The sequence below is a fragment of the Vibrio scophthalmi LMG 19158 genome (assembly GCF_000222585.1).
Classification (GTDB): domain Bacteria; phylum Pseudomonadota; class Gammaproteobacteria; order Enterobacterales; family Vibrionaceae; genus Vibrio; species Vibrio scophthalmi.
On sequence record NZ_AFWE01000070.1, the window covers coordinates 1 to 57,671 of the forward strand.

Consider the following 57,671-nt stretch of genomic DNA (forward strand, 5'->3'; position numbering starts at 1 on the left):
CAGCAGGTTCAGTTGCTGGTGTTGTTGCTTGTTGGACTTTCTTGGCTTTTGCGCGGGCAATTGCCGCAGCGACTGCACTTTGCTTATCGCCAGCTTGTGGCTTATCGCTGTTCTCTGCGCTTGGTTCACTGGCGGCATTGCGCTGTTGTTCTGCCTTACGTTCGCGGGCCTGACGTTTACGCTCTTCACGTAGCTTGGCCATTTCGCTGTTGTCTGGTTCAGTTTGGCCTTGCTGCATTGCTTGGGCTTGTTTGGCTTTTGCGCGTGCAATCGCAGCGGCTACGGCTGGCTTCACGGGTGCTTCACCAGTATCAGACTGTGATTTTTGCGCTTTAACACGGGCAATCGCAGCGGCAATGGCATCATCGCCACCGCTTGATGTCATCTCTTGGCGGCGCTCATCGGCAGCTTTTTTAAAGCGGTTTTCGCGCTCAGCTTTGTCACGCTCTAAACGTAGTTTTTTATGTTCGAAACGTTGGCGAGCACGCTCAGCAGATTCTGCTTCTTCTTTGCGAGTACGGATTTCTGCTTTGGCTTGGCGGTAGTATTGAACCAGTGGAATTTCACTTGGGCAGACGAAGGCACAAGCCCCACATTCAATACAATCCTTAATATTAAGCTCTTCACATTTATCGAAATCTTGCGCTTTGGCATACCACTGCAATTGTTGTGGTAGTAGTGATGCAGGGCAAGCTTCTGCACAGGCTCCACAACGGATACAAGCCATTTCATGTTGGTCTGAAACGATCTCACGGCGTGTCGGCGCTAAAATACAGTTGGATGTTTTGGTGATCGGCACATTGGCGTGGGGCAGGGTAAAGCCCATCATAGGGCCACCCATGATCAAACGTGGCAATTTACGATCTTCTTTATAACCAAATTCATCTAACAAGGCTTGAACTGGTGTTCCAACCAAGGTCCAAATGTTTTTCGGTTGACTAAAACTGTTACCCGTTAATGTAACAATACGCTCAATCAGCGGTTCTCCATGACAAATAGCACGTTGAATGGCGTACAGTGAACCGACGTTTTGCACCAGCAAACCAATATCAGCAGGAATACCGTTATTGGGTACTTCTTTATTGGTTAATACCTTGATGAGCTGTTTTTCACCACCCGATGGGTATTTGGTTGGGATAACACGAATCACAATGTCTTTGTGTTGCGCAGCCAGTTCTAGGGCTTTGATCGCTTGTGGTTTGTTATCTTCAATACCGATGATGGTCAGCTTTGGCTTGAGGATGTACTCAACAATTTCAATGCCCTGAATAATGGCATCGGCGTATTGCTGCATTAAAACATCATCAGCGGTGATGTAAGGTTCACATTCCGCGGCATTGATGATCAGGATTTCAGTACGGCCAAGGCCTGCTTGAATTTTTTTGGCCGTTGGGAAGCCTGCACCACCCATACCTGAAATGCCCGCTTGGCGGATAACTTCAAGCAATTCTTCAGGGGTTTTGTCTCTGAAGTTTTCGACGATGTTACGCTCTGCCCACTCTTCTTTGAAGTCAGGTTCGATGACGATACAGGTTTCTGCCAGCCCTGATGGATGGGCCGTTGTGCGTGGTTCGATAGCGGTGATAACGCCAGACGTTGGCGCATGCACTGGCAACATGAAGCTCATATCGTATTTGGTCAGTGGTTGACCTTTTAATACGCGCTCGCCCACATTGACAATCAGGTTACCTGGTTTACCGATGTGCTGTTTGATCGGCAAGACAATCTCTTTGGCGATAGCAGCACGCTCAAGACCGTTTTTTAACGATTGCTGCTTATTTTCTGGTGGGTGAACACCGCCTGGAAAATCCCAAAGAGCGCCGGTTTTAATTTGTTTGATAAGTGACAACATACCAGTCCTTAACTCACGCGATTCTGCGCATCAGCGCCAGAATGGGTAATATCAACAACAGGAATGGCATTGAGTTGCCATTTCCAATTCGCTGTCGTGGTTTCTACAGGGATCATTTCGATACAATCCGTTGGACATGGTGCAACACAGAGGTCGCAGCCGGTACATTCATCCTTAATCACAGTGTGTAGCGCTTTGGTGCCGCCGACTATCGCGTCGACCGGACACGCTTGAATACATTTGGTACAACCGATGCACATATCTTCATGAATAAAGGCAACGGTTTTCACCGCGCTATCGAGATCGTGCGCCGATTCGGTTGCTTCAACCCCCATTAAGCCAGCCAGCTTTTCGATGGTCGCTTGACCACCCGGAGGACATTTATTGATAGCATCACCATTAGCAATAGCTTGCGCGTACGGACGACAACCCGGGTAGCCACATTGACCGCACTGGGTCTGCGGTAAAATTTCATCGATTTGATCAACGATTGGGTCGGCTTCCACTTTAAAGCGAATCGATGCAAAGCCAAGAATCGCCCCAAAGACTGCCGCCAAGACCGCGATTGCAATAACCGCAATTACAATTGAATTCATTACAGCTTCACCAATCCAGTAAAGCCCATAAAGGCAAGAGACATCAGTCCGGCGGTAATCATCGCAATTGATGCACCTTTGAATGGCGTAGGAACATCAGCAGCGCCAATACGTTCACGCATTGATGCGAACAGAATCAACACTAACGAGAAGCCTACCGCAGCACCAAAACCATAAATGATCGATTGAATAAAGTTGTGATTTTCATTGATATTCAACAGAGCGACACCCAACACCGCACAGTTGGTGGTGATCAGAGGTAGGAAGATACCGAGCAAACGATAGAGCGTCGGGCTGGTTTTATGCACCACCATTTCAGTGAACTGTACAACGACTGCGATGACGAGAATAAAGCTCATCGTACGCAAATATTGCAGTTCTAGCGGCACTAAAATGTAGCTTTCGACAAGATAGGCGCACACAGAAGCTAGGGTTAGCACAAACGTGGTCGCTAGCCCCATACCAATAGCAGTTTCGAGTTTTTTAGACACGCCCATAAATGGACAGAGGCCCAAAAACTTCACCAGTACAAAGTTGTTGACGAGCACAGTGCCGACCAACAACAAAAGATATTCGGTCATAGTATTTATTTAAGAAATTCCGATCCCGACATTATCCTGCTTTGCTCAGTCAATAACAACCAAGGAAAGCTAAGGTTTTACACTCCTGACTAAAAATTATACGCAAAAATGTCGCGGTTTGGTTCGCCGTTGTTTTCAGCAATGAATAGTTTGTGATTAAAGCGTCACCAAGTGTACATGGTTCTGTTGCTTAACGATTACAAGGCGGTAACAGCTTGAGGTTGATATCGCGATACGCTGAACAGTTTTGTAACGAGATTAGTTTTGCCTAGTTCAACTGTGACATTGCACGAATAATTGCCCCTATAAAGAGCATATTATTCACCCAGTCTATTAAACGTTGTCATCAAGGAGTTTGATGTGTTTTTTATTGAATTTTTTATTGTTCTAGGATGTATTTTAATTGGTGCTCGCATTGGCGGTATCGGTCTTGGCGTATTAGGCGGGGTCGGTCTGGCGATTTTGAGCTTTATGTTTGGCTTGAAACCAACCAGTCCACCGATCGATGTAATGTTAATGATCATGGCGGTGGTTGCAGCAGCCGCAGCAATGCAAGCATCTGGTGGTTTGGATTACCTGATTAAGATTGCTTCAAATATTTTACGTAAGAACCCTCGTCACATTACTTTTATTGCCCCTTTAGTGACGTACACTTTTACTTTCCTGGCCGGTACAGGCCATGTGGCTTACTCAGTATTGCCAGTGATTGCAGAAGTGAGTCGTCGTAGTGGTGTTCGTCCTGAGCGTCCATTAGGTATGGCGGTTATCGCCTCTCAGTTTGCAATCGTTGCTAGCCCAATCGCGGCTGCAGTTGTGGCTTTGGTTGCCTTTCTTGAGCCACAAGGCATTACACTTGCAGACGTGCTGATGGTAACGATTCCAGGTACTTTCTTAGGTTTGGCTGCTGCGTGTTTGATCGTTAATAAACTGGGCAAAGAGCTCAAAGATGATCCTGAATACCAGCGTCGTATGCAAGATCCTGCATTCCGTAAAGAAATGGAAGCGGAAGTGCAAGTTGATGAGCTTGTGATTAAACCTCAAGCAAAAACAGCGGTGGGTCTATTCCTATTTGGTGCGCTTGCAGTAGTTATCATGGGGGCATTCCCATTCCTACGTCCTAACTTTGATGGATCTCCGATGGGGATGGCTCATACCATTGAAATCATCATGTTAGCAGTGGGTGCATTGATCATTCTTATCTGTAAGCCAGATGGCAATGAAATCACTCAAGGTTCGGTATTCCATGCCGGTATGCGCGCTATTGTGGCGATCTTTGGTATTGCATGGTTGGGTGACACGTTCATCGCAGGCCACGACCTTATGGTGAAAGAAGCGGTATCAGGCATGGTAGAAGTTGCACCATGGACTTTTGCTTTCGCACTATTTGGTTTGTCAGTGATGGTAAACAGCCAAGGTGCAACTACGGCGGTATTAGTACCAGTCGGCATTATGCTTGGTCTGCCAGCTGAAGTGATTATTGCTACATTTGTGGCAGTGAATGGTTACTTCTTTATTCCGAACTACGGTCCTATTATCGCTTCGATTGACTTTGACCGTACCGGCACCACGAAAATTGGTAAATACATCTTTAACCATAGCTTTATGATCCCTGGTCTATTGAGCATGGTCTTTAGTATTATCTTTGGTTTTGTTTTTGCAGGCTTCGTACTGTAACGGTAAAGGCTTATATGAGTGCGAGTGGGGTTTCTATTATCGCTCATGACTGAGATTAATATGATGTTGAAAAAAGACGCTTTCGGGCGTCTTTTATTCTTTGTGCCTTGATGCAAAGAAAGTGTGAAGGCTAGAAACGAAAAAAGCTCAACCGTGAGGTTGAGCTTTTTTATCGAATTTGGCTCCCCCTGCAAGACTTGAACTTGCGACATACGGATTAACAGTCCGCCGTTCTACCGACTGAACTAAGGGGGAATAGCTATAAAGCGAGGCGAATATTATCGAGACCTAATGCAAGAGTCAACTCTGTAAGCGAGATAAAAATTAATTTTATAGCAAAAAAAAACTTTACTTTTTGCTAGGCCACGCCAGCTATAGGCTGGATTTACTTATCCACTAAATTTGTGGATAACCATGTTAATTAAAATTGAGTAACTAAGTTTATCCACAGGTGGAGCAAAAAAACATCATTTAAAATTGACAAGGATCTTTCACTAAAGCACCAAGCTGTAAGGTTTTATGTCAGAAAAAGATCGAAAATAAAATTAACTGGGAGAAAATGATCAACTGCGAGATGGTGCACGTTTTGGAGGTTTTGTGAGTAAGTTGTGTATAGAAAAAGAGAGGATTTTGCGCTGGATAGCGACAGGGCGAAGAATAATATCAGGATCCCCAGTACGGATCTAGACTTAATCGAACAAAACAATCAAATCAGAGATTAATTTCTTTTTTTGTACTTGAGTCTGTATATATATACAGACAAAATAGAGAGTCAGACACAGAACCTTGAGGACGTTATGAGCAAACTGTATGAGCTCGTCTCAGACTATCAACCATCGGGTGACCAACCGAAGGCCATTGAAAAGTTATTAGAAGGGATAGATTCAGGTTTAGCCCATCAAACATTACTCGGGGTGACGGGGTCTGGTAAAACCTTTACCTTGGCAAATGTGATTGCTTCTACCCAGCGTCCTGCTATTTTGCTCGCGCCGAATAAAACCTTAGCGGCACAACTGTATGGTGAAATGAAAGCATTTTTCCCCAATAACGCGGTTGAGTATTTTGTCTCTTACTACGACTACTACCAACCAGAGGCGTATGTGCCGACGACCGATACATTTATTGAGAAAGACTCCTCCATTAATGCGCATATCGAGCAGATGCGTCTATCGGCAACGAAAGCATTACTAGAGCGTAAAGACGCTATTATCGTTGCGTCGGTATCCGCAATTTATGGTTTGGGGGATCCACAAGCCTATTTGCAAATGATGTTGCATATTCGCCGTGGTGATGTACTTGACCAACGAGATATTTTACGTCGCCTGGCAGAGCTGCAATATAGTCGTAACGATGTCGCGTTTGAGCGTGGTCAATTCCGAGTTCGTGGTGAAGTGATTGATATTTTCCCCGCAGAATCGGAACAAGATGCGGTTCGAATTGAAATGTTTGATGACGAAATTGATTGCATCAGTGTTTTTGACCCATTAACAGGGGCAATTAAGCAGCGTGATTTGCCTCGCTATACCATCTATCCAAAAACGCACTATGTGACGCCTCGTGAGCGGATCTTAGAAGCGGTTGAGCATATTAAGGTTGAGCTGGAACAGCGTAAAAGCTATTTGCTGGATAATAATAAGTTGCTGGAAGAGCAGCGCATTAGCCAGCGTACTCAATTTGATATCGAAATGATGAATGAGCTTGGCTTTTGTTCAGGAATAGAAAACTACTCACGCTATCTGAGCGGTCGAAAAGAGGGTGAGCCGCCTCCAACGTTGTTTGATTATCTGCCACAAGATGGCTTGTTGGTCATCGATGAGTCCCACGTTACCGTACCGCAAATCGGCGCGATGTTTAAAGGGGACCGCTCGCGCAAAGAAACCTTGGTTGAGTATGGCTTCCGCTTACCGTCAGCTTTAGATAACCGCCCACTCAAATTTGAAGAGTTTGAAGCGTTAGCGCCGCAAACTATATTTGTTTCTGCTACTCCGGGTCACTATGAATTAGAAAAATCCGGAGATGATATTGCCGACCAAGTTGTTCGTCCAACGGGCTTGTTAGATCCTGAACTTGAAGTTCGCCCCGTTGCGACACAGGTTGATGACTTGTTGTCTGAGATTCGTATTCGAGCAGCTAAAGATGAGCGTGTGTTAGTCACCACACTTACCAAGCGCATGGCGGAAGATTTAACCGAGTATCTTACTGAGCACGATGTAAAGGTGCGCTACTTACACTCTGATATTGATACCGTTGAACGGGTCGAGATTATCCGAGACTTACGCTTGGGCGAGTTTGATGTGTTAGTGGGCATTAACTTACTGCGTGAGGGGTTAGATATGCCGGAAGTGTCGCTGGTGGCGATACTGGATGCAGATAAAGAAGGCTTCCTCCGTTCTGAACGCTCGTTGATTCAGACCATTGGTCGTGCGGCGCGTAACATTGAAGGTAAGGCGATCTTGTACGCGGATAGAATTACTGGCTCGATGAAACGTGCTATGGACGAGACTGAGCGACGTCGTGAAAAGCAACATGCGTACAATGTTGAAAACGGTATTACACCACAATCGCTGAAACGTAATATCAAAGATATTATGGAGCTGGGTGATATAGCGCGAGGTCGTAAGAAAACGCCGGGCAAACAGGTGCCGTTAGCGAAAGTGGCTGAACCATCGCAAAGTTATCAAGTGATGACGCCACAGCAGTTGGAAAAAGAAATCAGCAAGCTTGAGGCGCAGATGTATCAACATGCTCAGGATTTAGAATTTGAAATGGCGGCCGCGAAGCGGGATGAAATAGAAAAGTTACGCGCTCAGTTTATCGTTAATAGTTGAGTTTACTGTTCGACAGACAAAAAAATAGCCAATAGGAAGGGTCTATTGGCTGTTATTTGTGAATACTAAGTTCACTAACAACGTCAGTTGGCTAGGTGACCCATGAGGGTCAGTTATAGATAAGCAGTAACTATGCCAATTGTTTTGGCGCAAAAATCACACAAAAATCAATCTTAATCAGCTTAACTTGGTCATTCTGTTTGCAAATTGCAAAGCGCAATGCAATTATTTAGATAAAATGCAAATGGATTTACGCGGTTAGGCTATGCCACAAAGCACCCATACACAAAAAAGCAGATATCTGCTGATGGTAGAAGATACCGCCTCTGTGGCGGCACTCTATCGTTCTTATCTTACGCCGCTGGGTATCGATATTAATATCGTCGGTACCGGGCGCGATGCGATTGAAAGTCTTGAATTTCGCACACCCGATTTGATCTTGCTCGATTTGCGCTTGCCCGATATGACAGGGATGGATGTTCTACAAGCGGTCAAACAGCAAAACCCGGATGTGCCAGTTATTTTCATGACTGCTCATGGCTCGATCGATACCGCGGTTGAGGCGATGCGGTTAGGCGCACAAGATTTCTTGATCAAACCCTGTGAAGCGGACCGACTGCGCGTGACGGTGAACAATGCGATTCGCAAAGCAACGAAGCTAAGAACCGAAGCGGGAACCAATCAAGGCTATCAAGGGTTTATCGGCAGTAGTCATACCATGCAAGCGGTCTATCGCACGATTGACTCGGCGGCGACCAGTAAAGCGAGTATTTTCATTACTGGTGAAAGTGGTACTGGTAAAGAGGTGTGTGCAGAGGCATTGCATGCCACCAGTAATCGTGGCGATAAACCGTTTATTGCCATCAACTGTGCTGCCATTCCTAAAGACTTGATTGAAAGTGAATTGTTTGGTCACGTTAAAGGGGCCTTTACTGGCGCGGCAACCGATCGTGAAGGCGCTGCGGAACTGGCCGATGGCGGAACCCTGTTTTTGGATGAATTGTGCGAAATGGATCTGGACTTGCAGACCAAATTACTGCGTTTTATCCAAACCGGAACCTTTCAAAAGGTGGGTTCATCCAAAATGAAAAGTGTGGATGTACGTTTTGTTTGTGCAACCAACCGAGACCCATGGAAAGAAGTACAGGAAGGGCGCTTTCGTGAAGACTTGTATTATCGCCTTTACGTTATCCCACTGCACTTACCACCTTTGCGTGAGCGTGGCGAAGATGTCATTGAAATTGCATACTCCTTGCTAGGCTTTATGTCGAAAGAAGAAGGCAAAGATTTTATCCGTCTCTCGCCGGAAGTGGTTGATCGCTTTGCTCGCTATGAGTGGCCCGGTAATGTGCGTCAATTGCAGAACGTACTGAGAAATGTAGTGGTGCTTAACAATGGCCGTGAAATCCGCTTAGACATGTTACCACCACCGTTGAATCAACCTTGTGAGGGCGTGTCACGCAGCGTCAATGAAGAAACAGAGACCTTGTCGGTACACGATATTTTCCCGTTATGGCTGACGGAAAAAAATGCCATTAAGCTGGCGATAAAAGCGTGTGAGGGAAATATTCCGAAAGCGGCTGGTTATCTCGATGTTAGTCCATCGACACTATACCGTAAGCTACAAGGTTGGAATGAAAAAGAGACCAAGTAACGATGGTTATGGAAGTGGTTATGCAAGTATTAAATCAAGCGAAAGTAGAGCGTTTAGGGAATGAGATAGGCAAAGAAAATGTGCCTATTTTACTCGAGATTTTTTTAGGTGAACTGGCGCAATACATCGAGACATTGTCTGCTGAGCAAGATAATCAAGGTACTTACTTGAAAGATATAAGTCATGCTTTGAAAAGCAGTGCGGCCAGCTTTGGTGCGGAAGCATTGTGCGCGTTAGCGGTTGAATTGGATGCCGCAGCAAAAGCCGGAGCATCACTTGATGATGCTGAAATAAAACAAAAGATGTTAGCGCTGCTGGTGGATACGCAGCAACGCTATAACAGCTTACTCGGCCAATAGTTGTACGATGGCTTGTTGTAGCTTTTGACGATCGTGTCGCCAATCTCGGTTTGGCGACGCAAGGTCGCTCACTACGTAGTTCCAGTCACTCAGTTCTGGATGCGTCTCTTCACCAAGAATGACATCAATTTTGCGACCTTGGCAGGCGCGTTCGCACCATTCCAATTTTTCACGTAAGGTCATACGACCTGCCGGGCCATATTCTGGTGATAGGTTTTCGACAAACACCAATTTTGCGTTTTGGTTTTGTGCAATCGCACGGCCAACTTCGGTAAGTAACAACGGTGGCATGATGCTGGTCAGAAAACTGCCCGGGCCAAGAATAATCAAATCGGCTTGTTCAATGGCTTGAACACCTTCTTTGGTGGCTGGCACTTCAGGATCAAGATCTAAGCGTTGTAGATCGGCTTCCATCTCATCAACACTGGTTTCACCGGTTACCCATTTTCCTTCTTTGGACAGCGCCTTAAGATCAGAAGGGTGTTCAGACATGGGCACGATGTTTACGTCAACCTTCAGCATGTTGCGGATAAGGTTGATCGCGTCGAGTGGGCGTACCGACAAGTTATCGAGTGCCGTCAGCATTAGGTTGCCTAAGTTATGTCCATCCAGTTCGCCAGCGCCTTTGAAGCGATACTCAAACATCATCGAACTGATTGAGGGCTCGGTAATGAGCTGGTTGATACAGTTACGTGTATCTCCCCAAGCAATACCACCTTGGCAATGTCGAATTCGACCCGTTGATCCACCATTGTCGGTCGTGGTGATAATGCCAGTGGCATTGGAGCCGAAATCCGCAAGTGCCGCAAGCATTCGTCCTAAGCCGTGGCCGCCGCCAATGGCGACAATTTTGTGTTCAGAATATACAGTCATTCGTTTTTTCTTATTTTGTCATAACCAACTACAATTTAAATTAATCCATTTATCGTCGGTACTCAATAGTAGGTAATTTGCCCGTTTGGCACGATTTTTTTGTCTCTAGGGTAGAATCACTTACCAATATTAAGTATTTTATAAGACAGCTATCGTTAATATGGATTGTGATCGCAACTATATCATATTGACGGTTGCCATAACTCCGAGCTTTACCCGCTAAGTTCAATACAGAATAAGCGCGTTGAGCCAGTGACGAAAGGTCACAAGGGCATGATTGGAAATGGTCATGCCTCCCGTGTTTGGAAAGGTGTTCCGTGGCGCAACAATTAGAAGATAAATTTCATCGCAAGTTTTATTACTTGCGTCTCTCAGTTACAGATGTTTGTAACTTCAAATGTACCTACTGCTTACCTGATGGTTATAAACCTTCGGGGCAGAAAAACTCGTCTTTTTTATCACTACCTGAGATCAAACGTGTCGTTCGCGCGTTTGCCGATTGTGGTACCAGCAAGGTACGTATTACAGGTGGTGAGCCTAGCCTACGCAAAGACTTCACTCAAATAATCGAAACCGTAGCGAATACGGAAGGTATTCGTAAGGTTGCGACAACGACCAACGGTTACCGGATGGAAAAAAGCGTGCTTGAGTGGCAGCAAGCGGGGTTAACCCATATCAATGTGAGTGTTGATAGCCTCGATCCGCGCTTATTTCACCAAATCACAGGTGAGAACAAGTTCAATCAGGTGATGGGTGGTATCGAGCGTGCGCTCGAAATTGGTTATAAGCAAATCAAAGTTAATGTCGTATTGATGAAAGATCTCAACTCTCATCAATTACCTCTGTTTCTTGATTGGATTAAAGACCGTCCTATTCAACTGCGTTTCATCGAATTGATGCAAACGGGTGAGATGGATGAGTTGTTTAAGCAGCATCACGTATCCGGTGTCCAAATTCGTAATCAATTGATCGCGAATGGCTGGTTGCTTAAGATTCGCGAAAAGAATGACGGCCCTGCACAGGTATTTGTTCACCCTGACTATAAAGGTGAGATTGGCCTTATCATGCCGTATGAGAAAGGTTTCTGTGAAAGTTGTAACCGTCTTCGCGTTTCAGCGTTAGGTAAATTGCACCTTTGTCTGTTTGGTGATCACGGCGTAGAGCTGCGTGATTTGCTGGCAGAAGATAAGCAAGAGCCTGAGTTGATAGCACGCATTCAACAGCAGTTACAAACCAAATCGGTCAGTCACTTCCTGCAAGATGGCAACACCGGTATGACGCCGAATTTAGCCTCGATTGGCGGCTAACGTCGTTACATAATCAGAGCAAACACATTCAAATAATAGCCAGTCGACGTTCGTCGGCTGACAAATAAATTACAACAGGTAGGTGATCAAATGGGTCATGCAGAAAGCAAATTCCAAGCAGCAAATATTGCAGTATTAACGGTATCGGATACTCGTACAGAAGAGAACGATACATCAGGTGGTTACCTAGCTGAACACGCAAAAGAAGCGGGTCACAATGTCGTTGATAAACAAATTGTTATCGATGACATGTACAAGATCCGTGCGATTGTTTCACAATGGATTGCTGATGAAAACGTCCAAGCGATCATGATTACAGGTGGCACAGGTTTCACTTCACGTGACAGCACGCCAGAAGCATTGAAGCCACTATTTGATAAAGAAGTGGAAGGCTTTGGTGAATTGTTCCGTCAAGTGTCTTACGAAGAGATTGGTACTTCAACCATTCAATCTCGTGCGATCGCTGGTTTTGCTAACCACACGGTTATTTTTGCTATGCCAGGCTCTACAGGTGCATGTCGCACGGGTTGGACGAAAATCATTAAGCAGCAGCTTGATGCGAGCCACCGTCCATGTAACTTTATGCCACATCTATCGGTTTAATCCGACTCATAACGCGGAGCAATCATGACTCAGTTTACCCATATCAATGCTTCAGGCGAAGCGAACATGGTTGATGTATCAGCCAAAGTTGAGACGGTACGTGAAGCACGTGCAGAAGCTTTCGTCCACATGGCACCTGAAACCTTACAGCTTATTTTGTCTGGCGATCATCACAAAGGTGATGTATTCGCGACGGCTCGTATTGCGGGAATTCAAGCCGCGAAAAAGACATGGGACCTGATCCCACTTTGTCATCCACTACTGCTTTCCAAAGTAGAAGTGCAGCTTGAATCAAACCAAGCAGAAAATTACGTGCGCATTGAATCGGTTTGTAAGCTTGCAGGTAAAACCGGTGTTGAAATGGAAGCGCTAACGGCTGCTTCTGTTGCTGCACTGACGATTTATGATATGTGTAAAGCGGTACAAAAAGACATGGTGATTAGCCAAGTGCGCCTGTTGGAAAAAACGGGCGGCAAATCTGGTCACTTTAAGGCGGACGCATGATTAAAGTACTCTTTTTTGCTCAAACCCGTGAGTTAGTCGGTATCGACGAACTGCAATTGGATGAGTCATTCACCAGCGTAGAAGCGCTGCGTGCACACTTAGCCGCTCAAGAAGGTAAGTGGGATCTTGCGTTGGATCCTGGGCGTTTATTGGCGGCGGTGAACCAATCGATTGTGCCACTAACACATGCGATCACGGATGGCGATGAAGTGGCGTTTTTCCCACCGGTTACCGGAGGCTAAGATGGATTCACGTGTAGCGGTACAAGTTGAAGATTTCAATGTTGGTGATGAATACCAAGTATTAGCGCAAGGCAGTGCTTCTGGCGCTGTAGTGACCTTTGTCGGTAAAGTTCGCGACATGAATCTTGGCGATAATGTCGTCGGCCTGTCGCTAGAGCACTATCCGGGCATGACAGAAAAAGCGTTAGCCGAAATCTGTGATGAAGCGGAAAAGCGTTGGCCTTTAGAAGCGATCCGCGTGATTCACCGTGTGGGTGACATGGATACCGGTGATCAAATCGTGTTTGTTGGTGTGGCGAGTGCACACCGTGGCGCAGCATTTGATGCGTGTGAATTTGTGATGGACTATCTGAAAACCAAAGCTCCGTTTTGGAAAAAAGAGCGTACCACTGAGGCGACTCGTTGGGTGGATTCACGTGATTCCGATGCCAAAGCGGCTGAGCGCTGGCAACAGTAAATACGCTTTTGCCTAATAGGCACAGAAAACCATTATTACAGACGGCCATAGGATAACCCTATGGCCGTTTTTTTGTTTGATTGGAAATACCTATCGCAAAAATCGTCGCTTTCCATTTAGTAAAATCAAGAAATTAGGCGACACTTACTGTAACGAACATTTTTCATAGCAGCCAAACCAACGTCAGTTGCACGAAAAGGAGATAAAGATGGAATCGTTAAAAGTAAGAGATTATATGACCCTACAAGCGGTGACGTTTAATCCAGAAATGTCGCTTAGTGCAGCGTTAGATAAAGTCATGGATTCAGACTACCTTGGTGGCCCAGTCATTAACGAACAAAAACAAGTGATTGGTTTTCTTTCAGGACAGGATCTACTTGATAAGCTGATCAAAGTGAGCTATTTCTGCCAAGACACCCACATTGTCAGCGATTGTATGTCGTCAGAAGTACTCTCTGTATCACCTGATATGTCGATTATAGAATTGGCCGATATGATGCAAATTGGTAAACCTAAGGTTTATCCAGTATTGGATAATGGTAAGCTGGTGGGTATCATCACGCGTAAGCATGTTTTGCGTGCGATTGCGAAAAATATCGACGCATGCTTTAAGCATCCGGTATAAAGGACAATCAGTTAAGTTGAAATAAGGCGCTGCGGCGCCTTTATTTTTGATATCAAGGGAAGAGAATGACCGAGCGAAGTGCCAAATTTACCCAAGGATCCACAATGCGCCATATTTTAGTGATGTCGGGCGCAGGTTCAGTCGGTTTGATGGCGCTGTTTGTGGTCGATTTACTTGATATGCTGTTTATCAGTATGTTGGGGCAAGTCGAGTTGGCTGCGGCGGTAGGCTTTGCTGGCACATTAACGTTTTTCTCGACTTCCATTTCCATTGGTACTTCGATCGCTATGGGCGCTTTGGTCTCTAAGGCCATTGGTGCTAAGCAATTCACCTACGCCAGAGCTTTGAGCAGCAGCATCATGTTGACCGCATTTCTGATCAGCTGTGTGGTCAGCGCGGTGATGTTTGCCTTTATTCCCGAGCTACTCGCCGCTCTGGGGGCGAAGGGGTTTGTGGCGGAGCGCGCGCAAGCTTATCTACAGATTTTACTTCCTAGTGGACCGATTCTGGCACTTGGCATGGCGGCAGGGGCTGGGCTTAGAGCTGCTGGTGATGCTAAGCGTTCAATGTGGGCGACGTTGTCCGGTGGCATCGTAAATGCCATTCTAGATCCAATTTTTATTTTTATTTTTCTGTGGAATGTCGAAGGTGCGGCTTTTGCCTCGGTGATTGCGCGTTGTACCGTACTGGCATTCTCCTTGTATCCGCTGATCAAAAAGCATGACTTGGTTGCCAAACCTTCGCTTTCAATTTGGCGGTGCAATACCAAAGCAATTCTTGCCATCGCGATACCTGCGATTATCACCAATATCGCTACCCCAATTGGTAATGCCATCGTCACCTCGTCGATTGCGCCTTACGGTGAAGATTTTGTCGCTGGGCTTGCGGTGATTGGCCGCCTAACGCCAGTTTGTTTTGCAGTGATTTTTGCGCTGTCAGGCGCGGTTGGCCCGATCATTGGACAAAACTTTGGCGCTAAACGATTTGATCGGGTGAAAGAGACTTTAAATAACTCCTTGTTAGTGACTACGGTCTACACCTTGTTGGTTTGTGTGATCCTCTATTTTTCTCAGCAGTATGTAATTAAAGGCTTTAGCCTTACTGGTGATGCGGCGTTGATTGTGGGCACATTTTGTACCTATGTCGCGCTAAGCTTTATTTTTAATGGCATGCAGTTTGTTGCCAATACCTCATTCAATAATCTCGGCAAACCGCTTTATTCGACGGCATTGAATTTAGGTAAAGCCACTTTAGGCACCTTGCCATTTGTCTACTTTGGGGCGCACTGGTTTGGTGCGTTAGGTGTGCTTTATGGTCAAGCTCTGGGAGGAGTAGTGTTTGGTTTGATAGCATTGTGGGTATTACAAAAACACATTCGTGACTTGATGCAAGGTGAGGCAGTTGAATTAGACCCACAAGACCCATCAATAACCAGTCTCAATACCACGCCATTTTGTAGCCACGATGCGGTTCTAATTGAAGATGTGGCCGCCAACAAAGATTTTTTACAAAAATCCGCAAAATAGTTTGACCTTGGAGTCTACTCCAAGGTTTATGCTAATGGTGTACAGTGATAGGAGAATCTAATATGTGCACCAAACATGAAGGATGTCGTTCGCCAAAGCTTGCAACGAATCCAACTCAAGCAAGCTCTTGCTCAAGTCCAAAAATCAATACGATTAAAATGGCCAGCGTCACGACCAGTGATGTGGATTGCTGTAGCAGTTCTGCATGTGCAAGCGGCAGCGATCCTACCGATGAGGAAAGCGATTCCGGCTCCCTAAGCCAAGCCCAATTTACGCATAGTTGGAAAATTCAAGGCATGGATTGTCCTGCTTGTGCGCGAAAAATAGAAACCGCAGTGAATAAAGTCAGCGGCATTATCGAAGCGAAAGTGCTGTTCGCCACTGAAAAATTGGTGATTAAATCTAATGATGTAGGTGTTGCGGCGTTAGTCGAGCAAACCATTACTGATACCGGTTTTACCTTTACTGCGCCAAATCAAAAATCATCGCCAGCAAAACCAACGGGTTGGCTTGCGGTGCTCAAACAAAATGGTCAGATTGTTGCAATCGCATCAGCCATGGCCTTCGCTGCGATCATCAAACCAAGCTTCCCTCAAGTGAGTGAGTGGCTGTTTATTCTTACCTGTTTAGCTGGCCTTTATCCAATTGGTAAAAAAGCACTTATGCTGGCGAAATCAGGCACTCCATTTGCCATTGAAACCTTAATGAGTGTTGCCGCTCTCGGCGCGCTATATTTAGGCGAAAGCGTTGAAGCAGCAATGGTATTACTGCTGTTTCTAATTGGTGAGCGATTGGAAGCCTTTGCCGCCTCTCGTGCACGCAGTGGTGTGCAAGCATTGATGGAGTTGGTGCCAGAAAACGCCACTAAAATTGTCGATGGACAACGTATTGAAGTCTCCGCAAGTGAGCTCAATCCCGGTGATGTGATTGAAGTTGCCCCTGGCTCGCGTTTACCAGCAGATGGACGACTACTTGATACTGCGGCGAGTTTTGATGAGAGTGCGTTAACCGGAGAATCAATCCCGGTGGAGCGCTTGCCGCAAGATGCTGTTATGGCGGGCGCGGTGGTTGTCGATAGAGTGGTGCGCTTAACCATTACGTCTAAACAGGGCGAAAATGCCATCGACCGTATTCTGCATTTAATTGAAGAAGCCGAGTCGCGTAAAGCGCCTTTGGAACGCTTCCTTGATCGCTTCAGTCGTTGGTATACCCCGTTGATGATGCTGGTGTCATTGTTTGTCATCATTACGCCACCGCTACTGTTTGCTCAGCCATGGGAGACGTGGGTATACCGTGGTTTGGCATTGTTACTGATCGCTTGTCCGTGTGCGTTGGTGATTTCTACTCCTGCCGCTATTACATCTGGTTTAGCGGCGGCGGCGCGTCGTGGAGCCTTAATCAAAGGGGGCGCAGCGTTAGAACAGCTTGGTCATGTTGAAGCCATTGCGTTTGATAAAACCGGCACCTTGACTAAAGGTAAGCCGGAAGTCACCGATGTGATCAGCGTGAACGGTTTTAATGATCTTGAGCTGCTTCAATCTATTGCGGCAATCGAGGTCGGCTCAAGCCATCCTCTAGCAACATCCTTGGTCAATCACGCTAAGCAACAAGGTATACGCTTACCGGAAGCCGACGATAAACAAGCTCTAATAGGTAGCGGTATTCGTGGTGTCATTGCTGGTGTGACTTATCAAGCGATTGCGCCAAGTAAACTGTCGATGGCGCTGGGTAGTGAGCTTGAACAGCACATTACAGAGCTAGAAGGGCAGGGGAAAACCGTGATTGTTGCGTTGCAGGACCAGCAAGTGATGGGCTTAATTGCTTGGCAAGATACGCTACGAGAAGATGCAAAACGAGCGGTAAAAGCGCTGAAAGATCTCGGCATTAGTTCCATCATGCTCACAGGCGATAACCCGCGTAGTGCGGCAGCGATGGCTGGGCAGATTGATATCGATTATCAAGCGAGCTTATTACCACAAGATAAAGTGCACTATGTAGAATCGCTCTCTGCGCAACGAAATGTGGCGATGGTCGGTGATGGTATTAACGATGCACCAGCAATGAAAGCGGCCAGTATTGGTATTGCGATGGGTGGCGGTACGGATGTTGCGCTAGAAACAGCTGATGCTGCAATTACGCATAACCGTTTAACCGAATTGCCAGCGATGATTGAACTGTCACGTGCAACATTGAATAACATTCGCCAGAACGTATTCTTGGCTCTGGGGCTAAAAAGTGTCTTTCTCGTGACCAGCTTACTCGGGATCACCGGACTATGGGTTGCGGTATTGGCAGACAGTGGTGCGACTGCGTTGGTGACCTTAAATGCATTGCGTTTGTTGAAGTTTAAAAGCAAGCAAGATGGCTAGTGGTTAACGGTATTTAAGCTACCTTTATTTAATGCCAACCAGATTGAATACCAAACAGAGTAATTCACTGATAGCCACGCAATTTCGATTCGTGGCTATCATTTTTATGCAATGAGTTGACCTCAAGTTTGGTTTAATTGTGATGCCAAACGTTTTTGTGTGTAAGTGTGAATGTTGTTACTTGTCTTGATGTGACGCTTGTCACTCTTTATTGTTTGGTTGTTGGTTAGAGTGGTTTGGTACCCAATAAATTAACACAGTGAAGCTAGTCTGGCGTTTGCTGTTATAAGGAGTTCTCTATGTCCCAAGCTGTATTCCATTTAGGTGTTACTGAAGCTGATCTTGCTGGTGCTACGTTGGCGATCATTCCTGGCGATCCTGCTCGAGTGCAAAAAATTGCTGAAGAGATGGAGAACCCAGTATTTCTAGCTAGTCATCGCGAATATACGCTGTACCGTGCGGAACTCGATGGTAAACCTGTTGTTGTTTGCTCAACGGGTATCGGTGGTCCTTCGACCTCAATTGCCGTAGAAGAGTTGGCACAACTTGGTGTGCGTACCTTCTTGCGTGTGGGTACTACTGGTGCAATTCAGCCACATGTGAATGTAGGCGATATGATTGTTACCACGGGCTCTGTGCGTTTAGACGGTGCGAGCTTACACTTTGCCCCAATGGAATTCCCTGCAGTTGCAGATTTTGCTGTTGCGACAGCAATGAAAGCGGCAGTAGAAGAGTCTGGTGCGACAGTTCATATGGGCGTTACCGCTTCAAGTGATACTTTCTACCCAGGTCAAGAGCGCTACGACACCTTTACTGGCCGTGTTGTACACCGTTTCCAAGGCTCGATGAAAGAGTGGCAGGAGATGGGCGTGCTGAACTTTGAGATGGAATCTGCAACACTACTGACTATGTGTGCAAGTTCAGGTCTAAAAGCGGGCTGTGTGGCTGGTGTGATCATCAACCGTACCCAAAAAGAAATCCCAGATCACGCAACGCTAAAAGAGACCGAAGCTCGTTCTATCAAAGTTGTGGTAGAAGCGGCGCGTAAAATGCTTTAAGGCATCGCCATTTAGGCACTACTGCTAGTGCAGTCAACTTAAAGCCACCTGATTAAAAGGTGGCTTTTTTGTTGCCTTAGAGAGTAGAGAAGAAGCGAGAATGAAAGAGGCGAGAATCGAGAGCAAGGGCAGGGAAGAAGCGAGAATAAGAGAGGCGAGAATCGAGAGCAAGAGCAGGGAAGAAGCGAGAATGGGAGAGGGGAGAAGCGAGAATGAGAGAGGCGAGAGAAAGAGAAAAGAAGAAGTGAGATAGAGCTAAAAAAAATCCCCGCCGGAGCGAGGATTTTAAACGGATGTCGTAATTACATTACGCGCATGCCAGGTTGAGCGCCTTCGTGCGGCTCAAGAATCCAAAGCTCACTGCCACCAGGGCCTGCTGCTAGGATCATACCTTCAGACATACCAAACTTCATCTTACGAGGTTTTAGGTTAGCGACCATAACAGTCAGCTTGCCTTCTAGCTCTTCAGGTGTGTAAGCTGATTTGATACCAGAGAATACTTGACGCGTTTCGCCACCAATATCCAACTGGAACTTCAATAGCTTGTCTGCTTTAGGCACCGCTTCACATGAGATGATGCGTGCTACGCGAATATCCACTTTAGCAAAATCGTCAAATTCGATTTCGTCTACGATAGGATCTTTGCTTAGCTCTGTTTCACCTGCTGATTTTGCCGCTTCTGCTTGCTCTTTCGCTGCCATTTCTGCCGCAGCATCTTCTTTTGATGCTTCGATCATCGCTTCGATGTTCTTAGGATCGATGCGGTTAAATAGCGCTTTAAACTTAGTCACTTCGTGATCCGTTAGCGGTTGAGCGATACCTTCCCAAGTCAGTTCTTCATTTAGGAACGCTTCAGTACGCGCTGCAAGTTCAGGCATTACTGGTTTTAGGTAAGCGATCAGAACGCGGAACAAGTTGATACCAACAGAACAAATCTCTTGTAGTTCTTGATCTTTGCCTTCTTCCTTCGCTACAACCCATGGGGCTTTTTCATCCACGTATTGGTTTGCTTTGTCAGCTAGTGCGGTGATTTCGCGGATTGCACGACCAAACTCGCGTGTTTCGTAAAGTTGACCGATGCGCTCTGCCGCTGCAACGAATTCGTTGTATAGCTCAGGTTCAGCAAAGTTTGCAGATAGCTTGCCTTCAAAACGTTTCGCGATGAAGCCTGCGTTACGAGATGCTAGGTTAACAATCTTGTTGACGACGTCTGCGTTAACACGCTGAGTGAAGTCTTCAAGGTTAAGGTCTAGATCGTCAATACGGCTGTTTAGTTTTGCTGCGTAGTAGTAACGTAGACACTCAGGATCTAAATGTTGTAGGTAAGTGCTTGCTTTGACAAACGTACCTTTCGACTTAGACATTTTCGCGCCGTTTACCGTTACGTAGCCGTGTACAAATACGTTGTTAGGCTTACGGAAACCAGAGCCTTCAAGCATTGCAGGCCAGAATAGGCTGTGGAAGTAAACAATGTCTTTACCGATAAAGTGGTAAAGCTCTGTGGTGCTGTCTTTTTTCCAGTACTCATCGAAATCCAGACCGTCAGTTTTGTCACATAGGTTCTTAAATGAAGCCATGTAACCAACTGGTGCATCTAGCCATACGTAGAAGAATTTGTTCTTCTCGCCTGGGATTTCAAAACCGAAGTAAGGTGCATCACGTGAGATATCCCACTGTTGCAGGCCAGATTCAAACCACTCTTGCATCTTGTTTGCGGTTTCAGTTTGTAGCGAACCAGAGCGAGTCCACTCTTGCAGCATGCTTTCAAACTGAGGCAGATCGAAGAAGAAGTGCTCAGAGTCTTTCATGATTGGTGTTGCGCCAGAAACGGCTGATTTCGGGTTAATCAGTTCCGTTGGGCTGTATGTCTCACCACAAGCGTCACAGTTGTCGCCGTATTGGTCTTCTGACTTACATTTCGGGCAAGTGCCTTTTACGAAACGGTCAGGAAGAAACATCTCTTTTTCTGGGTCAAACAACTGAGAAATCGTACGGCTAGAAATAAAACCGTTTTTCTTCAGTTCAAGATAGATGTGAGAAGCCAACTCGCGGTTCTCTTCAGAGTGCGTGCTGTGGTAGTTGTCAAAGCTAATATCGAAACCAGCGAAGTCTTTTTGGTGCTCTTCGCTTACTGCTGCGATCATTTCTTCTGGCGAGATACCCATCTGTTGAGCTTTAAGCATGATTGGCGTGCCGTGAGCGTCGTCAGCACAGATGAAATTTACAGTGTTGCCACGTAGGCGTTGGTAACGAACCCAGATGTCAGCTTGAATGTGCTCAAGCATGTGACCTAGGTGGATCGAACCGTTAGCGTACGGAAGGGCGCAAGTTACCAGCAATTTTCTTGGATCGTTTGCCATACTTAATATTCGCTTATCTCGATAGGTATAAAAATTTTGATGGATAATACTAACTCATGAAACCTCTAACTCCAAGGTGTCAGCGAATCGATTACCCTAGTTTTTTTGGGGTTCTGTAGCGCTTTACTCGGTGGTACGATGAAGTGATAAGGAGGGCCTATGCGCCAATTTACTTCAAAGCAAGATTTCTGTGATTGGTTGAACGAGTTTCGTCATCCAAATTTAACCCCTGGTTGGGCTGATGAGCCTAATTTAGTCAAGGTTGATCCCAATGGTTTTTTCGCCATCCAAATTCCTTACGCGGCCAATGATCTTGCCACCGCGATGCAGTGTTGGATTGAACATCAAGTTCGTACCGAGCAAGTGAGCCCATTTGAGTTTCAAATTAGTATTGCGCCGAAAGCGTTGCACACTCAAGTAACCACAGCGGTTAAAGGGGTGAAAAACATCATCGCGGTTAGTTCTGGTAAAGGTGGTGTGGGTAAATCAACCACTTCGGTCAACTTAGCCTTAGCGATCGCCCAATCGGGCGCGAAAGTGGGTTTGTTGGATGCCGACATCTATGGTCCATCAGTGCCGATCATGCTTGGCCAAGTGGAAGCAAAACCTGAGGTACGTGATAACAAATGGATGCAGCCGATCGCAGCGCATGGCATTTATACTCATTCGATTGGCTATTTAGTCTCTCAATCGGATGCGGCGATCTGGCGTGGACCAATGGCTTCAAAAGCCTTGGCGCAATTGATCAATGAAACTGAGTGGCCAAATCTCGATTATTTGGTGATTGATATGCCGCCGGGCACCGGTGATATCCAACTAACCTTGTCACAACAAATTCCGGTGACAGGTGCGGTGATCGTGACCACGCCGCAAGATCTTGCCTTAGCCGATGCCCGCAAAGGGGCTGCGATGTTTGATAAAATCGAAGTGCCTGTGATCGGTTTAGTAGAAAATATGAGTTACCACATTTGTAGCCATTGTGGCGAAAAAGAGCACATCTTTGGTTCGGGTGGCGCAGAGAAAATGTCAGCGGAATACGGTTTGGATATTTTGGCGCAAATTCCGCTGCATATTCACGTGCGTGAAGATCTTGATAATGGTGTTCCGACCGTGGTTGCAAGACCAGACTCTGAGCATACGGAACAGTACATGGCGTTGGCTGAATCGGTGTGTGCACGGATGTTTTGGCGTGGCGAAGTGAAGCCGGAAGCGATTGATATCACCTTGTTATAACGTCGGTTTCATATAAGTAGTGGGCAGTTTCAAGCCAACTATAGCTAATTTTATACTGGTTAAACGTTTGCTTTTGTTTTGCTTATTCCTTTTTTGCTTTATCGTGAGAATAAAACTATTCCCTGCTGGAATATCGGCAGGGTTCTCCCTATAATCAGGCGGTTTAATTAGGCACTGCTAACCATTCCATGCCACACTTTTAGCAGGCCACAGATCACCAATCAATTCATCGGGTGCAAGAATAATGTCTGATAATAATCAATGTGTCATCGTCGGTATTGCTGGCGCTTCTGCTTCAGGTAAAAGCCTAATCGCAAGCACTATTTATAATGAACTTCGTGAGAAGGTAGGCGATCATCAAATTGGTGTGATTACGGAAGATTGCTATTACAACGATCAGACTCATTTGAGCATGGAAGATCGTGTAAAAACCAACTATGACCACCCGAATGCGCTAGATCACAATCTATTGTGTGACCACCTAGAGAAACTGATCAAAGGTGAAGCGGTTGAAGTGCCAGAGTATAGCTACACAGAACATACTCGTATGACCAATACCACCACTATGACACCGAAAAAAGTGATCATTTTAGAAGGTATTTTACTGTTGACGGATCCACGCTTACGTAAGCTAATGCATGCGACCGTATTCATGGATACCCCACTGGATATCTGCCTACTTCGTCGTGTTAAGCGTGATGTAGAAGAGCGTGGCCGTACGATGGAATCAGTACTAAAGCAGTACCAAGCGACAGTTCGTCCAATGTTTATGCAATTCATTGAACCTTCTAAGCAACACGCGGACATCATTGTTCCTCGTGGTGGTAAAAACCGTATTGCTATCGATGTACTAAAAGCTCACATTGCTAAATTGTTGAAATCTTAACAATACTCTCGCAATAGAGACTTTATTAATTTTTAGATAAGTGGCACTTTAAGTGCCACTTTTTTTTTGCGGCAAGTCAGCGCTGATTAGCGTAAACCTCGCCGTGAAGGGTTATACTTGCTGTAATCCCTGTTTATTTTTGGCCTTTGGCTGTGAAGTAAGGACACTGCTGATGAAAAAGCTCGCGTTAATAATCGCTATTCCTGTTGTAGCAATACTTGCGGTAGTACTCGCACTGGTATTGCTGGTTAACCCTAATCAATTTAAACCTCTTATCGTCGAACAAGCTAAGCAACAAACCGGCTTAGATTTAGTTATCGACGGTGATATTAGTTGGAAATTCTTCCCATCTGTTGGCTTTACGTTAGGCCAAACCGCGCTGAAAAACCCGCAAGGTTTTACTCAGCCTAACTTGTTTAAGGTTGAGCAAGTAGGTGTGGATGTTTCGGTTATGCCGCTCTTTAGCCAGCAGCTGGACATCGGTGAAATCACCTTAGATGGGGCTGAGTTCTATCTTGAAACTCGCAAAGATGGTGTTAAAAATATTGATGCGTTGAGCAAAAATCGAGCATCAGCGCAACAAGAACCCGCGAATCAAGAAAGCAGTAGCAGTGAATCTGCGCCAGCAGCATCTCCAGCGAGTGATTGGAGCATCAGTTTAGCGGGTGTTGCGATCACTAATGCTCTGTTGGATATTCAAGATCAGCAAACAGGTAGCCATACCAAGCTATACGATGTGTCATTGACCTTGTCAGAGTTTGCATTTGATCAGTGGAGTAAAGCGGATTTTGCTGCTAAGGGCGAAACCAACCAACAAAAATTTACCGCGCAAGGCACCGCTGAACTGAATTTGGCCAAAGGTTTTAGCCAATACGCTCTGCGTAATATCGCCTTTGATGCGAGTTACAATGATGCCAATAATCAAATTGATGAAGCGAAAATCGAATTGGCGACTTTCGAGTTTGATAAAGCGAACGCGTTGAAATATGCCGTGAAAGGTACGGCGGCAGAGTTAGGTTTAAACCTGAAAGGTAGTGCCCAGCTTACCGTAGACAAAGCGATTTCTAAAGTGGTGATGAGTCAGCTGATTCTCGATGCTAACTTTGAAGGCGCAAGTTTGCCTCAGTCACCAATGAAAGTGGATATGGCTTCTGATCTCTCGTTTGATCTTACCACGAACCATTTGAGCTTCGTGCTGGAGAAGTTGACCGCAAACGCACTGCAATTTGACGGTAAGCTCGATGTCACGTTAACAGAGATCCCTAAGATTGTGTTCAATCTGCATAGTCCAGATATCGATGTGGACGCATTTTTAGGCCAAGGTAGCAGTGAGCAAACCGTCGCTAACTCTGAATCCGGCAGTAAGCCTGCGGCAGAAAAATCTTCTGCACCAGTGGCGGCGACCACAGAGCAAGAGCCTGATCTTTCTGCGCTGAAATCACTGGATGTGACTGGTGCGATCACCATTGATAAATTTAAAGCTGCCAATGCAAAAATGCAGAATGTAACGGCGAAATTTAGTGTGAATCGCGGTGTCGCTAAGCTGACGTCATTTAATTCCAATCTCTATGATGGTTCAATTAAAGCCACCGCAACGTTAGATGCACGCAAATCACCTGCGAGCTATTCTGCCAAATCATTCATCACAGGTGTTAAGGTGCAACCGTTGCTTATCGATGTCGCAGACAATGATAAGTTAGAAGGTACGGGTAACATCGATGTTGATGTCCGTGGTCGCAGTTTAACGCCGAGCGGTATTAAGCAGAATCTTGTCGGTACGGTAAAAATCAACTTTGCTGATGGCGCCGTGAATGGCTTGAACGTGGCACAATTGATTCGTGAAAACTACGCGAAATTCAAAGGCCAATCGCTTGAAGGCCAAGATGTGGCTAAGAAAACCGACTTTAGTGCTATGACCGCAACATTGACACTTAATAAAGGCGTGGTGAAAACGGATAACCTACATGCGCAATCTCCACTACTCCGTGTTCGTGGTGCTGGTAGTGCCAATTACATCAAAGAGACGGTTGATTTTACAATCAGCACTTCAATTGTGGGCTCGTTAGAAGGCCAGGGTGGTAAAGACATCGATGAGCTAAAAGATCTCACTATCCCAGTGAACGTTTCTGGTTCTTGGTCTAAGCCTAAATTTAAGTTGGTGTTTGATGACGTGCTGAAGCAAAAAGCCGAAAAAGAGATCAATCGTGGCTTAGAGAAGCTGGATGAAAAATTGGGCGATAAAATCAAAGATGAAAAGACTAAAGAAGCTGTGAATAGTTTGATTAAAGGCTTGTTCAATTAAGGTTCTATTGGGTCATTAAACTGCTTAGATAGAAATAAAAATCCCCATCACACTCAATAGAGTTTGGTGGGGATTTTTGTTCCTGAGGTTAATCACTATCCATCAACATCGTTAGACCCGTCAGTGCAACACGTTGGCCGTCAACGAACCATTCTAGCGATTAGGTTGCAGGTTACTTTGTTAGTGTGAAATTGAAGAACTCACTGGTGCCATCATCGTTATCGCTGGCGACTACACCACTGACGGCTTTATCACTTTGTTGAGTAAAGGCGACAGATTCTAGTTTAGTAATCAGGCGTTTATTGCCCTCCATCAGAGGGATCAAATTCTGGCTAAGATCGACGGTCTTACTCGTGCTGAGTTCATCAAGTTCAATTAGGCCGACATAGCTACCGAGGATCTCACCATCGTTGTAGGCATCACCTGTTGCTTCAATCGACGCGGTTATCACGAGGCTTTCAGCTTCTTCCCAATATGCCGCACCAGAAAGACCGGCTTCAAAGCCTTCGACAATAGGTAGATTGACATGATAGGCCTTAATGTCATTCACCTGATCGACAGCGCCGGCAAGATACTCTTGGAATGTTTCCAAATCCAATTCAAAAATCACATTAGAGCCACCGTTACCACGGTTAATGATAAAGGCAGAATCATCGGATGTGGCCAAGCCTTCCACGTTGATCTCTTGCTCTGCGCTGTAACCCGCTGCGACACGGAGATTTTTATAAAGTGGTTTTAGTGAACGCTCAATCTTTAGTTGTTTGTCTTGGCTAATGACAAATGCCCATTCACGCACATCTAATTTACTACCTGAACCGAGCATGACGAATGAAGGTTTGCCACTGACTTCAATGTTGTCGAGCGCTTCGAAATCAGGTTTTACTTTTTTGACGATGCGACCATTCTCACGCACAGGGTATTCTTTGATCAGTTCTTTTTCGATAATGGTAAATTCAGAGCTTAGCTGATAAAGCCAAGGCGAATCATCACCCACGGCGAAGATCTTTTTATCAACCACAACAACGCCGGAAGCCGAAGGTAAATCGTTGTTCAGCGTACGGTTAGAAAACTCGAGCGTGGTCTCTTGCGCGACGGCTATCGACGAGAATGCGCCTGAAAAAAGGGCACCAATGCAAAGCGTTAAGAGTGTGTGCTTCATCTGTTTATTTCCTTATATGTAACAAATTGCAACTTACGCTAGCACAGATATTTGGCTTGAGGGGTGGGAAGTCGGTCAAAAAGCGGTGAAGTTTGAGTCTGATTCCAGCGCTGGGGAAACAAATGTTGAAAAAGACTATTTACAGCATTATCTGAATTGAAATGCGTCGAAAAGTTATTTATGTTCTTGTTTATTAACATAAATAACAACAGCTGGCTAAGTGGGTGCCAGCTGACTGTTGAATGATTTGAGTGTTAAAAAGAACGTCGAGTGATGAAATGGTCTACCAATCGACTCCTTTGAGCGCCTTCACACCCGATTCGAATGCGTGTTTGATGTTCTTAACTTCAGAGACAGTATCGGCTATTTCGATTAGGCTACGGTGTGCGCCGCGCCCCGTGATGATCACCGATTGCATTTTAGGACGGTTGTTAAGGGCTTCGATGACCTCATCTAATTCAACATAACCATAACTGACCATATAAGTCAGTTCGTCAAACAAAATCACATCAAGATGTTCATCTTGCAACATGCGTTTGCACTCTTGCCAAACGACTTGTGCGGCATCGATATCCGCTTGTTTGTTTTGCGTTTCCCAAGTAAAACCGGTCGCCATAACTTGAAATTCAACACCCAACTTTTCAAGTAAGTTACGCTCGCCGTTATCCCAAGTTCCTTTGATAAATTGGGCGACAGCGCAATTTAAACCGTGGCCGACTGCGCGCGCTATGGTACCAAAGCCTGATGTTGATTTACCTTTACCGTTACCAGTGATGATAAGCAGCAAGCCTTTCTCTTCAGTGGCGGCAGCGACACGCGCATCAACCTCTTGTTTTACTTTTTGTTGTCTGGCTTTATGGCGGGCTTGTTTGGTCTCTTCAACTGACATTGGGAATTCCTTTCTATGCATTGGTTTGGCTACATCATAGAGCAATGCGGTGTGCAGAAAAACTGATATCTAGCCTTCAACACTAAGTAACTGAGGGTAAAAACGTCATCCTTTCCAGCCTTTAATCACTTCCATTTGTCCTATTTATCCAATTAATCAGCGTATTTATGCAGTGGAAAGTAACTTTTAAATAATGAAACAAGCAAAGATTTGGCGAGTTAGCATCAATACTTGACTAAAAATGCGCGAGATTAGCGGTGTTAACTGAGTGAATTATCATCAACACAAATGCTCACCTTGCTTCTAATGTATTGAAAAATAGAATCAAATTAATGTTGCTGTGTTTTTTTTGGTCGTTAATGGCCATTATTTACAAATTATTATCCGCTCAGAAATGGAATGATAAAGCTCGATTTTTGCAATTTCCATATTTAGAAATTAGGAGTAGTTTATTTTTCGCAACAGGAAGGCACTGCGAATAATTATATTCATTGATTCTTTTTATCGTTAGATAGAATAGAGCGAGACTAAAAGGTATAACTATGAAAGAAAGTACTGCTAGTAAAGATATATTATTGGCGATGAGGAAAATAATGTTATGCCAATTGACCTTCGGTCTTTTTGCAGTTGCATTTGAGGTGTTATCTTCATTTCATAGAGAGTTAAATATTGAATCGGCGTTGATTGGTGTTTTCTTAGCCATTATTCCAGGTATGTTTGGGATGTTTGTGGCTAGCCGTAAAGCAAAATACAGACCTAATGTTGATTTAAAAGATTTAATGCAATTAAGCGGAAGTGTGAAACTAGTCTATACGGTAATTTCGTTTGCACTCGTTTTCCATTTTTTCAAAATGCGAAATGTAGTGATATTAATCAGCTATGCCATTACGTTCCTCGGTTACTTTGTTGCGCCACTTCTATACAAACAAGTACTCGATGATGATGCTAAGGAGGCGTAGGTGGAGAGTGTACAGACTGCTCATGAGTATATTGAACATCATCTGACATTTCTGACCAAGGGGACGGGTTTTTGGGCATTAAACATGGACTCAATGTTCATGGTTTGGATTCTTGGCTTTCTTTTTATTGGGATATTTAGATACGCGGTATCAAAGGGTACGCGTGGTGTACCAGGTCGTTTGCAATGCTTCATTGAAGTTGTGTTTGAGTTTGTAAACAATTTGGTGGGTGAAATCTTCCAATCAAAAGATAAGCTAATTGGTCCAATGGCACTCACCATTTTTGTTTGGGTGCTGTTGATGAATGCGATTGATTTAATCCCAGTTGATTTTGTTCCAGCTCTTGCTCGTTGGCTTGGTTTTGATCATTTCAGAGATCTGCCTTCGGCGGATGTGAATGTTTCGATGTCGATGGCCTTAGGTGTATTTTTCTTAGTAATTTTTTATACGCTTAAAGCAAAAGGTCTAGTTGGTTTTATTAAAGAGTTAACCACTCAACCGTTTCAACATCCGTTGTTATATCCAGTAAACTTTATTCTGGAACTAGTAACGTTAATTTCTAAACCGATTTCTCTTGGTTTGCGATTATTTGGAAATATGTATGCGGGTGAAATGATATTTATCCTAATTGCATTGATGCCATGGTGGATGCAATGGGCGCTAAGTGTTCCTTGGGCTCTATTCCACATATTAATTGTTTTTCTACAAGCGTTTATATTTATGGTTTTAACTGTTGTTTATTTAGCGATGGCAGTGGAAGAACATCATTAATATTTAAATTTATTTTCTAGTTTTAAATTATATACAAATATATCGGAGTTATTTATGGATATGGTAAGTGCGGTTCTTTACGTTGCTGGTGCACTATTAATTGGTTTAGGTGCAGCCGGTGCTGCTTCCGGTATCGGTAACCTAGCAGGTAAATATCTTGAAGGTGTTGCTCGTCAACCTGATTTAACCCCAATGTTACGTACCCAGTTCTTTATCATGATGGGTTTGGTGGATGCGGTACCAATGATCGGTGTTGGTATTGGTCTATACATCATCTTCGCGGTCGCGTAATTGTCCTTAACCAGATCAAAACTAAGTACTGTCTGTTAATTAGGGGGCAAGATGAACTTAAACGCAACAATGCTTGGTCAAGCAATATCCTTTGCGATTTTTGTTTGGCTTTGCATGAAGTATGTATGGCCACCACTTGTCAAATTGCTGGATGAACGCCAACAAGAGATCGCACAAGGCTTACGCAATACTGAAGATGCCGCGCAAGCGCTCGCGTTGACTCAAGCAAATTGCGAGCAAATGCTCGATCAAGCGAAAAAAGACGTCAATAAGCTGATAGAGCAAGGGCAAAAACGTCGTGCACACATTATTGAAGAATCAGTAAAAGAAGCTGAAGAAGAGAAAGCACGCATTGTCGCTCAAGGTGATGTTGAGGTTGAAGCTGAACGTAATCGTCTTCGCCAAGAGCTTAAAGCTGAAATGGCGGATCTTGTCATTCAAAGTGCACAAAAGCTGATCAACAAAAATCTGGATACGGCATCAAACCGTGATCTTGTTGACCAGATGATTAAGCAAATCTAACGCAATAGGGAAGCAACATGTCAGATATTCAAACCATTGCTTACCCATATGCCAAAGCGGCTTTTGATTTTGCAAAAGAAAGTGACGCACTTGACGAATGGATGGTTGGGTTAAACCTCGTCACCAATGTGATGGAGCAGCCAAGTTTGCGCTCTCAAGTGAAAGCTTTAGAGCAGGGAGGAAAATCTGAGGCAGATAACTTCTTGCACTTACTGTTCTCGATATGCGATGGATTTATTGATTTGCATACTCAGAACTTACTTAAGCTGATGGCAGAAAATCAGCGCTTAGTCGCCATGCGTAGTGTTGCCGAGATTTTTACTCAAATGAAAGATGACAACGATTTACGCCTTGATGTGACGGTGTCTACCTCAGAGCCTTTAGATGATGAGCAGTATGAAGAACTGCTTCAAGCTCTTGAGAAGAAGTTTGATCGTCATATCAATCTTACGAGCAAAATCGACAAAAGTCTTATCGGTGGCATAGTCGTTCAAGCCGGCGAGTTGGTGATTGATGGTTCATTGCAGACCTCAATTCAACGTTTAGCGACCAATTTGCACGTGTAGTAGGTATTTAATATGCAACTAAACTCAACAGAAATTAGTGATCTAATTAGACAACGTATTGAAACGTTTGACGTTAGTACGCAAGCACGTAATGAAGGCACCATTGTGTCGATTTGCGACGGTATCATTACCATCAATGGCCTTGTTGATGTGATGCAAGGTGAAATGATCGAGCTGCCGGGTGATCGTTACGCATTGGCACTTAACCTTGAGCGTCACTCCGTTGGCGCGGTTGTGATGGGGCCTTACGCAGACCTTAGCGAAGGTATGAAAGTCACCGGTACTGGCCGTATTTTGGAAGTCCCTGTCGGCACAGAACTTTTAGGCCGAGTGGTTAATACACTTGGTCAGCCAATTGATGGCTTGGGTGAAATCAACGCGAAGCAATACAATTCCGTTGAAATCATTGCTCCGGGTGTCATCGACCGTAAATCGGTAGATACACCAATTCAAACTGGCTACAAAGCCGTAGACTCCATGGTGCCAATTGGCCGTGGTCAGCGCGAGTTGATCATCGGTGACCGTCAAACCGGTAAAACGGCGATGGCGATTGATGCCATCATTAACCAAAAAGATTCAGGCGTAAAAGCCATCTACGTTGCGATTGGCCAAAAAGCCTCAACCATTGCGAATGTGGTGCGTAAGCTGGCAGAGCACGGTGCACTGGAAAACACAATTGTCGTTGTGGCATCAGCATCAGAATCAGCGGCGCTACAATATTTGGCTCCTTATGCGGGTTGTACCATGGGCGAATACTTCCGTGACCGTGGTGAAGATGCGCTGATTGTTTATGATGACTTGTCAAAACAAGCGGTTGCTTACCGTCAAATTTCTCTGCTACTAAAACGCCCACCGGGTCGTGAAGCATTCCCTGGTGATGTTTTCTACCTTCACTCACGTCTACTAGAGCGGGCTGCTCGTGTAAACGAAGCGTATGTTGAGCGTTTTACCAATGGCGAAGTCAAAGGTAAGAGCGGTTCGCTTACTGCGTTACCCATTATTGAAACGCAAGCAGGTGACGTATCCGCTTTTGTTCCAACCAACGTAATCTCGATTACTGATGGTCAGATTTTCTTACAAACCCAGTTATTTAACTCCGGATTGCGTCCTGCGGTTGACCCTGGTATTTCGGTCTCTCGTGTTGGTGGCGCTGCGCAAACCAAGATCATCAAAAAACTGTCTGGTGGTATTCGTACGGCATTAGCTCAATACCGTGAATTGGCTGCGTTTGCTCAGTTCTCTTCTGATTTGGATGAAGCGACTCGCCGTCAAATTGACCATGGTGAACGTGTGACTGAATTGATGAAGCAAAAGCAATACGCACCAATGTCAGTCGCTGAGCAAGCAACGGTCATCTTTGCGGCTGAGCGTGGTTTCCTCAACGGTGTCGAGTTGGCGAAAGTAGGCGTATTTGAAGAAGGATTGATTGCTTATGCCAAATCTAACTTCTCTGCGTTGATGGCAGAAATCAATGCCACTGGCGATTTTAACCAACAAATCGAAGCCGAGCTTACCAAGCTATTAGAAGAGTTTGTTGCATTGCAATCTTGGTAACTGCGTCATCCTTGAAATAGATAAGAGCGGAGCTTTTTATGGCAAATACAAAAGAGATTCGCACGAAGATCGCCAGTATTAACAGTACGCAAAAGATCACCAGTGCGATGCAAATGGTCGCCGCCAGCAAAATGCGCAAGGTGCAGGAGAACATGGAAAAGACCCGCCCTTACGCAGCCGGTATGCGTCGAGTGATCAGCCATGTATCGGCTGGGACGCTTGAATACAGTCATCCATTTCTGATGGAACGAGAAGTGAAGCGTGTCGCTTATATCATCATCTCATCAGATCGCGGTCTATGTGGAGGCTTGAATATTAACTTATTCAAGAGAGTGCTCAGTGAGATGCAGCAATGGCGCGCAAAGGGCGTTGATGTGGATACCACATTGATTGGCTCAAAAGCGATCAGCTTTTTTCACGGTGTGACTCATGTAGTGGCTCAAACTTCAGGGCTGGGTGACCAACCAAAATTGGAAGATTTACTCGGTACCGTACAAGCGATGCTTGAACACTATAAACAAGGTGAAATTGATCGCTTGTATATTGCGTTCAATGAGTTTGAGAACACCATTGTTCAAGCTCCGATAATCAAGCAGCTATTGCCTTATCCGAAAGACGATTTGGATAGTGATGCGAAGAAAAAATCGCGTTGGGATTATATCTACGAACAAGATCCACGAGTGATCTTAGATGAGCTAATTCAACGTTATATCGAGTCTCAAGTGTACCAAGGTACAGTGGAAAATGTCGCGTGCGAACAAGCATCTCGTATGGTTGCGATGAAGGCGGCAACCGACAATGCAGGCCAACTGATCGACGATCTGCGTTTGGTGTACAACAAAGCCAGACAAGCGGCCATCACTCAAGAATTGAGTGAAATCGTATCCGGCGCGCAAGCGGTATAAAGAACATTCCGAGGTTAATAATGAGTATCGGCAAAATTGTAAAAATCATCGGCGCTGTCGTTGACGTAGAATTTGAAAATAATACCGGCCCACGTGTGTATGACGCGCTGCGTTTGGTGGATGAAGAGTTTTCATCACTGGTATTAGAAGTACAACAACAACTGGGTGGTGGCATTGTACGCTGCATAGTAATGGGTTCATCAGACGGCCTACGCCGTGGTCTTGCGGTACGCGCAACTGGCGAGCCAATCACTGTGCCCGTGGGCGAAGAAACCCTTGGTCGTATTATGAACGTATTGGGTGAACCCATTGATGAGTGTGGCCCTATTGGTGAAAAACTCAGTTATGGTATTCACCGCCCAGCACCAAGCTATGAAGAGCAAGCGAATAGTACTGATCTATTAGAAACTGGCGTAAAAGTTATCGACCTTGTGTGTCCTTTTGCCAAAGGCGGTAAAATTGGTCTGTTTGGTGGTGCCGGTGTTGGTAAAACCGTCAACATGATGGAGCTGATCAATAACATTGCGAAAGCTCACTCTGGGTTATCGGTTTTCACTGGTGTTGGTGAACGTACCCGTGAAGGTAACGATTTCTACTTTGAGATGAAAGAAGCCGGTGTACTGGATAAAGTGGCGATGGTTTACGGCCAAATGAACGAGCCACCGGGTAACCGTCTACGCGTTGCACTAACAGGCCTAACCATGGCTGAACGCTTTCGTGATGAAGGCCGTGACGTGCTGCTGTTTATCGATAATATTTATCGTTATACCCTTGCAGGGACAGAAGTATCAGCGCTGCTAGGTCGTATGCCGTCAGCGGTTGGCTACCAGCCAACGTTGGCTGAAGAAATGGGTGTGCTTCAAGAGCGTATCACCTCTACTCGCTCAGGTTCGATTACCTCGATTCAAGCGGTATATGTACCAGCGGATGACTTAACGGATCCATCACCAGCAACGACTTTCGCGCACTTAGATGCAACCGTGGTGTTGTCTCGTAATATTGCAGCGCTTGGTTTATACCCTGCGATTGACCCACTGGACTCAACATCACGTCAATTGGATCCATTAATTGTTGGTCAAGAGCATTACGAAGTCGCACAAAATGTACAGATGACACTGCAACGTTATAAAGAGCTGAAAGACATCATCGCGATATTGGGTATGGATGAGCTATCAGAAGAAGATAAACAACTGGTGTCGCGCGCACGTAAAGTAGAGCGTTTCCTTACTCAGCCTTACCATGTAGCCGAAGTGTTTACTGGACAAAAAGGTGTCTTTGTTCCGCTTAAAGATACCATTGCAGGCTTTAAAGGCTTGTTAGCAGGTCAATATGATGACATTCCAGAACAAGCCTTCTTGTACTGTGGTTCAATTGATGAAGTGCTAGAGAAAGCCAAAAAACTATAACGGCTAAGGAGTACATATGGCGATAGCAGTAAGTGAAAATACCTTTGAGCTTCAAATTGTCAGTGCTGAAGGTACGATCTTTTCTGGTCCTGCTCATGCCTTAGCGATTTCTGGTGCCAGTGGTGAGTTAGGGATCCGTCCTGGTCACTCACCACTGATCAGTAACGTTAAACCGGGTATTGCCAGTTTTGTGACTAATCTTAAGCAAGAACCAACCATCTTGTACATTTCAGGCGGAATGCTTGAAGTACAACCAGATACGGTGATGGTGCTAGCAGATACAGCGCTGCATGGCGAAGAGATTGACCAAGCTCGTGCTGAAGGTGCCCGCCAAATGGCATTAGACAACATTAACCACTCTCACGTGGGGAGTGCGAGCTTTGAGCAAGCACAGTTGGAACTGAGCAAAGCCTTGGCTCAATTACGAGCAGTAGAATTGGTAGGGCGCTTTAAGCGCCACTAAACAGTCACATCAAGCTGATAAAAAGGATTGAGTACAAACTCAATCCTTTTTTATCGCAAACAACACTTATCTTCACTTTCCGCTAAAGGACATTTGTGCTGATGGCTTATCTCGCTATGATAAAGACAGGCCAGTGAAATGGCATTAAAGAATAACGGCAAGGGACTCAAGATGAAGAAAATACTGGTAGTTTGCATGGGCAATATTTGTCGCTCACCCACAGGTGAAGCGGTGTTGCGCGCTAAAGCGAAGCAACTTGGCTTAGAAGTAGAAATTGATTCTGCTGGCACAATTGGCTACCACCAAGGCAACCTTCCTGACGCGCGCTCAAGAGAAGCAGGCGAGCGCCGTGGTTACTCATTTAAAGGGATCCGCTCTAGACAAGTTGAAGTGGCTGATTTCGCGTATTTTGATCTTATTTTAGCCGCGGATCGTGCCAATGTTAGCGACCTAAACGAAATTTGTCCTGAGCCATACCAAGACAAAATTAAGCTCTATCTAAGTTATGGACAATCTGAACATCAAGAGATTCCCGATCCCTATTATGGCGGAGAGCAGGGCTTTGAGTTGGTGCTCGACCTGCTGGAAGAAGCGGCCGAGCAAATACTGCAACAGTCATGAGTTAGTTTATTGATTTTGGCGATTAGGCGGCCACGACTCGGCCGCTGAAATAATCATTAGCAACGATATATTCGGTATTTCTGATCACGTCATCTTGTACTTCAGCCCAGTGCTGACCATTTTTTTCGCTGCAAGGAACGACCCCGCCAACTCGAATATTGAATGGCGTTAATTCTTTCGCCCAGCTCTGGGTAAATCCCGCCACCATAGAGGAAGCATTATCAAATCCGGTGATAGCCTTGTTCTCGGTATGACCAATAACATTCACAATCACGCCATTCTTTTTCTCATTTCGCATACGCTCTGCTGTGGCTTGACCAAAGCTAAATAGAGTATTGGCCATCATGGCAAGGTGCTGTGAAAATACGTGGCTCGCCCCTTGGTCAAAAATGTCCGGCATCGCTTCGGCTGTGAAACTGTTGATCAATACATCGGGCGATGAATTCAGGGTGCTGTCCATGAAGTTGAACAGTTGGTGGATAGATTGAATCGAATGATCGTCTAACGGGTACTGATGAACATTATCGGTTACGCCACGACAACGTTGATAGGTTTCGTTGAGTAGACGTTTATCTGTATCACACACAACCACCGTTGCGCCAAGTGATGAAAAGTGTCCCGCTAAGGTGCTGCCAGTTTGTGATCCTGCGGTTGTCACTAATATCACCGCGCTTCCTATATTCATAAACAAACATCTCCATATAAAATTGGACGAAAATTCTGTTCACAAAGAATGGTAGATAAAATGTTATTTAGATGTGAATAAGGTCAAATAAGTTGTGTATATATTTCACCAAGTGTCCATAACTTGCGTTTATTCACATTCTGTTACCGCGTTACAGTATGTGTCACTTATTTGAGAGCAACGAGGACTAGGCTTGAGTTTGAATTTGATAGGTACGCTGAGCCGTGACCAGCTGATTATATAAATCAAAGGGCATCAGCTTTTTCGCCACTTTACTGCCGAGTTGACTCTGCTGGTGAACGGAAAGGTTATGGTAAACCTCTTCGGGGAGATCGTGAGTTTGTTCCGGCCGATAAACCAGCACTTCCGGTACCAGATAGTGCGCCAACTTTGCACTGGCTAAACCACCATGGTGGAATTGGTGTGCCTGTTGGGCTGAGATCTGGTAAGAACTTTGATCGGACCTGAGTTGTTGCGGTGCTTGCAGATCGAAGCGTTGCCGTAAAGAGGCATCGGTAATTTCAGTCGTGTCAATTTGTTCGACCGGCGTGTTATCACGCACATCGTTAGAGAACATTGAGACCAGTAATGCAAAGTCGGCACGACGCCCTTCATGGACAGCGTGGTTAATACCACGGCTGAAATGAAGCTCGCTGATGGTGCTGATGTTATTAATGGTTTCGACTGGCATTTTGTTCCTCTCTGCTCAGTTAAATTAACGGCGAGAGGGCGAGAAACTTTAAGTAATTTTGTTACCAGAATAAAAAAAGCCTGCTAGATGCAGGCTTTTTAATCAATTTGCGCTTGGGCTAAATTATTTTGCTAGGTTTTCTGCAACGAAATCCCAGTTAACCAGTGCCCAGAAGCCGCCCATGTAATCAGGACGAACGTTGCGGTAGTCGATGTAGTAAGCGTGTTCCCACAGGTCAACCGTTAGAAGAGGTGTTGTACCTTCTTCTGTCAGTGGTGTTGCTGCGTTAGAGGTGTTCACGATCTCTAGAGAACCGTCAGCTTTTTTAACAAGCCAAGTCCAAGAAGAACCAAAGTTGTTGATTGCAGAATCAGTGAACTTTGCTTTGAATTCTTCGAAAGAACCGAATGCAGCGTTGATTGCATCTGCAACTGCGCCTGTTGGTTCGCCACCTGCGTTTGGCGCTAGGCAGTGCCAGTAGAACGTGTGGTTCCAGATTTGAGCTGCGTTGTTGAATACGCCACCAGTAGAAGTTTTAACGATCTCTTCTAGTGTTTTGCCTTCAAACTCAGTGCCAGGGATAAGACCGTTTAGCTTAACAACGTAAGTGTTGTGGTGCTTACCGTGGTGGAAATCTAGCGTTTCAGCTGAGATGTGTGGTTCTAGCGCGTCTTTTGCGTAAGGAAGAGCTGGTAGTTCGAATGCCATTGCTCGGTTCTCCATTATAGGTGGAAAGAGTGACCTCTTTCGATTGCTTCCAATTAATTGTTATTTTATCCGAATCGGCCTAGGTCGATTCGACTGACTTGCCGCCTAGTTTAGCAAGTTTTTGTCTGAATAAAAGCATGCAAATGTAAATTATCTAGGCGAAAGTTGGCATCTAAGTGTTTATTAAAGCACACAAAATACAAGGGATTAGCAGCAAAATGTTGTAAACGTGGGCACTATTCACATTCTTTAACGATGACTTTTCGTCATAGCTAGGAAACAAACAGTCTAATTCCTTAAATATTCTGTGCTTTTTATTCTGCGCTAATGGTTTAGAATATGGCGATATATTGCAGTAACGCCATCAAGAGGAAGCAATGGAAACTATTGATAAAATTAAGCAGCAAATCGCTGAGAACGCAATCCTTCTATACATGAAAGGTTCACCAAAACTACCAAGCTGTGGTTTCTCTTCTCAAGCTGCACAAGCACTTATGGGCTGTGGCGAAAAATTTGCTTACGTTGATATTCTGCAAAATCCAGATATCCGCGCTGAGCTTCCAGCTTACGCACAGTGGCCAACTTTCCCACAATTGTGGATTGAAGGTGAGCTAATCGGTGGTTGCGACATCATCATGGAAATGTTCCAAAAAGGTGAGCTTCAACCATTAGTGAAAGAAGCGGCAGCACGCGTACAAGGTGATGCTGAATAAGCATTACTATTGAAAATACTGTTTAAATTTACAGTTTTTCTTGAATTATTAAGGCCACATTGGATAATGTGGCCTTATTTATTTGTGCAGATTTAATTTATGTCTCGTCTGTTTATCGCTGAAAAACCAAGCCTTGGTCGCGCTATTGCGGCGGCTCTACCCGGGCCAAAGAAAAACGATCAAGGGTTTATTCGCTGTGGTAACAATGACGTGGTGACGTGGTGTATTGGCCACTTGCTAGAGCAGGTTGAGCCAGACGCTTATGACGAGCGCTATAAAAAATGGAATCTGGCTGATTTACCGATTGTGCCGCAACAATGGCAGCTCCGACCGCGTAAAAGCGCCAGCAAACAGCTGACAGTGGTGCGTAAACTCCTCAAAGATGCCGATCAAATTATCCATGCAGGCGACCCTGATAGAGAGGGCCAATTGCTGGTGGATGAGGTACTTGATTATTGCAAAGTCACTAAGAGCAAAAAAGAGTCTGCTCAGCGCCTTTTGATCAGCGATTTAAACTTACCTGCCGTTAAACGCGCGCTTGCCAGTATGCGCAGCAATCGAGACTTTATTCCGTTGTCAGTTTCTGCATTAGCGCGCTCTCGAGCGGATTGGCTTTATGGTATGAATATGTCCCGAGCTTATACCTTGCTTGGGCAAAAAGCGGGCTATCAAGGCGTACTGTCTGTTGGCCGAGTGCAAACACCGGTATTAGGTTTGGTGGTGCGTCGCGATGAGGAAATTGAAAACTTTATTCCGCGTGATTACTTCTCTTTACATGCCTTAATCCCTTATCAAGGTGAGTCTGGTGGCTTTGATATCCGCGCAAAATGGCAACCAAGTGAAGCGTGTCAGCCTTGGCAAGATGAAGAAGGTCGCGTGCTCAATCGAAAATTAGTTGAAAACGTTGCCGCCCGGATTGTCAATCAACCGGCCACTGTGATTGAATCAGAGCAGAAGCAAACCAAGCAAACTGCGCCACTTCCGTATTCTTTGTCTGCGCTGCAAATTGATGCCGCCAAACGCTTTGGCATGAGTGCCCAACAGGTACTCGATACGTGTCAGTCTCTCTATGAAAAACATAAGCTGATCACTTACCCGCGTTCTGATAGTCGATATTTACCCGTAGAACATTTTGCGCAAGCTCCGTCAGTGTGTGAGGCGATTGCCAATAATGCTCAAGAGTTGGCAAGTGCTGTGCGCGGCGCCAATTTAAGCCAAAAGTCCAAAGCGTGGAACGATAAAAAAGTGGATGCCCACCATGCCATCATTCCAACCCCTAAAAAAGCAACGCAGAACGCACTTTCTTCCTATGAAATGAAAGTCTACCAACTGATTGCACGCCAATATTTAATTCAGTTTTATCCTGCGGCTGTCTATGCTGAGGCAAAGCTGGTGTTTGATATTGCTGGTGGGAAGTTTATTGCCAAAGGGCGTCAATTAGTGATCGCTGGCTGGAAAGCGCTGATGGGGAAAAGTGACGATGAAGATAGCGGTGTTGACAGCGTCCCGCCATTGGAAAAAGGCCGGGTGTTAACTTGCCGTGAAGGCGAATTAAAACAACACCAAACGGAACCACCTAAGCACTTTACCGAAGCGACGTTATTGCAAGCCATGACAGGGATTGCTCGTTTTGTTGCCGATAAAGAATTGAAAAAAATTCTGCGTGATACTGACGGTTTAGGTACAGAAGCGACTCGCGCGGGTATTTTGGACACCTTATTCAAGCGCCAATTATTAACGCGCCAAGGTAAAAGTATTTTAAGCTCTGCCGCCGGTCGAGGCTTAGTTAATGCTTTACCAGATGAGTCAACCTATCCGGATATGACGGCGCATTGGGAGCATCAGTTGCAAGCGATGGCAGAACGTAATCAAGCATATCAACCCTTTATGAGTGATTTGCTCGCGAGAATGGATGCATTGATGGGACACGTAAAACAGGGCGTCGTACCAGAATCCTTGCGTTATTTGCCCAAGGTGGAAAGGCCTGCATTCAAACGTCGTAAGCGCAGTACAAAAAAATCACCATCCGCTAAGAAATCATAGAACGATAATATTGTGCTGATGAAAGCGGCATAGTGATGATGCCGCTTATCGATCAATCAAACAGGTTTTCGTTATCAACGATGGCCCCTTTTACGTCTGTTTGTGTTAATACCCGTTTGCCTAATTGATTTTTGACCTGTCGACCTAAATCGACAAGGGCATCTCTATTGGCTTGGGTTTGCCGTTTACCTGTACTTCTCAAACAATAATTTAGTTCGTGATCTTCACTAAAGTTAACCAAATGTCGGTCAGCCATGCTCATGCTCCTTATTGAGTGAAATCATAATAAGTCTGGAGCGAAGCGCAAAAAATTCAAGCAATCAGAAAAAAATAATGGATTTTACGTTTAAAAATGCCATGACAGTATTGGAGCTCGGAAAGCATTAAGGTCACTGGCGGTGTATGAATAAGGGTTATCCTTCAATACATTAGCAACCAATAACTGACTGCTGCAGAGATCACCATCATGGTAATAAAGGCCATCACAGCACCGATTGATCCGGCGATGACGCCAAGCAAAAGCATTAAACGAGAAGGGCGCATAACTTACAAATCTAATTGATAATTATTTACATTAAATCTAAGTTGTCGATTAATAGCAAGCTGTTAACATAGTTTATCTTGATTTTGATGTGAATACTTGCCTATCCATGATTCCAGTCATCTACCATCCGATCTACTCTCAGTTGTCTCTCCCGGAGGGGCATCGCTATCCAATCGATAAATATCGTCTTCTTTATCATGCGCTTACTGACAAAATGCAAGGAGAGTGGGCAAATCGTTTTATGGTCTTTCAACCTAAGCCGTTAACTCAAGCGACGATCAGTCTGTATCACTGCTCTGACTATATTGGTGCTTTGGTAACTGGCCAGTTACCAGCAGTGAAAATGCGTCGAATTGGTTTCCCTTGGAGTGAAGCGTTGATTGAACGCACATTTACCTCGGCGGGTGGTACTTGGTTGACGACGCAACTGGCAATCGAGCAGGGGATCGCTATCCATCTAAGTGGTGGTTATCACCATGCGCACTATGATTTTGGTAGCGGATTTTGCTTAATTAACGATTTGGTTCTCAGTGCCAAACAAGCATTAACGCTGGAAAAGATAGATCGAGTTTTGATTGTGGACAGTGATGTGCACCATGGGGACGGTACCGCAACCATGTGTAGCGATGATGAACGTATTATCACGCTCTCTTTTCATTGCGACAAAAATTTCCCGGCTAGAAAACCAAATTCGGATATTGATATTGGATTTGCACGAGAGACACAAGATAACGAATTTCTGGAGCATTTTTACTCTGTGGTTGAAACAGCCATTAACTTGTATCAGCCAGATGTGATTATCTACGATGCGGGTGTCGATATTCATCAAGATGATGAGCTTGGTTATTTTAATATCTCAACGCAGGGATTATATCAGCGTGACCGCTTTATTCTTGCATTAGCGCAGCAACGCAACATACCGATTGCTTGTGTGGTCGGGGGCGGTTACCGCACTGTGCATCAAGACTTAGTCCCAATGCACATGCAATTGTTGTCTGCGAGTGCAGATCTTTTCCTATTATAAATTTGCCGCTTAGGCGGCAGTAACTATTGTGCGGTAACTATTTCGCAGTAACTATTTCGCAGTAACTATTTCGTAGTAACAATGACCGCACAGTTTTTTCCTGCATGTTTGGCTTGGTACATAGCCATATCTGCTTGATGCATTAATTCATCGAGATGGGTGTGTGCAGAGCGCTCTACAATCCCCCCGATACTAATGTTTATTTGGTCATAAACCTGCGGCGCGACCTCGATCGGAGCTTGCAGCATCTGGATGAGTTTATTAGCCAATTGTTCTGGCTGGTCGAGATGTTTGTCATTGTGCAATAGCACGGCGAACTCATCACCGCCTAGTCGACAAAGTAGTGCATTATTGCCAAAGGTTTTGGTCATCATCTCCGCAACGTGGATCAATGCCTTATCCCCGGTCGCATGGCCGTATCTGTCGTTGATAGATTTAAAATCATCAAGGTCGATGTAAATCAAACATAGCGGCTTTTGCCATTTCGTATAGGAACGAATGAGCGGTTCAGATTTACACCTAAATGCCCAGCGATTAAGTAAGTTAGTCAAGCTATCGTAGTGTGCGAGATAGTGTATCCGCTTATCGTCACGATATTTACGCAGTTGATAGTGGGTGATTAGCGCGGCAAGAACCGCACTAATACCAAAGCCCAGTACAAACAACGTAGAGTGCGAAATCAGTGCATTATACAGGTTTAACTGCTGGTCAAATGAACTAAACGAAACCAATTTCCATCTTGTCGAATCATTGCCGCTAACGTGATATTCCTGAAAACAATAAGGGTTATCACGGCCAAGACTGCCGACAGACTCGATTGTCATGAGGCCGTTTGTGGTTTCAAATTGACCTTTTTGAGTTTGTTTTATTTGTTCGGAAACCGTAGGAAACTGCGCATAAATAGTTGCTGATTTTGATGCGTCGAACATGAAGGCGAATTCAAGCTCAGGCTTGGCACGGTTGTACAAAAACTCACCTGCGCTATTAATCAGCATATAGTTAGTACCACTATTGAGATTAAACAGCTCAAGCCCGTCCAACAGGTGATGCGCTAGATAGTTGATGATCACGACACCTTGTTTAGTACCCGACTCATCAAATACTGACGTTGCAATACGAATCATTGGCTTGAATGGTATTTCAATTTGATCATGTTCGATATTGAGGTCGAGAGGGGATACATAGATTTTCCGGCAGCCGAGCCGCAGTACTTCATCGAAATAGTAACGGTGTAGTTTATTTTGCAGTGCCTCTTTAGGCACGATAGTCGGTAGCCCATCATTGAAATTGATGCGAACGACTTCATTGCCTTTTATATCGAGATAGCGGATTTGATCATAGATCTCTTTACGATGGCTAATCACTTTAAGGGCATTGGCAAACTGGTGAAGTTGCCACTGTTTTTGTTCACTATCTGGTAGAGCCGCGGTCTGATAGATCTTCCGCTGCGTCAAAATATCTGCCAGTAATGCGGTTTCTTTTACCACTGAGCTCATTACCCACTCGATGTAATCTTTTTTACCTTCCAGTAGCGCTTTTTGTTGCACTTGAATATTACTGGCACGTGTCTCCATCTCCGAATTTAGGTCGTAGTAAAAAAATGGCGATAAACATGCAATTCAATAAGAGAAAGATTGCGATGAATCGAGAAATGGAAAAACGGAATTCAGAGATAGGTAAACGGTTCATTCAGTGGTTATAGTTTGTCGTTGGCGGGTGGGGAAAAAGCAGAAGATTATAGGTAGCAGGCAGAGATTTGGGTAGTGAAATATGCAAAAAACTGAGTATTCTCAATAGCAAAGAGTTATTGGTTTTTGGAATCTTACGAAGTAATCGTTTCCTATAAAAAAACCAGCGCATTTCAGCGCTGGTTTTATTAGTAGAGGCTCAGTTAAGGGTTAGCCCAGCATACTAAAGCCGCAGATGGTAAAGAGTACCGTTGCCATTAACCCGGTTACGATCGCGTAGGGGAACTGAGTTCGGATGTGATCGATATGGTCGTTTTTCGTCGCCATAGAAGAGACAATACCGGTATCACTGATTGGAGATGTCATGTCACCGAAAATTGCACCAGAGATGGCTGCTCCAATCATCAATTGTGGTTCAATACCGACTGCGGCGCCAATCTGAATACCGATTGGGATCATGATGGAGAAGGTGCCCCATGATGTTCCGGTAGAGATACCCATTACAACAGCAATTAAAAATACGAAGGCAGCTGAGAAACCGGAAGGGATCACGCCGTCGATCGCTTGGGTAATGTAGGCACCGGTATTGAGATCACCCGAGATGTTACCCATTAAGAAAGCCAGTGTCATGATCGCACCAAGTGGGATCATCGAGGCGTAGCCATCAAATAGGTGAGTAAAAAAGCTGTCGATGGTCAAAAGTTTCTTACCAACGAAGTAAATAAATGAGCACAGCGTTCCTAGCATCACGCCCCAAAAGACAGAGGTTGAGCCTGAGCCATTGGAAATGTCGCCTCCACCAGTAATGTACAAACCAATCGGAACCAACAAGATGGTGGGAATCAGCGGAACCAAAAAGTTAAGCAGTGATTCTTTATCCTGAGCCGACTCGACAATGCTCACATCGTCTTCCGATGTAATCGGGAAAGCGCCGTCACGCAGTTCTTTACCACTGGCGGCTCTTACTTCCGATTCACCCATTGAGCCCCATTTGAAACCCGATAGGATATAAAACAAAACGGACGCTAGCGATAGCCAGGCCATAAAGTTGTACACCATTGAACCGGCTAAGATGGCAAAGGGTTCGCCATCAAGAAATCCTTTCGAGACTTGAACGCCGATAACGCCCATCATTGCCGCGCCCCAACCATTGATCATAATACTCGAGCACACAGACACACACGAAGCTTGGATAACATAAGCCATCTTTTCGCGTGATACGCCGTAGCGCTTGGCCAGCTCACTGGTGGATGTGCCTGCGGCCATGATAGAAATTGATGATTCAATGAAAATGACACTGGTAATGAACATTGCCAGTAATTGAACTGCTTTTTTGTTGTTGATGATGTTGGCTTTTTCGGTCAAATAACGCACTAGCGCTTTAGTGCCGCCTGTGACTTGGATAAGACGGATCAGTCCGCCAACCATAAAGCAGAACAAAATGGTTCTTGTTGAACTGGCTGAGGCAAAAATGCCGACAATACCATCTAATGTCGATTCCACGCCGAGTAGCGGATTAAAGCCATTTAGCACGGTGAAGCCGACAAAAATACCCGCCAGTAAAGATAGAATCACTTGTCTGGTCACAATCGCCAGACCAATCGTAACCAAGGGGGTAATAATGGTCCAAATACCGTAATCAACCATTGCTTAACCCTCTAATGCTTGTTGTAGATCGTCGATAAGATCATCAGCATCTTCGATACCAATCGAAAGACGTAAGGTTTCAAAGTAAATCCCCATCGCTTCTCGCTCTTGTTTTGGTACCGAACCATGTGACATTGAAGCGGTGTGATTGATCATGCTCTCTACGCCACCTAATGATTCTGCTAACACGAAATAACGCAGCTTAGCGATGAACTGTCTTACTTGTTCTTCACCACCGGCAAGTCGAATAGTGACAACCGCCCCTCCGGTTTTCATCTGACGTTGGCACAATGCATGTTGTGGATGAGATGCGAGGCCTGGGTAATGAACTTCCGTGATTTTTGGGTGATTTTCTAAGAATTTTGCGACTTTTAGCGCGTTAGCGCAGTGACGTTCCATGCGAACATCCAGGGTTTTTAAGCCGCGTAGTGCAAGATAAGAATCAAATGGTGAAGCGATAGCGCCGACCGTGGTCTTATATGCATTGATTTGAGTTGCCAATTCCGGGTTATTGGTAATCAAAGCGCCGCCAATAACATCGGAGTGACCACCAATGTATTTGCTCGTAGAGAGCATCACCATATCAGCACCAAGATCAAATGGGCGTTGGTTCCACGCAGTCGAGAAAGTGTTATCGACACAAGTGGTAATACTATGTTGTTTGGCTAGATCACAGATCGCTTCAACGTCGACCAGTTCTAGTAATGGGTTTGTTGGCGTTTCAATCCAAATCAATGCCGTGTTATCGCGCATTTCAGCAGTCACGGCATCGAGATCGTTTAAGTTCACATAGCTAAATTCTAAGCCAGAGGTACGAGTACGTAAGCTTTCAAATAAGCGATACGTTCCACCATAAACGCTCGACATTACAATTACATGCGCATCTTTAGATAGCACCTCTAAAGCAAGTGATGTTGCCGCCATGCCAGACGAAGTGGCCGTAGCATAAATGCCACCTTCAAGCTCGGCTAATGCCGTTTCGTAAGCATTGCGTGTTGGGTTGCCGCAGCGTGAATAGAAAAACTCACCACTCTCACCGAGATTCGGTTGAATGAATGAGCTTGCGGTCACGATTGGTGGAAAGATGGCATTGTTGCCTTTATCTGTCTGATTTCCGCCGTGTATGGCAATGGTGGCAATTTTATTGCTTTTCATAAGACGTCCTTGCTTACTCTGGTGTGAGTAAACATAAAAATAGAGTAGGTGCTTTGGTCGCTATTTTAATCTGTAACAGTGGCAAGGAGTAAGCGTTTTATTCTTCCCGTTAGGGTAAGAATGGCTTTTATGACCGAATTTTGACAGAGGTGTGAGTGATAAAGCAGTACCTTCACTTGTGCTGGGTACTGCTTTATGTGGGAACGGAGATGGCTTAGTGGGTGAAGCGAATGCGCAGACTTTGCTGACTATCGAGTTTGACATTATCGAAGCTGTCGAGCTGGTGGTGTTTGATGAGTGCGCGTAGATTGTCTACGTAGGCTTCACCACGAGTAGAGTAGTGTGATAAGGCTTGAACAAGTGCATGGCCTGTTAGCTTATTTTGCCCACGTAACTGATGGCGTAGTTGCCAAAGTTCTTGGTAGGCACCGGTGGTATTGAGGTTGTGCATATAGCTGGCCGTGCCTTGATAAAGATTATCAAACGCCGCAACTTTGACATGTCCGCCAGGAGTTGTGAGGTATTTACCGCCATGAGCAGGAAGATGTTCACCATACAAGCTATTACCTTTGATGGCGAAATGACTGGTTCCCCAACCACTTTCATCGATGCCTTGCGCTAGCACCATACCGACGGGAATAATATCCACATGCAGCAGAAGATCTTGGATGTTATTCGATTTGACGTTGTATGAAGCATAGAGCTGATTGAGCCATTGCGTTTCACTGCTTGACCACTCGCTTGCAGGTTTATCGGCAAGCGCTTCAATTTGATGGCGAACGGCTAAAATTTGATCGTTAACCGCTTGGATGGTTGGTAGTAGTAAGCGAATAAACCCGGATGTTTTTTGCTCTACCGGCAGGTTGTTGAGATCATCTGGGAGGTTTTCAATAAAGTATGCCGGTAAGCTTGAGCTCTTTGCGACGTTATCCAGTTGGTAATGGTGCTGTTTAAATAGCGTGATCAGTTCTGGTGCTGAGTGCAGCGTTTGCACTTCAATATTTGGGTAAGGTTGGCTGAGCTGATCAGGAGAAAGAGGCAGCTTATCGTGAGCGAGAGTGAACGTTGAAACCAACAGAGAACAACAAGCAAAAGTTGCAAAAACAGGCTTTAATAAGGACATCGTTACCATTCCTTTGTTTATCATTAGGCTTATAAACCTAAATTAGTATAGGCGAACATTATCCTCCCAGAATTCCATATTATGCAAATAGTTACTAGATAGTTGATGAGCTCGTCAGCTTTATGCCTTTCTGTCTACCTTCTGACCACTTGATGTATATTGAATAAATCACTGTTAATGGTCGCGACGGTATATTCAAATGGTGTGCCATCATCAAAAGAGACCAGTTCACGCAGTTCAATCATTGCTTGCCCTTCGTCGACTTTGAGTAATTGAGCGAGCCCAGCATCGCTAAGGTTGAAGGCAGAAATATCTTGCTCTCTTAACTGGACTTTCTTGCCTGTTAATTGCTCCATATAACTGTATTTTGATTCTTCGACTTTATTGAATTCAAATGAATCACAAACGTTGATTGGAATATGAATTTTTTCGAATGAGACAGGCATGTTGCCAAAACTCATTAGTCTCTCAAGGTAATAAATTTTTTCATTCGGTTTTATTCTAAGAGCGTGAGCGATTTGCACCGAAGGAACTTCAATAATCGCACTGGAAAGTACTTGGCGAACAGCGCTTTGCCCGGCTTGCTGAGCTTGGTGGTCGAATGGAGAGAGAACATGGAAATTGCCGCTGCTTTGTTTGTTTGGTGCACCGACGTAAAGGCCTGAACCGTTAACGCGATAGATACTGCCTTTTTCAACCAAATAACGTGTTGCTTCTCGGACGGTCGCTCGAGTAATACCTAAGGCTTTAGCTATTCCTGATTCGGTATCGAGCTTTTCACCTGCCGGTATTTTATTGTCAGCAATTTTGCTTTCAATAAACTCGACAACAATTTGCTTTTTGCCTGTTAACGCTAACGTCATAAGTATTCTATTTATTTATATACGACTAGAAAATAAGGAAAAATTTGAGCTAAGATCAAACTGACGACTGGGTCTAGATAAAACCAGTCGTCAGTATAAGTGACACTAAGCATTTAAAAAAGCCATTTAGATTTCATCAATGAAACCTAAATGAAACAAAGATTAACGCTTATTTAGAACTTCTAGGCAGAATTCAGTAATTTTCGCTGCGCTGATACCATAAGTTTCTTTTAAGAAATCCAATGAGCCAACTTGACCATATTGTTCTTGTACGCCGAGTTTATGGAACTGTTTTACCGCAACACCAGATGAAAGAAGTTCACAAGCGACAGCATCCCCCAAGCCACCAATGACATTGTGGTTTTCAATGGTAATCACACAGCCTGTTTTAGCCGCGAACTTAGCGACTAACTCACTATCAAGTGGCTTGATCGTGTGCATGTCGATTACGGCAACACTATGACCCGTTTGTGCTTCAATCATATTTGCGGCTTGCATTGCATCGTGTACACAAATACCTGAAGCGATAAGGGTAATGGTCTCACCATCTTTTAGTACATTACCTTTACCAATTTCAATATCAGCTTCCGATTGATGTAAGTGTGGAAGATCTTTACGAGTAGAACGAATGTAGTTAACGCCTTTGTTGTTGTATGCGTAACGCATAGCAGCGCGTAATACATGCTCATCAGACACATCAATCACAGTAGCGTTTGGCACGAGACGCATTAGACCAGTATCTTCAAATGGCATATGAGTGCCACCGTTAGTGACTGCAGTAACGCCTGCATCACTACCAAAAATATTGATATGTTGCTTCGCGTAACCACCGGCAAGGAAGATTTGATCATAACAACGGCGTGTTGCGAAACAGCCAAATGAATGAACGAAAGGCACTTTACCTACCGCTGCTAGTCCAGCGGCAACACCGATCATATTCGCTTCTGCGATACCACATTGCAGGAAATTATTCGGGAAAGCATCGGCAAATTTACGTGTGCTCATACTGCCCATTAAATCGGCTTCTAATACCATTACGTCATCGTGTTGCTCTGCTAATTCAATTAACATTTCCGCATGAATGACTCGAAGTTCTTTGTTCATTTTAGCTCCTCAATTTTTTTGTCTAACAGAGCGATGTCAGTTTCAATAGCGGCACGAAGTTCATCATCTAGACGTAGGTGGTGGTTAGCTGAAATATTGACAACCGTTGGAATGCCTTGGCCTTTAACTGTATCTAGGATGATGGCGGTCGGGCGATCAGTGGTCGCGAGTGCTTGCTCAATAACATCACAAATAGCGCCAACATTTGCGCCATCAACAGCCAGAGATTGGAAGCCAAAAGCTTCAAACTTTTTCTGTAGGTCGAAAGATTCTTGAATATCAGCAATATCACCATCTAGTTGGCGCTTGTTGTTATCAACAAAAACAACGAGATTGCTCAGCTTATGGTGAGCGGCAAATTGAATCGCTTCCCAGCATTGGCCTTCTTGTAGCTCACCGTCACCGACGATAGTGAAAACGTTCGATTTTGAACCCGCAGCCATACCTGTCGCGCATGAGATACCTTGGCCCAGAGAGCCTGTGGTCATGTCGACGCCAGGCGTTTTATTCATATCAGCGTGGCTTGGTAGGTTAGTACCATTAGCGTTGATAGTTTGCAGCCAAGAAAGGTCGAAAAATCCACGTAGCGCGAGTGTGGCATACAGTGCTGGGCCAGCATGGCCTTTAGAAAGAACAAATAGATCGCGGTCTTTCATTTGCGGATTTTGTGGGTCGTGTTTTAGGTAGCGACCGTACAAACAAGCTAAGGTTTCAGTGACAGATAAGCAGCCACCAAAGTGGCCGTAGCCCATATTTAACAATGCTTTAGAGAGTTCTTTTTTAATCGATAAGTTAAACGATTCGATTTGACGCAGGTCGAGTGGAGACTGCATTTCATTAGTAGGCATAATAACCTCGGAAAATAGGAGAGAGCGGGCTGGGGGAACAGCCCGCTAGGAATTTAGATGTTTTCTGCAGTATCAGCAGATTTCTTGCCTAAGAAGTTAGTGCTTAGTACAGCACCAGCAACAAGTGCGATACCGATGATTACTGCTTCTTTACCAATCATTGCTAGGTAGCCAAGGAAGATACCTGTAACTGCGAAGTCAGAATCAGAGAATGTTGTGTTGGCAAAGCCTAGGTCGCCAAGTACAGGCAGTAGCCATAGTGTTAGGAACGTAATAACCACACCGTTGACGAAAGCACCGATTGCAGCGCCGCGACGACCACCAGTTGCGTTACCAAACACGCCTGCTGTTGCACCAGTAAAGAAGTGAGGAACCACACCTGGAAGGATAAGCGTTAGCTCCATCACACCCAAGATACCCATGCTGACCAAGCCGCCTAAGAAACTACATAGGAAACCGATAAGTACCGCATTTTGTGCGTAAGGGAATACGATAGGGCAATCTAGTGCTGGTTTTGCATTTGGTACCAATTTTTGTGAAATACCGGTAAAGGCTGGTACGATTTCAGCAAGTACTAGACGTACACCTTGTAGGATAACGAATACACCCGCAGCAAAGCCGATTGCAGTCAGAATGGCGTAAACAATTGGGTTTTGGCCATTACTTAGGTTTTCGGTAACAAACTCAGAGCCAGCGGCTAGAACAAGAATTAAGTAGATCACACCCATGGTTAGCGAAATAGAAATTGAAGAGTCACGAAGGAACACAAGGTTCTTCGGTAGATTCATTTCTTCAGTGCTCTTTGAGCCTTTACCGACTACTTGACCAACGAGAGCTGAAGCGACATAGCCAACCGTTGAGAAGTGACCAAATGCAACATCATCGCTACCGATGATCTTACGCATGAATGGCTGCGCCATCGCTGGGAACAACACCATGATTAGACCTAAGCTCACTGAACCTAAGAACACCAACATCGCGCCGCTAAAGCCAGCAACACTTAGGATAATGGCAATCATACATGCCATGTACAGAGTGTGGTGACCAGTTAAGAAGATGAACTTAAATTTTGAGTAACGAGCAAAGAAGATATTTGCCACCATACCGAATGCCATGATCATTGAGGTTGCTGCCCCAAAATCCGCCATTGCAGTTGCGTAGATTGCTTCGTTGTTTGGGATAACACCACGAAGGCTGAAGCCTTCTTCCATCAGTACACCCATTGGAGTAACTGCGGCAACCAGAATACCAGCGCCACCGCCGATAACAATGAAGCCAAGAATGGTTTTAATCGTGCCCTTAATAACATCAGAACTCGATTTTTTCTGGATAGCCAAACCTAATAAGGCGACTAAACCAATCAGTATTGCAGGGGTGCTAAGAATATCAGTAATAAAATGGAGCATAATAAGTTCCTTTAGTTACGATTTAAGTAAGCTTCGATTTTTTCTTTCATTGCTGCTTTGTCGGTAATGTTTGGAATTGAAATAACATCACCAGCATGAATACTGTCCGCAAGATCTTTTGTACAAATAAAAACATCAGCCATGTCTGGGGTTACAGAGCCTAAATCGGTATGTTCAACTTCTGCATCGATACCTAATTCACGCATCACTTCTTTAACCTTCATTTCGATCATGAAAGAAGAACCTAGACCTGTGCTACATACAGCCATAATACGCATAGTTTTATCCTCAGAATTTTTTGATTGTTTCAATAATTTGTTGTTTTTCTAGAGCCTTTGACACTTCTAATACGTCTTCTTCACTACAGAAGAATTCTGAAATAGAGGTGATCAGCTCGATGTGTTGGTTGCTATCTTTAGCCGCTAGCAACAAAAGAATTTTTACTGGATCGTTATCTTCGCTATGAAATTCAACGCCATTACGAACCACAAGTAGGGATAGAGCGTTATTGTTGACGCCTTGCTCTGGACGAGCGTGTGGCATAGCAATCATCGGGGCAAGAACGTAGTAAGGGCCAAGTTCTAGAGTTGAATTGATGATGGCATCAACATATTCAGGTTGAATATCACCAGACTCAATTAATGGTTGGCATACCAGATGAATGGCATCCTGCCAGTTTGAAATGTCATCAACAATAGAGATGCGCTGTTCAGTAAGGAGAGTTGAAAGCATATGTTTACCTTTATTACGTTAACCTTGATATACACCATCAAAGCTGTCTATACAGGTAATGCTATAAGAGTTAAAAAATAAATAAGGTGATAATTCTCTCAATAATCCAAGGGTTAAAATTTAATTTCCATTGCTGTCTTTGGAATCACAGTTTTGTGTTTATCTCTAATATGTGGGGGTAAACTTGTGAGGTATGTGGGTTTTATTCGTCAGTACTTGGTGCTATGTGAAATATCAAGGAAGTATTAATTTGAATTAAAAATTAAATTCAATGTTCTAGTTAGGTGGTGGATAAGTGTTGTTAGTGTTGATTTTTTATTAATAAAAATAACAACAGAAGGAGATATAAAGAGAAATAAAAGCGGCGAACAGGAATAAATTAAATGGAAGCGATCGGTTTAAGAAGAGGTTGTGGTTATCTGCTCTGTATTTTTTCCATAGGGTGGGTGATTGTACGCGGGTCCATGTGCGACTCAATCATGTTATTAAGCCGTTAATCCATACAGAAATAGACACGACAAAATGAAAAGCCACCATTCATGAATCAATTGATGAATGGTGGTTCGAAAATCGAATGAATTAGTAGTTCGAATCAATCAATACTGCTTCACCATATTTGCCTGCTTGAGGCATTGGATTGTTGGTTGACTGAGCATTGCGTAGGAAACGAATACCTTTTGCACCAACGTGCTGAGCACTCGTAATATCGGCATCAGCATCACCGTAGAACATCGTGATATTTGCCGTTTTCAGTTGTTTTTCTTTCTCTAAACCGCCAGCAAATACAACCGGTTTGATTTGGTCACGGTATTCAGCAGGGAATAGATTGCGAATCAATGTGGTTACGGTTTCTTGACCTTCAGGGGCCGTGCGACCAGTAACAAAATAAACCGTGTCACCATGCTTCAGGTGCATATTTACGAGCTTAAGCGCCGATTGTTTAGGAATAGAGAACTGATCTAAACCAGTACTTGCTTCATTCCAAAATTCTTGATTGTTAAGATAATCGAAGGAGTTTGGAGAGTATTTTTGTTTACCATAGTAGAACGCAGGTGATGAGAATAGCATGGTGTCATCAATATCTAAGCCCACGGTGATTGGGTGTTTAGGTAGCTCTTTCTGAATATCAGAAACGGTTACCCAATCGATATCTTGGTAAGCTCCAGTGGCTGGAGATTGAGCAATATAAGACTGCATATCAATCGTTTCTAGTGGCGCGGCTGAAACGAAAGATGAACTTAATAGAAGGGCACTGATCGCAAGCGTTAAAGGTTTGGTAAATCGCATGATTGTTCCTTTGGATGAGCGTATTTAAATTTGGATGTCTAGGCCGGTATCGCCTGACGCCCGCAGCTTACTCTTCAGGATATTGGTGTTATGCAGTTCAGATCACAATTTTTATGTAGTGTATCCGCAATGTAATATTGTTGTTTTTTTTCTTGACGTGTCAATGGATGACAAAAGGCATTGAAGAGCCTAAAGATACAGGACCATCTAACCAGAAGGCCCTGTATTAATTGGTTAATTTAGAATGCTATTTAAGTGTCGAATGAGTTTACTTAGCGACGTTACCAGCCACGTTTAGTGCATCCCACGTACGTGAGAAAGGTGGCGCGTAGCAGAAGTCCATGTAGCCGAGTTGTTCAGTGGTCATCTTGGCCACAATCGCGACTGCGAGTGCATTCACGCGGCCCACGGCGCCTTTTTTACCGATGATTTCACCACCCAATAGAACGTGAGTGTCTGGGTGGTACACTAACTTAACCTTAATATCTTCTTGGTTCGGGTAGTAATCCGTTTGGTTTTTATCTGCAATCGTCGAGGCTTTGACGGCCATATTATGCTCTTTGGCCAACAGTTCAGAGACACCGGTACATGCGAGTTCGTAATCCAATACTTTTAAGCATGATGAGCCTAAGAAACCGGTCATATGGGTGTCTTTGCCTGCAAGGTTATCTGCCATCATACGAGCTTGCTTGTTGGCTGTTGTTGCCAGCGGCAAATACATTGAGTGACCAAGCGCCATATGATGAACAACCGCACAGTCACCGACTGCGTAGATATGAGCATCTTCCGTCGCACCAAACTCATCGACAAGCAGTGCACCGTTGCTCGCTTTAGCCAATTCGAATGCTTCTGTGTTTGGTTTAAAACCAAGTGATAGGAGTACGATATCCGCTTCAACATCACCATTGTCTGTTGATACGATATAACCGCCTTGTGGTGCATCAGCAATAGCGGAAACACTACAACCGGTTTTCAGATCGGCACCTGATTCACGAATAGCATCTTCCACAACCGTGATCATTTCTGGGCTGAATTGGCGGCTCATGATGTGTTGTTCACGCTCAATGATGGTGACGTGTTTGTCCAGACCATGGGCTGCGTCAAAGACTTCAAGGCCTATAAAGCCTGCGCCGATCACGCAAACGCGCTGTTTGCTGCTGTCTTTAAAAGCTTCTTTAACCGCCAAGCCATCTTCTCGACTGGTCAGAGTGTAGACATGCTCTGGGTTGTATTCACCAAAAGCAGGTAGGATAGGACGAGCGCCAGTTGCGATAATCAGCAGATCGTAATCCAACACGCTTTCTGCTTCGTTATGGCGAAGCGTGATTTGTTTTTCAGTGCGATTCAGCGCCACCATTTCGGTGTTAACGCGAACATCTAAACCTGATTGAATAGCTTGCTCAGGTGTACGAGAAATCATACGTTCCGTGTCATCAAACATGCCACCTGCAAAGTAAGGTAGGCCACAAGCGCCGAACGAAATGTAGTCGCGTTTTTCAATCACGATGACATCGCTTGATGGTTGATTTCTTTTGTATTTTGCAGCGAAGCTCATACCTGCGGCATTACCGCCAATGACAACAACTTTCATTTTAACTACCTAAATAACTGAAATTCTGAAAAACGAAAGAGCACCCAAAGTGGATGCTCTTTCTTAAACCAAGAGATTAAGCTGCCGCTTCGCTCTCTTTAGCGCTAACAGCGCCATTGTCTGAATTGTATTGCTCAAGATTGAGTGAGCCATTCTTCTTCGCGGTTAACACGCCTGATAGCATTGAACCTGAGATGTTTAGCGCAGTACGTGCCATATCGATCAGAGCTTCAATTGAAACCAGAATCGCTACTACCGTGATGTCTAGACCCATAATAGTCAATACAGCCACTGCGGCAAACGTTGCACCGCCACCGACACCAGCGATACCGAATGAAGCAATCGCGATAACGGCAATCAGTTGCAGGATGAAGCCCATATCAACTGGCATACCCATTACTTGTGCAGCCATGATAGCAAGCATTGCAGGGTAAATACCCGCACAACCGTTTTGACCGATACTGGTACCGAAGGTGGCAGACATATTTGCTGTTTCTTCATCTACACCTAAACGTTGTGTTTGTGCTTCAACGTTAAGAGGGATAGCAGCCATGCTTGAACGAGAACCAAAACCGAACACCAATACAGGCCAAGTTTTCTTCATGAATTTAGCTGGTGATAGGCCGAACATTGACACCATTACGAAATGGATAACGAACATCACACCGATGGCTACATAGCTTGCAACTAGGAAGCGGCCCATTTCTGCTAAAGCGAACAAGTCATTGGTCATCATGAACGTGGTCATCAAAGCGAATACACCGTAAGGCGTTAGCTTTAGGATCTCACGAACCATTGAAAGAACCACTTCTTTAGCCGCGTTGATGAAATCAACAAAGTTTTGTACTTTTTCAGGCTTACGAGTTTTAACTTGTAGAATACAGTAGCCAAGGAACATACCGAACAGAACGGTTGATAGCGTTGATGTGCGCTGAGAACCGGTTAGCATGTCGAAGATGTTGGTTGGAATGATAGACAGAGCCATGCCTGATAGGCCGCTGTTCGCCATTGCGTTTTGCGTTGCGATCAGAGAGTCACCACGCGCTTCGATTGCGCTGTTAGTACCCATGGTGCTAACCAATGCGTTTGCATCGATACCAAATAGGTAAATGGCAGCAATACCAACGGCTGCTGAAATCGCACAAGTGAAAAGTAGAATACCAATGATTTTTGGTGCGATTCTAGACAGCGCGCCGCCACCTTCAACGTTCATGATTGAAGAGATCATTGCCACGAAAACAAGTGGAATAACGATCATTTGTAGCAGCTTGATGTAGCCTTTACCGAACACTGAAATTAGTTCAGCAAAGCCACTAGTCGCGACGTTACCCACGCCGAAAACAAGTTGAATTGCGCCACCAAATAAAAGGCCGGCTGCAAGGGCGCTCAGTACGCGGAAGTTAAAACTTTTCTTCTGTTTTTTGAAGTTTGACAGTAAGGCGTAGAAGCCAAAAAACAGAACACTTAATCCAATAAACGAAACACTCATGAGAATCTCCTATTGATACCCATATTTTGCTGATAATGGTTATTTCTTGAAGGCAACCGCTTCAACTTCAACCAAAGCATCTTTTGGCAACCTTGCCGCTTCAACACAAGAGCGTGCAGGTGCATTCTCAGTGCCGAAAACCTCAGTGTATACTTCGTTAAACGCGGCAAAGTTTTCCATGTCAGACAGGAAGCAAGTTGTTTTTAATACGCTGTCTAGACCAGCACCACTTGCTTCAAGTACCGCTTTCAAGTTCTCTAGAGACTGACGTGCTTGCTCCTTAATACCACCTTCAACAAATTGCATGGTTTCAGGCACAAGAGGAAGTTGACCTG

General features: G+C 44.8%; 56 protein-coding genes, 1 tRNA gene, 1 pseudogene and 1 riboswitch (1 of these 59 running past the window's edge). Of the genes and pseudogenes, 30 read left to right on the forward strand and 28 right to left on the reverse strand.

Annotation, left to right across the window (positions count from 1 at the left end; genetic code table 11):
• The 3 genes from rsxC to rsxA form a co-directional block, all read right to left on the reverse strand.
• The coding region (rsxC, locus tag RH88_RS04825) for an electron transport complex subunit RsxC (RefSeq protein WP_005593854.1) at positions 1-1,852 on the reverse strand (1,852 nt) is incomplete at its 3' end.
• Positions 1,853-1,860: 8 nt separating this feature from the next.
• Entirely contained in the window at positions 1,861-2,448 is a 588-nt protein-coding gene (rsxB, locus tag RH88_RS04830) for an electron transport complex subunit RsxB (RefSeq protein WP_005593855.1), read from the reverse strand.
• A complete protein-coding gene (rsxA, locus tag RH88_RS04835) occupies positions 2,448-3,029 on the reverse strand; it encodes an electron transport complex subunit RsxA (protein ID WP_005593856.1) in 582 nt (193 codons plus the stop codon). The genes rsxB and rsxA overlap by 1 nt, the downstream gene beginning before the upstream one ends.
• Before the next feature lie 360 nt (positions 3,030-3,389).
• Here rsxA and RH88_RS04840 point away from each other — a divergent pair, with 360 nt between their 5' ends.
• Positions 3,390-4,703, forward strand: a complete 1,314-nt coding sequence (locus RH88_RS04840; protein WP_005593857.1) for an anaerobic C4-dicarboxylate transporter family protein — start codon at positions 3,390-3,392, stop codon at positions 4,701-4,703.
• A 179-nt stretch (positions 4,704-4,882) separates the two neighbouring features.
• On the opposite strand, the gene RH88_RS04845 is transcribed toward RH88_RS04840, so the two are convergent.
• Positions 4,883-4,958 (reverse strand) — tRNA-Asn (locus tag RH88_RS04845).
• A gap of 542 nt (positions 4,959-5,500) precedes the next feature.
• Between RH88_RS04845 and uvrB the strand changes: the two genes are divergently transcribed.
• The 3 genes from uvrB (at position 5,501) to luxU (ending at position 9,544) form a co-directional block, all read left to right on the forward strand.
• The gene (gene uvrB / locus RH88_RS04850) at positions 5,501-7,531 is read left to right on the forward strand and encodes an excinuclease ABC subunit UvrB (RefSeq protein WP_005593858.1); all 2,031 of its coding nucleotides are present in this window, start codon (positions 5,501-5,503) and stop codon (positions 7,529-7,531) included.
• A 265-nt stretch (positions 7,532-7,796) separates the two neighbouring features.
• The gene (luxO, locus tag RH88_RS04855) at positions 7,797-9,185 is read left to right on the forward strand and encodes a quorum-sensing sigma-54 dependent transcriptional regulator LuxO (RefSeq protein ID WP_005593860.1); all 1,389 of its coding nucleotides are present in this window, start codon (positions 7,797-7,799) and stop codon (positions 9,183-9,185) included.
• 20 nt (positions 9,186-9,205) lie between these two features.
• The gene (luxU, locus tag RH88_RS04860; protein WP_040757852.1) at positions 9,206-9,544 is read left to right on the forward strand and encodes a quorum-sensing phosphorelay protein LuxU; all 339 of its coding nucleotides are present in this window, start codon (positions 9,206-9,208) and stop codon (positions 9,542-9,544) included.
• Here luxU and RH88_RS04865 read toward each other — a convergent pair.
• Positions 9,530-10,417 (reverse strand): YvcK family protein, encoded by an 888-nt coding sequence (locus RH88_RS04865; RefSeq protein WP_005593863.1) that lies wholly within the window; start codon positions 10,415-10,417, stop codon positions 9,530-9,532. The genes luxU and RH88_RS04865 overlap by 15 nt on opposite strands.
• A 191-nt stretch (positions 10,418-10,608) precedes the next feature.
• A riboswitch (molybdenum cofactor riboswitch) is annotated at positions 10,609-10,746 on the forward strand.
• Here RH88_RS04865 and moaA point away from each other — a divergent pair.
• The 10 genes from moaA to RH88_RS23540 all read left to right on the forward strand — a co-directional run bounded on the left by moaA (position 10,735) and on the right by RH88_RS23540 (position 19,361).
• Entirely contained in the window at positions 10,735-11,724 is a 990-nt protein-coding gene (gene moaA, locus RH88_RS04870) for a GTP 3',8-cyclase MoaA (RefSeq protein ID WP_005593864.1), read from the forward strand. (Overlaps the previous riboswitch by 12 nt.)
• A gap of 90 nt (positions 11,725-11,814) precedes the next feature.
• Positions 11,815-12,327, forward strand: a complete 513-nt coding sequence (gene moaB, locus RH88_RS04875) for a molybdenum cofactor biosynthesis protein B (protein ID WP_005593866.1) — start codon at positions 11,815-11,817, stop codon at positions 12,325-12,327.
• A 24-nt stretch (positions 12,328-12,351) separates the two neighbouring features.
• Entirely contained in the window at positions 12,352-12,831 is a 480-nt protein-coding gene (gene moaC / locus RH88_RS04880) for a cyclic pyranopterin monophosphate synthase MoaC (protein WP_005593869.1), read from the forward strand.
• Complete coding sequence (gene moaD, locus RH88_RS04885) at positions 12,828-13,073, forward strand: molybdopterin synthase sulfur carrier subunit (protein ID WP_005593871.1); 246 nt, start codon at positions 12,828-12,830, stop codon at positions 13,071-13,073. Before moaC ends, moaD begins: the two co-directional genes overlap by 4 nt.
• Before the next feature lies 1 nt (position 13,074).
• Positions 13,075-13,530 carry a molybdopterin synthase catalytic subunit MoaE gene (moaE, locus tag RH88_RS04890; protein WP_005593872.1) on the forward strand — a complete coding sequence of 152 codons (456 nt, stop codon included), beginning with the start codon at positions 13,075-13,077 and terminating at the stop codon, positions 13,528-13,530.
• Between the two features lie 208 nt (positions 13,531-13,738).
• Positions 13,739-14,155: a CBS domain-containing protein gene (locus tag RH88_RS04895; RefSeq protein WP_005593875.1), complete on the forward strand. Its 417-nt coding sequence runs from the start codon at positions 13,739-13,741 to the stop codon at positions 14,153-14,155.
• A 65-nt stretch (positions 14,156-14,220) separates the two neighbouring features.
• Positions 14,221-15,681, forward strand: coding sequence for an MATE family efflux transporter (locus RH88_RS04900; protein ID WP_040757849.1), 1,461 nt, complete (start codon positions 14,221-14,223; stop codon positions 15,679-15,681).
• Positions 15,682-15,743: 62 nt separating this feature from the next.
• Positions 15,744-18,050: a zinc/cadmium/mercury/lead-transporting ATPase gene (locus RH88_RS04905; protein ID WP_005593878.1), complete on the forward strand. Its 2,307-nt coding sequence runs from the start codon at positions 15,744-15,746 to the stop codon at positions 18,048-18,050.
• Positions 18,051-18,349: 299 nt separating this feature from the next.
• Positions 18,350-19,108 carry a uridine phosphorylase gene (udp, locus tag RH88_RS04910; RefSeq protein WP_005593880.1) on the forward strand — a complete coding sequence of 253 codons (759 nt, stop codon included), beginning with the start codon at positions 18,350-18,352 and terminating at the stop codon, positions 19,106-19,108.
• A 100-nt stretch (positions 19,109-19,208) separates the two neighbouring features.
• The gene (locus tag RH88_RS23540) at positions 19,209-19,361 is read left to right on the forward strand and encodes a hypothetical protein (RefSeq protein ID WP_005593882.1); all 153 of its coding nucleotides are present in this window, start codon (positions 19,209-19,211) and stop codon (positions 19,359-19,361) included.
• A 49-nt stretch (positions 19,362-19,410) separates the two neighbouring features.
• Here RH88_RS23540 and metG read toward each other — a convergent pair whose 3' ends face one another.
• Complete coding sequence (metG, locus tag RH88_RS04915; RefSeq protein WP_005593883.1) at positions 19,411-21,468, reverse strand: methionine--tRNA ligase; 2,058 nt, start codon at positions 21,466-21,468, stop codon at positions 19,411-19,413.
• 159 nt (positions 21,469-21,627) lie between these two features.
• On the opposite strand from metG, the gene apbC reads away from it, so the two are divergent.
• The 3 genes from apbC (at position 21,628) to RH88_RS04930 (ending at position 25,889) form a co-directional block, all read left to right on the forward strand.
• Positions 21,628-22,701 (forward strand): iron-sulfur cluster carrier protein ApbC, encoded by a 1,074-nt coding sequence (apbC, locus tag RH88_RS04920; RefSeq protein WP_005593884.1) that lies wholly within the window; start codon positions 21,628-21,630, stop codon positions 22,699-22,701.
• A gap of 244 nt (positions 22,702-22,945) precedes the next feature.
• Entirely contained in the window at positions 22,946-23,587 is a 642-nt protein-coding gene (udk, locus tag RH88_RS04925; protein ID WP_005593888.1) for a uridine kinase, read from the forward strand.
• Between the two features lie 172 nt (positions 23,588-23,759).
• Complete coding sequence (locus RH88_RS04930) at positions 23,760-25,889, forward strand: AsmA family protein (protein WP_005593889.1); 2,130 nt, start codon at positions 23,760-23,762, stop codon at positions 25,887-25,889.
• Positions 25,890-26,061: 172 nt separating this feature from the next.
• Here the strand turns inward: RH88_RS04930 and RH88_RS04935 are convergent, their stop codons facing one another.
• The 3 genes and pseudogenes from RH88_RS04935 to RH88_RS24080 form a co-directional block, all read right to left on the reverse strand.
• Complete coding sequence (locus tag RH88_RS04935) at positions 26,062-27,048, reverse strand: DUF6929 family protein (protein WP_005593891.1); 987 nt, start codon at positions 27,046-27,048, stop codon at positions 26,062-26,064.
• Positions 27,049-27,331: 283 nt separating this feature from the next.
• Positions 27,332-27,937 carry a cob(I)yrinic acid a,c-diamide adenosyltransferase gene (gene cobO / locus RH88_RS04940; protein ID WP_005593892.1) on the reverse strand — a complete coding sequence of 202 codons (606 nt, stop codon included), beginning with the start codon at positions 27,935-27,937 and terminating at the stop codon, positions 27,332-27,334.
• Positions 27,938-27,966: 29 nt separating this feature from the next.
• Positions 27,967-28,044, reverse strand: a pseudogene (locus RH88_RS24080) (hypothetical protein); the annotation flags it as partial.
• Positions 28,045-28,479: 435 nt separating this feature from the next.
• On the opposite strand from RH88_RS24080, the gene RH88_RS04945 reads away from it, so the two are divergent.
• The 10 genes from RH88_RS04945 (at position 28,480) to RH88_RS04990 (ending at position 35,995) form a co-directional block, all read left to right on the forward strand.
• On the forward strand, positions 28,480-28,896 hold the full coding sequence (locus tag RH88_RS04945; RefSeq protein WP_005593894.1) for a hypothetical protein: 417 nt from the start codon (positions 28,480-28,482) through the stop codon (positions 28,894-28,896).
• Positions 28,897-29,667 (forward strand): F0F1 ATP synthase subunit A, encoded by a 771-nt coding sequence (gene atpB / locus RH88_RS04950; protein WP_005593895.1) that lies wholly within the window; start codon positions 28,897-28,899, stop codon positions 29,665-29,667.
• A 54-nt stretch (positions 29,668-29,721) separates the two neighbouring features.
• A complete protein-coding gene (gene atpE / locus RH88_RS04955) occupies positions 29,722-29,958 on the forward strand; it encodes a F0F1 ATP synthase subunit C (RefSeq protein WP_005593897.1) in 237 nt (78 codons plus the stop codon).
• A gap of 51 nt (positions 29,959-30,009) precedes the next feature.
• Positions 30,010-30,480, forward strand: coding sequence for a F0F1 ATP synthase subunit B (locus RH88_RS04960; protein ID WP_005593899.1), 471 nt, complete (start codon positions 30,010-30,012; stop codon positions 30,478-30,480).
• A 17-nt stretch (positions 30,481-30,497) separates the two neighbouring features.
• On the forward strand, positions 30,498-31,046 hold the full coding sequence (locus RH88_RS04965; RefSeq protein WP_005593901.1) for a F0F1 ATP synthase subunit delta: 549 nt from the start codon (positions 30,498-30,500) through the stop codon (positions 31,044-31,046).
• A 12-nt stretch (positions 31,047-31,058) separates the two neighbouring features.
• The gene (gene atpA / locus RH88_RS04970; RefSeq protein WP_005593903.1) at positions 31,059-32,600 is read left to right on the forward strand and encodes a F0F1 ATP synthase subunit alpha; all 1,542 of its coding nucleotides are present in this window, start codon (positions 31,059-31,061) and stop codon (positions 32,598-32,600) included.
• Positions 32,601-32,638: 38 nt separating this feature from the next.
• A complete protein-coding gene (gene atpG, locus RH88_RS04975) occupies positions 32,639-33,505 on the forward strand; it encodes a F0F1 ATP synthase subunit gamma (protein WP_005593904.1) in 867 nt (288 codons plus the stop codon).
• Positions 33,506-33,525: 20 nt separating this feature from the next.
• Positions 33,526-34,911 carry a F0F1 ATP synthase subunit beta gene (gene atpD / locus RH88_RS04980; protein ID WP_005593907.1) on the forward strand — a complete coding sequence of 462 codons (1,386 nt, stop codon included), beginning with the start codon at positions 33,526-33,528 and terminating at the stop codon, positions 34,909-34,911.
• A gap of 16 nt (positions 34,912-34,927) precedes the next feature.
• Complete coding sequence (locus RH88_RS04985) at positions 34,928-35,374, forward strand: F0F1 ATP synthase subunit epsilon (protein WP_005593909.1); 447 nt, start codon at positions 34,928-34,930, stop codon at positions 35,372-35,374.
• A 171-nt stretch (positions 35,375-35,545) separates the two neighbouring features.
• Positions 35,546-35,995 carry a low molecular weight protein-tyrosine-phosphatase gene (locus RH88_RS04990; RefSeq protein WP_005593911.1) on the forward strand — a complete coding sequence of 150 codons (450 nt, stop codon included), beginning with the start codon at positions 35,546-35,548 and terminating at the stop codon, positions 35,993-35,995.
• Positions 35,996-36,017: 22 nt separating this feature from the next.
• On the opposite strand, the gene RH88_RS04995 is transcribed toward RH88_RS04990, so the two are convergent.
• From RH88_RS04995 to sodB, 3 genes are all read right to left on the reverse strand, one after another.
• Positions 36,018-36,680, reverse strand: coding sequence for an SDR family oxidoreductase (locus RH88_RS04995; protein ID WP_005593912.1), 663 nt, complete (start codon positions 36,678-36,680; stop codon positions 36,018-36,020).
• A gap of 187 nt (positions 36,681-36,867) precedes the next feature.
• A complete protein-coding gene (locus RH88_RS05000) occupies positions 36,868-37,371 on the reverse strand; it encodes a VC2046/SO_2500 family protein (RefSeq protein WP_005593914.1) in 504 nt (167 codons plus the stop codon).
• A gap of 123 nt (positions 37,372-37,494) precedes the next feature.
• The gene (sodB, locus tag RH88_RS05005; protein ID WP_005593916.1) at positions 37,495-38,079 is read right to left on the reverse strand and encodes a superoxide dismutase [Fe]; all 585 of its coding nucleotides are present in this window, start codon (positions 38,077-38,079) and stop codon (positions 37,495-37,497) included.
• Between the two features lie 377 nt (positions 38,080-38,456).
• Here sodB and RH88_RS05010 point away from each other — a divergent pair, with 377 nt between their 5' ends.
• Complete coding sequence (locus RH88_RS05010; protein ID WP_005593917.1) at positions 38,457-38,792, forward strand: Grx4 family monothiol glutaredoxin; 336 nt, start codon at positions 38,457-38,459, stop codon at positions 38,790-38,792.
• A 99-nt stretch (positions 38,793-38,891) separates the two neighbouring features.
• The gene (locus tag RH88_RS05015; RefSeq protein ID WP_005593919.1) at positions 38,892-40,835 is read left to right on the forward strand and encodes a DNA topoisomerase III; all 1,944 of its coding nucleotides are present in this window, start codon (positions 38,892-38,894) and stop codon (positions 40,833-40,835) included.
• Between the two features lie 52 nt (positions 40,836-40,887).
• Here the strand turns inward: RH88_RS05015 and RH88_RS05020 are convergent, their stop codons facing one another.
• Together RH88_RS05020 and RH88_RS24000 are read right to left on the reverse strand one after the other, a co-directional pair.
• Positions 40,888-41,091: a hypothetical protein gene (locus RH88_RS05020; protein ID WP_005593921.1), complete on the reverse strand. Its 204-nt coding sequence runs from the start codon at positions 41,089-41,091 to the stop codon at positions 40,888-40,890.
• A gap of 164 nt (positions 41,092-41,255) precedes the next feature.
• Entirely contained in the window at positions 41,256-41,378 is a 123-nt protein-coding gene (locus RH88_RS24000) for a hypothetical protein (RefSeq protein WP_005593923.1), read from the reverse strand.
• Between the two features lie 107 nt (positions 41,379-41,485).
• Between RH88_RS24000 and RH88_RS05025 the strand changes: the two genes are divergently transcribed.
• Entirely contained in the window at positions 41,486-42,403 is a 918-nt protein-coding gene (locus RH88_RS05025) for a histone deacetylase family protein (RefSeq protein ID WP_040757850.1), read from the forward strand.
• A gap of 65 nt (positions 42,404-42,468) precedes the next feature.
• Here RH88_RS05025 and RH88_RS05030 read toward each other — a convergent pair whose 3' ends face one another.
• From RH88_RS05030 to RH88_RS05095, 14 genes are all read right to left on the reverse strand, one after another.
• Positions 42,469-43,977 carry a sensor domain-containing diguanylate cyclase gene (locus RH88_RS05030; RefSeq protein ID WP_005593926.1) on the reverse strand — a complete coding sequence of 503 codons (1,509 nt, stop codon included), beginning with the start codon at positions 43,975-43,977 and terminating at the stop codon, positions 42,469-42,471.
• A 324-nt stretch (positions 43,978-44,301) separates the two neighbouring features.
• On the reverse strand, positions 44,302-45,738 hold the full coding sequence (locus RH88_RS05035) for a Na+/H+ antiporter NhaC family protein (protein ID WP_005593927.1): 1,437 nt from the start codon (positions 45,736-45,738) through the stop codon (positions 44,302-44,304).
• A 3-nt stretch (positions 45,739-45,741) separates the two neighbouring features.
• Entirely contained in the window at positions 45,742-46,893 is a 1,152-nt protein-coding gene (locus RH88_RS05040) for a trans-sulfuration enzyme family protein (RefSeq protein ID WP_005593928.1), read from the reverse strand.
• 214 nt (positions 46,894-47,107) lie between these two features.
• Positions 47,108-48,016 (reverse strand): glucosaminidase domain-containing protein, encoded by a 909-nt coding sequence (locus RH88_RS05045; protein ID WP_005593930.1) that lies wholly within the window; start codon positions 48,014-48,016, stop codon positions 47,108-47,110.
• Between the two features lie 134 nt (positions 48,017-48,150).
• Positions 48,151-48,879: a GntR family transcriptional regulator gene (locus RH88_RS05050; protein WP_005593931.1), complete on the reverse strand. Its 729-nt coding sequence runs from the start codon at positions 48,877-48,879 to the stop codon at positions 48,151-48,153.
• Positions 48,880-49,041: 162 nt separating this feature from the next.
• A complete protein-coding gene (locus tag RH88_RS05055) occupies positions 49,042-49,983 on the reverse strand; it encodes a transketolase family protein (RefSeq protein WP_005593932.1) in 942 nt (313 codons plus the stop codon).
• Positions 49,980-50,831 carry a transketolase gene (locus tag RH88_RS05060; RefSeq protein WP_005593933.1) on the reverse strand — a complete coding sequence of 284 codons (852 nt, stop codon included), beginning with the start codon at positions 50,829-50,831 and terminating at the stop codon, positions 49,980-49,982. Before RH88_RS05060 ends, RH88_RS05055 begins: the two co-directional genes overlap by 4 nt.
• Before the next feature lie 53 nt (positions 50,832-50,884).
• Positions 50,885-52,237 carry a PTS ascorbate transporter subunit IIC gene (locus RH88_RS05065; protein WP_005593934.1) on the reverse strand — a complete coding sequence of 451 codons (1,353 nt, stop codon included), beginning with the start codon at positions 52,235-52,237 and terminating at the stop codon, positions 50,885-50,887.
• Between the two features lie 11 nt (positions 52,238-52,248).
• Positions 52,249-52,515, reverse strand: a complete 267-nt coding sequence (locus RH88_RS05070; RefSeq protein WP_005593935.1) for a PTS sugar transporter subunit IIB — start codon at positions 52,513-52,515, stop codon at positions 52,249-52,251.
• A gap of 10 nt (positions 52,516-52,525) precedes the next feature.
• Complete coding sequence (locus RH88_RS05075) at positions 52,526-52,969, reverse strand: PTS sugar transporter subunit IIA (RefSeq protein WP_005593936.1); 444 nt, start codon at positions 52,967-52,969, stop codon at positions 52,526-52,528.
• Between the two features lie 579 nt (positions 52,970-53,548).
• Positions 53,549-54,256 (reverse strand): acid phosphatase AphA, encoded by a 708-nt coding sequence (gene aphA, locus RH88_RS05080; RefSeq protein ID WP_005593938.1) that lies wholly within the window; start codon positions 54,254-54,256, stop codon positions 53,549-53,551.
• Positions 54,257-54,524: 268 nt separating this feature from the next.
• Complete coding sequence (locus RH88_RS05085; protein ID WP_005593939.1) at positions 54,525-55,847, reverse strand: CoA-disulfide reductase; 1,323 nt, start codon at positions 55,845-55,847, stop codon at positions 54,525-54,527.
• A gap of 76 nt (positions 55,848-55,923) precedes the next feature.
• Positions 55,924-57,336 carry a cation:dicarboxylate symporter family transporter gene (locus RH88_RS05090; protein ID WP_005593940.1) on the reverse strand — a complete coding sequence of 471 codons (1,413 nt, stop codon included), beginning with the start codon at positions 57,334-57,336 and terminating at the stop codon, positions 55,924-55,926.
• A 39-nt stretch (positions 57,337-57,375) separates the two neighbouring features.
• Positions 57,376-57,671 carry the 3' portion of a RidA family protein gene (locus RH88_RS05095; RefSeq protein WP_005593941.1) on the reverse strand. Its footprint extends 88 nt past the window's final position, so 296 of the gene's 384 nt are visible here — the last part of the coding sequence; its start codon lies beyond the right edge, outside the window; its stop codon occupies positions 57,376-57,378.

Excerpts from the sequence above, each read along its gene's own strand:
- rsxB (WP_005593855.1), bottom strand. The coding sequence starts at position 2,448 with ATGAATTCAATTGTAATTGCGGTTATTGCAATCGCGGTCTTGGCGGCA.
- rsxA (WP_005593856.1), bottom strand. The coding sequence starts at position 3,029 with ATGACCGAATATCTTTTGTTGTTGGTCGGCACTGTGCTCGTCAACAAC.
- uvrB (WP_005593858.1), top strand. The coding sequence starts at position 5,501 with ATGAGCAAACTGTATGAGCTCGTCTCAGACTATCAACCATCGGGTGAC.
- luxO (WP_005593860.1), top strand. The coding sequence starts at position 7,797 with ATGCCACAAAGCACCCATACACAAAAAAGCAGATATCTGCTGATGGTA.
- luxU (WP_040757852.1), top strand. The coding sequence starts at position 9,206 with ATGCAAGTATTAAATCAAGCGAAAGTAGAGCGTTTAGGGAATGAGATA.
- RH88_RS04865 (WP_005593863.1), bottom strand. The coding sequence starts at position 10,417 with ATGACTGTATATTCTGAACACAAAATTGTCGCCATTGGCGGCGGCCAC.
- moaB (WP_005593866.1), top strand. The coding sequence starts at position 11,815 with ATGGGTCATGCAGAAAGCAAATTCCAAGCAGCAAATATTGCAGTATTA.
- moaC (WP_005593869.1), top strand. The coding sequence starts at position 12,352 with ATGACTCAGTTTACCCATATCAATGCTTCAGGCGAAGCGAACATGGTT.
- moaD (WP_005593871.1), top strand. The coding sequence starts at position 12,828 with ATGATTAAAGTACTCTTTTTTGCTCAAACCCGTGAGTTAGTCGGTATC.
- moaE (WP_005593872.1), top strand. The coding sequence starts at position 13,075 with ATGGATTCACGTGTAGCGGTACAAGTTGAAGATTTCAATGTTGGTGAT.
- RH88_RS04895 (WP_005593875.1), top strand. The coding sequence starts at position 13,739 with ATGGAATCGTTAAAAGTAAGAGATTATATGACCCTACAAGCGGTGACG.
- RH88_RS04900 (WP_040757849.1), top strand. The coding sequence starts at position 14,221 with ATGACCGAGCGAAGTGCCAAATTTACCCAAGGATCCACAATGCGCCAT.
- RH88_RS04905 (WP_005593878.1), top strand. The coding sequence starts at position 15,744 with ATGTGCACCAAACATGAAGGATGTCGTTCGCCAAAGCTTGCAACGAAT.
- udp (WP_005593880.1), top strand. The coding sequence starts at position 18,350 with ATGTCCCAAGCTGTATTCCATTTAGGTGTTACTGAAGCTGATCTTGCT.
- RH88_RS23540 (WP_005593882.1), top strand. The coding sequence starts at position 19,209 with ATGAAAGAGGCGAGAATCGAGAGCAAGGGCAGGGAAGAAGCGAGAATA.
- metG (WP_005593883.1), bottom strand. The coding sequence starts at position 21,468 with ATGGCAAACGATCCAAGAAAATTGCTGGTAACTTGCGCCCTTCCGTAC.
- apbC (WP_005593884.1), top strand. The coding sequence starts at position 21,628 with ATGCGCCAATTTACTTCAAAGCAAGATTTCTGTGATTGGTTGAACGAG.
- udk (WP_005593888.1), top strand. The coding sequence starts at position 22,946 with ATGTCTGATAATAATCAATGTGTCATCGTCGGTATTGCTGGCGCTTCT.
- RH88_RS04930 (WP_005593889.1), top strand. The coding sequence starts at position 23,760 with ATGAAAAAGCTCGCGTTAATAATCGCTATTCCTGTTGTAGCAATACTT.
- RH88_RS04935 (WP_005593891.1), bottom strand. The coding sequence starts at position 27,048 with ATGAAGCACACACTCTTAACGCTTTGCATTGGTGCCCTTTTTTCAGGC.
- cobO (WP_005593892.1), bottom strand. The coding sequence starts at position 27,937 with ATGTCAGTTGAAGAGACCAAACAAGCCCGCCATAAAGCCAGACAACAA.
- RH88_RS04945 (WP_005593894.1), top strand. The coding sequence starts at position 28,480 with ATGAAAGAAAGTACTGCTAGTAAAGATATATTATTGGCGATGAGGAAA.
- atpE (WP_005593897.1), top strand. The coding sequence starts at position 29,722 with ATGGATATGGTAAGTGCGGTTCTTTACGTTGCTGGTGCACTATTAATT.
- RH88_RS04960 (WP_005593899.1), top strand. The coding sequence starts at position 30,010 with ATGAACTTAAACGCAACAATGCTTGGTCAAGCAATATCCTTTGCGATT.
- RH88_RS04965 (WP_005593901.1), top strand. The coding sequence starts at position 30,498 with ATGTCAGATATTCAAACCATTGCTTACCCATATGCCAAAGCGGCTTTT.
- atpA (WP_005593903.1), top strand. The coding sequence starts at position 31,059 with ATGCAACTAAACTCAACAGAAATTAGTGATCTAATTAGACAACGTATT.
- atpG (WP_005593904.1), top strand. The coding sequence starts at position 32,639 with ATGGCAAATACAAAAGAGATTCGCACGAAGATCGCCAGTATTAACAGT.
- atpD (WP_005593907.1), top strand. The coding sequence starts at position 33,526 with ATGAGTATCGGCAAAATTGTAAAAATCATCGGCGCTGTCGTTGACGTA.
- RH88_RS04985 (WP_005593909.1), top strand. The coding sequence starts at position 34,928 with ATGGCGATAGCAGTAAGTGAAAATACCTTTGAGCTTCAAATTGTCAGT.
- RH88_RS04990 (WP_005593911.1), top strand. The coding sequence starts at position 35,546 with ATGAAGAAAATACTGGTAGTTTGCATGGGCAATATTTGTCGCTCACCC.
- RH88_RS04995 (WP_005593912.1), bottom strand. The coding sequence starts at position 36,680 with ATGAATATAGGAAGCGCGGTGATATTAGTGACAACCGCAGGATCACAA.
- RH88_RS05000 (WP_005593914.1), bottom strand. The coding sequence starts at position 37,371 with ATGCCAGTCGAAACCATTAATAACATCAGCACCATCAGCGAGCTTCAT.
- sodB (WP_005593916.1), bottom strand. The coding sequence starts at position 38,079 with ATGGCATTCGAACTACCAGCTCTTCCTTACGCAAAAGACGCGCTAGAA.
- RH88_RS05010 (WP_005593917.1), top strand. The coding sequence starts at position 38,457 with ATGGAAACTATTGATAAAATTAAGCAGCAAATCGCTGAGAACGCAATC.
- RH88_RS05015 (WP_005593919.1), top strand. The coding sequence starts at position 38,892 with ATGTCTCGTCTGTTTATCGCTGAAAAACCAAGCCTTGGTCGCGCTATT.
- RH88_RS05020 (WP_005593921.1), bottom strand. The coding sequence starts at position 41,091 with ATGGCTGACCGACATTTGGTTAACTTTAGTGAAGATCACGAACTAAAT.
- RH88_RS24000 (WP_005593923.1), bottom strand. The coding sequence starts at position 41,378 with ATGCGCCCTTCTCGTTTAATGCTTTTGCTTGGCGTCATCGCCGGATCA.
- RH88_RS05025 (WP_040757850.1), top strand. The coding sequence starts at position 41,486 with ATGATTCCAGTCATCTACCATCCGATCTACTCTCAGTTGTCTCTCCCG.
- RH88_RS05030 (WP_005593926.1), bottom strand. The coding sequence starts at position 43,977 with ATGGAGACACGTGCCAGTAATATTCAAGTGCAACAAAAAGCGCTACTG.
- RH88_RS05035 (WP_005593927.1), bottom strand. The coding sequence starts at position 45,738 with ATGGTTGATTACGGTATTTGGACCATTATTACCCCCTTGGTTACGATT.
- RH88_RS05040 (WP_005593928.1), bottom strand. The coding sequence starts at position 46,893 with ATGAAAAGCAATAAAATTGCCACCATTGCCATACACGGCGGAAATCAG.
- RH88_RS05045 (WP_005593930.1), bottom strand. The coding sequence starts at position 48,016 with ATGTCCTTATTAAAGCCTGTTTTTGCAACTTTTGCTTGTTGTTCTCTG.
- RH88_RS05050 (WP_005593931.1), bottom strand. The coding sequence starts at position 48,879 with ATGACGTTAGCGTTAACAGGCAAAAAGCAAATTGTTGTCGAGTTTATT.
- RH88_RS05055 (WP_005593932.1), bottom strand. The coding sequence starts at position 49,983 with ATGAACAAAGAACTTCGAGTCATTCATGCGGAAATGTTAATTGAATTA.
- RH88_RS05060 (WP_005593933.1), bottom strand. The coding sequence starts at position 50,831 with ATGCCTACTAATGAAATGCAGTCTCCACTCGACCTGCGTCAAATCGAA.
- RH88_RS05065 (WP_005593934.1), bottom strand. The coding sequence starts at position 52,237 with ATGCTCCATTTTATTACTGATATTCTTAGCACCCCTGCAATACTGATT.
- RH88_RS05070 (WP_005593935.1), bottom strand. The coding sequence starts at position 52,515 with ATGCGTATTATGGCTGTATGTAGCACAGGTCTAGGTTCTTCTTTCATG.
- RH88_RS05075 (WP_005593936.1), bottom strand. The coding sequence starts at position 52,969 with ATGCTTTCAACTCTCCTTACTGAACAGCGCATCTCTATTGTTGATGAC.
- aphA (WP_005593938.1), bottom strand. The coding sequence starts at position 54,256 with ATGCGATTTACCAAACCTTTAACGCTTGCGATCAGTGCCCTTCTATTA.
- RH88_RS05085 (WP_005593939.1), bottom strand. The coding sequence starts at position 55,847 with ATGAAAGTTGTTGTCATTGGCGGTAATGCCGCAGGTATGAGCTTCGCT.
- RH88_RS05090 (WP_005593940.1), bottom strand. The coding sequence starts at position 57,336 with ATGAGTGTTTCGTTTATTGGATTAAGTGTTCTGTTTTTTGGCTTCTAC.